This window comes from Pseudomonas sp. 910_23, assembly GCF_052850795.1.
Genome location: NZ_VXCZ01000019.1, coordinates 1 through 57111 on the forward strand (window position 1 = coordinate 1; position 57111 = coordinate 57111).

Genomic DNA, 57111 nt, shown 5'->3' on the forward strand with positions numbered 1-57111 from the left:
TTTCGACTGCGCCGGAAGTGGGGCGAATTATAGGCTTCCAGAATCTGCCGTCAACTCTTAATTTGGGTTTTCTATTAAATCCGCGGCAAACTCAAGAATTACACTATATAGACAACCACTGCGTGCGATTTGAGCAATATATTGCTCATCGCTTGACAGTTAAGCATCATAGCGTCTTCTGCTTATTGACTACGACCTCAGAAGAGCCCTCTCAATGACCACTTCACCCCGCAGCCTGGCCTCGGCACTGTTTCCCGTCGGCCTGCTGTTGATCGCCATGGCCTCCATTCAATCCGGGGCATCATTGGCCAAGAGCATGTTTCCCGTTGTCGGCGCACAAGGCACCACCGCCCTGCGTTTGATTTTTGCCAGTGTGATCATGCTGCTCATATTGCGACCATGGCGCGCCAAGCTGACGGCCAAGTCACTGCGCACAGTGATCATCTACGGGATGGCGCTAGGTGGCATGAACTTCCTCTTCTATATGTCACTGCGCACTGTCCCCCTGGGAATTGCCGTAGCGCTCGAATTCACAGGCCCGCTTGCTGTAGCTATCTATGCCTCGCGCCTAGCTGTCGACTTCGTGTGGATTGCTCTGGCGATCATTGGCCTGCTTCTGTTGATTCCGACGGACAAGGCCACTAGCGGCATTGATCTGATAGGGGCCGCTTACGCGCTGGGCGCCGGCGTATGCTGGGCGCTCTACATTTTGTTCGGCCAAAAGGCGGGAAATGACAATGGCGTCCAGACCGCCGCGCTCGGGGTAATGATTGCCGCCCTCTTCGTTGCACCGATCGGCATCGTGCATGCCGGCGCCGCGCTGCTGACGCCGGCACTGATCCCTGTCGCCATCGGCGTGGCGATTCTGTCCACTGCCCTGCCCTACACCCTTGAGATGGTCGCACTAACACGCCTTCCCGCCCGTACTTTCGGCACACTGATGAGTATCGAGCCGGCGTTCGGCGCCCTCTCTGGCCTGTTTTTCCTGCACGAGCATCTATCGCTCGCCCAGTGGCTGGCCATCACCTGCATTATCCTGGCCTCGGTCGGTGCCACTTTGACGATGCGCCACGAATCCAAACCACTGGTACCCGCCGACTGATCATCTTTAACCCCAGCTCTGGTATTTGCCGCTCATTTAGGCCATGTTTAGGCCGTAACCGAATGTCATTCATGGAGAATTTCGACACGGACTGCATGAACGCTTCGCTCGAGAGCGAGTAAAGCAGCCCTGTTCTTTGCAGGGCGGCTATTAAGGATGGGAATGAAACGAATTTTGATACTGTTGCTGGTTGTGGGCATCGCGGGGTGTGCCGCCACCACTAAAACAGAAGTGAAACGCGGTAAAAAAGGACTGCATATCAACTGTTCGGGCCTGTCCTCCTCCTGGGACCAGTGCTACACCAGTGCCGCCAGTTCATGCGGCGCCAAGGGTTATCGAGTGATTGCCAAGTCCGGCGACAACTCCGAAGAGCCAGGGGACTATCCCTTCGGTCTCAACCCTGCCGGCTATACCAGCCGCAGCATGATCGTCATCTGCAAATAGCTGCCCGAGCAGTCTCCCTGACTGCTCATCTTAAATTTCCACACAGGCCAGGCCATTTACGACATGGCGACTAAACTCCTGCTCGATCATCGAGCCAATGGAGTTCCCATGACGCACAACAACAAAATCGTATTGGTGGTAGGCGCCGGTGACGCAACCGGCGGCGTCATAGCCAAGCGCTTTGCCCGCGAAGGTTACATCGCCTGCGTTACCCGTCGTAGTGCCGACAAACTGCAACCACTGGTAGACAGCATTCAATTGGCGGGCGGGCAAGCCCATGGCTTTGCCTGTGATGCACGTAAAGAAGAAGACGTGATCGCACTGGTAGAGCAAATCGAAACGGAGCTGGGGCCCATTGAAGCGTTCGTCTTCAACATCGGTGCGAACGTGCCTTGCAGCATTCTGGAAGAAACCGCACGCAAGTACTTCAAGATTTGGGAGATGGCGTGTTTCTCCGGCTTCTTGAACGCGCGCGAAGTCGCCAAGCGTATGGCCCCCCGTAAACGCGGCACCATCCTGTTCACCGGCGCCACTGCCGGCTTGCGTGGGGCCGCGGGATTTGCCGCATTCGCCGGGGCCAAACATGGTATCCGCGCCCTGGCCCAAAGCATGGCGCGGGAATTAGGCCCGATGAACATCCACGTCGCCCATGTAGTAGTCGATGGCGCCATTGATACCGAGTTCATTCGCGAAAATTTCCCGCAAAAATATGCCCTCAAGGATCAGGACGGCCTCCTCAACCCTGACCACATCGCCGAAAACTACTGGTACCTGCACAGCCAGCCCCGGGACGCCTGGACGTTCGAGCTGGACCTGCGCCCCTGGAACGAACCCTGGTAACACGCCCCTATAACAATAAGCAGCGAGTATCGACCATGAGTAAAACCCTGGAATTTTTCTTTGATCTCGGTAGCCCCGCGACTTACCTGGCCTATACCCAACTACCGGCACTCTGCACCGAGACCGGCGCGCATCTGGTCTATCAACCGATGCTGTTGGGCGGCGTATTCAAGGCTACTGGCAACGCCTCACCGATCACTGTGCCGGCCAAGGGTCGCTACATGCTGGATGACTTGGCGCGCTACGCCAAACGCTACAATGTACCGCTCAGGTTCAACCCGCACTTTCCCATCAATACACTGGTACTGATGCGCGCAATCACCGGCATACAAATCCATGAGCCTGAGCGCTTCCCCGACTTTATCGACTGCCTGTTCCGCGCCCTCTGGGTGGAAGGCCGACACCTGGGCGATCTCGAGGTCGTGGCCCATGTGCTGACCGAGCATGGGTTCGACCCAGAGCAGGTATTGGCCCTGTCCAATGATGAAGCCGTCAAAAACGCGCTCAAGGACAAAACCGAACAAGCCGTTAAACGCGGCGTGTTCGGTGCCCCCAGCTTTTTTGTAGGCAATCAGCTGTTCTTTGGTCAGGACCGACTGGACTTCGTGCGCGAAGCCCTCAGCTAAATATCGCTTGCAGCCGGCGCAGGCCGGCTGCAGCCAATCAAATAGCTGTGGTACGCACCTGCAACCACTCAAGCGCCGCACCACTGAGCAGCGGGCTCAAGCGCTCACGCACCTCGGCGTGATAGGCGTTGAACCATTCGCGCTCATCCGCCGTCAGCAACGACGGTTCCAGGCAACGGGTGTCAATCGGGCACAAGGTCAGGGTTTCGAACTTGAGGAACTCTCCAAACTCGGTCTTGCCCGCTTCACGGTTCAACACCAGGTTTTCGATGCGTACACCCCAACGACCAGGGCGATAAGTCCCCGGCTCGATGGAAGTAATCATCCCGGGTTGCATCGCTGTTTGTGGCGCGGCAGCGGCCTGGTAGGCAATAACCTGCGGCCCCTCATGCACATTGAGGAAATAACCTACGCCATGACCTGTACCGTGACCGTAGTCCACCCCTTCGGCCCAGATCGGCGCACGGGCAATCGCATCCAGCAACGGTGAGAGAATACCTTTGGGGAAGTGTGCACGGGACAGGGCAATCACACCCTTGAGTACCCGCGTGCAATCGCGCTTCTGCTCATCACTCGGGGTACCGATGGGCACCATCCGCGTGATGTCCGTGGTGCCGCCCAGGTACTGGCCACCGGAATCGATCAATAGCAGGCCATCGCCTTCAATCAGGGCATGCTCTTGTTCAGTCGCGTGGTAATGCGGCATGGCGCCGTTGGCGTTGAACGCAGCAATGGTGTTAAAGCTCAGCGACACATAGCCAGGGCGGCGGGTACGCGCCGCAGTCAAGTGTTCGTCGATCGTCAGTTCGGTAATGCGCTCGCGGCCCAGGGCGCTGTCGAGCCAGGCAAAAAATTCGCACAACGCAGCGCCATCCTGCTCCATGGCCTGACGAATATGTTCCGCGTCCGCCAGGCTCTTGCGGGATTTTGCGAGCGTAGTCGGGTTGAGTCCTTCAACCAGCTTGACGCCGGCATCGAGATTTTCCAGCAAGCCGGCCGTCACGCGTGCGGGGTCCACTTGCAAACTGGCCCCCGACGGTACGGCACGCAGTGCATCGGCCACTTCGCTGTAGTCGCGCAACGTCACGCCATCCTGCTCGAGCATCACCCGCAACTCGGCATCGACCTTGCCCAGCGCGACAAACAACGTAGCCTGCTGTTGGTTGATCAACGCAAAAGATACAAACACCGGGTTGAAGGACACATCACCGCCACGCAGGTTGAACAACCAGGCGATGTCGTCCAGCGTCGCGATGAAATGCCAATCGGCGCCCTTGTCTTTCAAGCTGGCGCGCAGTGCGGCGAGTTTCTCGCCACGGCTGACGGTGGCTTGAGGCGGCAGATGCTGGTAGATCGGCTGGTTTGGTAGCGTCGGGCGGTCTTGCCAGACTTCGTCGAGCAGGTCGATATCAGTGCGCAAGCGGGCGCCGCGCTCGGCCAGCTTGCCCCCCAGAGTACGTGCCGAAGCCACGGCCATGACCGCGCCGTCCACAGCCACTACGCCACCTTCAGGGGTTTGCTCGGCCAGCCATTCCAACGGCCCAGGCTGGCCCGGTTGCAGCTTTACCAACTCAATGCCACTGCCCTTGAGTTCCTTGGTCGCCTGCTCCCAGTAACGGCTATCGGCCCAGACCCCGGCAAAATCGGCCGTGACGATCAGTGTCCCCACCGAACCATGGAACCCCGACAACCATTGGCGCCCCTGCCAGTAGCCCGGCAAGTATTCGGACAAGTGCGGGTCAGCCGATGGCACCAGCAGGGCGTGAATGCCCTCGCGGCGCATCAGTTCACGGGTATGCGCCAGGCGCTGGGGAACCGTTCCATGGGTCAAAGGCTGCGTACTCATTGTGTCTCCTGCTAACCACGAATAATTGTTATATGTTGCCAATGATAAATCAGACCGCCCAAAACGCCGGGGCGCTGGCCAATGCTGCCTTGATCAACTGTGCGGCTTCGTCGATGTCCTGTTCGGTGGTAAACCGGCCAAGGCTCAAGCGAATGGTACGACCGGCGGTGCGAGCATCATGCCCCAGGGCCAGAAGCACATGGGACGGTGCGTTGCTTGCCGAATTGCACGCCGAAGTCGCGGAAAAGGCAATGCCCGCGCTCAGTGTGGCAGAGTTGAACTCACCCTCGCTGAACGTAAGGCTCAGGGTATGTGGAATACGCTGAGTTGGGCTGCCATTGAGGCGCAAGCCGGTAACTGACGTCAGGTGATCCAGCAGGCGCTGGCGCAACGCTGCAATCCGAGCCTTCTCATCAGCAAAGGACGCTGCCGCCAAGGCAAACGCCGTCCCCATGCCGGCAATCTGATGAGTCGCCAGGGTGCCAGAACGCAAGCCCCCTTCGTGTCCACCGCCATGAATCTGCGCCAGCACTTTCTGCTGCGCCAAAGGCCCGACATACAACGCGCCGATACCTTTGGGGCCGTACAGCTTGTGCGCGGAGAACGACATCAAATCCACCGGCCACAGGCCCAGGTCGATGGCTACCTTGCCAGCCCCTTGCGCCGCGTCCACATGAAACAGCGCGCCATGCTCACGTACCCGCGCACCGATGGCCAGGATGTCATTCAGGGTACCCAGTTCGTTATTGACCAGCATCAGCGAGACCAGGAAGGTGTCCTCGCGCAGGGCTTCGCTGACCGCTTCGACGCTGATCAAGCCGTCCGCATCCGGCACCAGGTAGGTCACCGCCACGCCGGCTTCCTGCAGTTGCCGCGCAGTATCCAGTGTGGCCTTGTGCTCGATCTGGCTGGTGATGATATGCCCACCCGCCACGCCACGGGCCTGGGTCACCCCCTTGAGCGCCAGGTTGTTGGACTCCGTGGCGCCGGAGGTCCAGACGATCTGCTCCGGCTGGGCGCCGACCAGTTCAGCGACCTGGCGACGCGCCTGTTCAACCGTGTGCCGGGCCGCCTGGCCGAATGCATGGGAACTGGACGCCGGGTTACCAAAATTGGCATTGAAGCCCAGGCACTCGACCATCACCTGGATAACCCGCTCATCCACCGGCGTGGTAGCGGCGTAGTCAAAATACAACGGACGTTTATTCATGACGTTAGAACTCGCAGAGCGTGCTCCCGAAAGCAGCGTCTCGGGGGGCATCGACCGGAACAGAGGTCGTCAGGTTTAACCGATCGAATGCCATTAAAGAAGGTAACTTTATTTAAATGTGCGTAGGAACGCTCCTGGAATTGAGCTTAACAGGCTGAAGTAGCTCCATGGCAAACAAAAAGCCCGAGGTTCCTTAAGGGAATCCTCGGGCTTTTTATCGCAAGACGCCGGCTCAACTGGGGCGTCCATGCAGGACTACGCTGCGCTCGGCGTTCATTTCACCCTGGCGATCAAAAGAGAAAGGCTTCTGTGGCTGGCCAAGCAACGTAGCGCGCTGCTGCTGATATTCGTCAAACGACAAGCCGCGACGGCTCAGCGCCTCCAGGGCCAATTGCCGGGTCTCCTCGGCGGTGTATGGACGCAATTCCGGGGCTGGATGGGACGCACATCCGGCAAGGACAGAGGTAACAAGTAAAAACGAAACAGCGAGGAAACGGTTCATGGCGGCGACTCTGCGAAAGTGGTTTGAAGTCAATGAACACAGGCTACTCCCGGTCCCTCCCACTGAAAAATCATCGCCCGTGATAGTCGCTATCAACCGGCACGCCACCTTTAACAATCGGCTGCTAATATTCCTTAAAGATCTATAAATATGCAAAAACATCCATTTACGGAATAAATCATTTTCTCTATAAATAGCTTCACACGTCAGCAACTGTGCAGTGGCAATAGCCAACCCCAAAACTGCGGTCAGACAACAACTCCCTTTCTCGGCAGCGAGCGCCATACCCATACAGATCAAGGCCTGAACCCGTTGGTAAAGCCCTTGTTCAACCTACTTCACCTCTGTCGCTCAGTACCCCGCCGTTAAAGGAGCTGTTAACTAGTGTTCCCGTTGCTGCCGCAGCTGTATGCCAGCCTGGCCGGGTACGGGGTTACCAGCCTGACGGGGCCGTTGGGGCATTGAGCCAGTCCCTGCCGATCCCGACGTTCTACTCCTGAGAGAGGTGCCCATGCAGCTTTTGACCCTACCGCCCTCGCCCGCCCTTGCGACCTCGATCCGCGCCACGGCCCAGGTCTTCGAAGACCCCAAATCCCAGGCACTGCTCGACCATATCCAACAAGTGGCGCCCAGCGAAGCCAGCGTGCTGATCATCGGCGAGACCGGCACCGGCAAAGAGCTGGTGGCGCGGCATATCCACAACCTCAGCGCTCGGCGCAACCGGCCGTTCGTAGCGGTGAACTGCGGGGCGTTCTCTGAATCTCTGGTAGAAGCCGAGTTGTTCGGCCACGAGAAAGGCGCGTTTACCGGCGCCCTCAGCGCCAAGGCCGGCTGGTTCGAAGAGGCAGACGGCGGCACCTTGTTTCTCGATGAGATCGGCGACCTGCCGATGGCCATCCAGGTCAAACTGCTGCGGGTGTTGCAGGAGCGCGAAGTGGTGCGCCTGGGCTCACGCAAAAGCATACCTATTGATGTAAGAGTCCTGGCCGCCACCAACGTACAACTGGAAAAGGCCATCAACGCCGGGCATTTTCGCGAAGATCTGTACTACCGCCTCGATGTGGTCAGCCTGGAGCTGAGCCCGCTGCGCGAGCGCCCCGGCGATATCCTGCCGCTGACCCGCCACTTTATCCAAGCCTACAGCCAGCGTCTGGGCTACGGCCCGATCACCATCAGCAGCGAGGCCGAGCACAAACTCAAGCGCTACAGTTGGCCGGGCAATATTCGCGAGCTGGAAAACGTGATTCACCACACCTTGCTGATCTGCCGCAACGGCGTGATCGAGCGCGACGATCTGCGCCTGTCGAATATGCGCATCGAGCGCCAGGACGACAGCCAGCACGCCACCGACAACAGCGCCGAAGCCTTGCTTGCGCGGGCGTTTCAAAAGCTCTTCGAGGAACAGGCCGGCGCCCTGCATGAAAAAGTCGAGGACGCTTTATTACGCGCCGCTTACCGCTTCAGCCATTACAACCAGGTGCACACCGCCAACCTGCTGGGCCTGAGCCGCAACGTCACGCGCACGCGCCTGATCAAGATCGGCGAGCTGGCGGTAAACAAACGCCGGCCCGGGCAAACGCTGCAGAGCGAACGGATGCTGCATTTATCCATTTAAGCGGCAGTGCAAAGCATCGTCCTGACTGCGCTCAAAACTGCGCAACACCTGGAATGATCCGAAGGTCACAGCCGTCGCTTGATGCGCGCGGATCAGTGTCCAGAAATCTTCGTCGCCGTGCTCGAAACGCTTGAAGGCTGCTTCTCCGTCCTCGCGGGATTGCCATTGCAGGTAATTGAGCACCCGCCGCCCATCATCGCTGACCTGCACGCTGGCACTCAGAAAGCCACCATGGCTTGCCGCGAGGCGCTCGCTCTGGGTGGTCAAGGCCGCCACCAGGGCTGATTGCTGGCGGGGCTCGATCTGAAATTCGATCAATTGAGTGAAGCTGCGATTTTTCTCTGATACCTGCATGAGCACTCCCCTTTCTCTGTAGGCAGAATCTTGCGATTCGATGTCACGCAGGGTAAAACCTCTAGTTAAGTCGAGGTCAAGCACTGTTTGGGAGTCTTACATGCTCAGCAACGAACTCAGCGTCGGTCAGTTGGCCGCCCGCAGCGGCGTAGCGGTCACCGCCCTGCACTTCTACGAATCCAAAGGGCTGATCAAGAGCAATCGCAATGCCGGCAATCAACGGCGATATCCACGGGACGTACTGCGCCGGGTGGTGCTGATCAAAATTGCCCAACGCCTGGGCATTCCGCTGGCGACCATTGGCGAGGCATTGCGGGCCCTGCCCGATGGGCGCACACCGAACGCTCACGACTGGGAACGGCTGTCGGCCTTGTGGCGTCAAGATCTGGATGAGCGCATCAACAAGCTGACGCTGCTGCGCGACAAGCTCAATGGTTGTATCGGGTGCGGGTGCCTGTCGATGGAGGCGTGCCCGTTGCGCAATCACGATGACCAGCTGGGTGAGCGTGGCCCTGGTGCGCAACTGCTGGAGCCCACGCTTGATTCCGATCGGTAAAGCCGGTTGCGCAATGCAACGTGACCTATAGTGAAAAGGCTGTAACTCCATAACCACAATCAAAGGAGAACGTTATGAGCGTTAAACCTATTCCCGAGGGTTACCACGGCATTACTCCCTACCTGGGCATCAACGAGGCCGCAAAGGCGATAGATTTCTACAAAAAGGCCTTTGGCGCCTCGGTGTTCATGCGCCTGGACATGCCCGACGGCAGGGTCGGCCATGCGGAGCTGCGTATTGACGAAGCGGTGATCATGCTAGGCACGCCCTGTGACGAAACGGCCCTGCGCAATCCCGACTCACATCCCAGTGTCGGTTTGCACCTGTATGTGAATGACGTGGACGCACAATTCAAACAGGCGGTTGATGCCGGCGCCAGCGTAGTGTCCGAGCCGCAGGATCAGTTCTATGGGGATCGCTCGGCGAGTGTGAAGGATCCGTTCGGTCACCTCTGGTTCCTGGCCACCCATAAGGAGGACCTGACCGAGGAGCAAATCCGCCAGCGTGCCATGCAGATGTTCAAGCAAAATTAACCCTGTGGGCGTGAGCTTGCTCGCGCCTGCAACACGCCACGCCTTGCCCCAGGTTCCAGCCGGCCAACACGCGTGGCCTGCTCCGGCAAGCTAAAGGCCTGTGTGGAGTCTGGAACACTTCAAGGGTTTGTCGATCTGACACCCCGGTACGCATTGCGCCCCAGCCATATCGTCATGACCAACAAGGCGGTCAATGGCAGCCCATGGAACAACACGATCACCTGGGCCGGCGTCCACGTCACATAGAACGGCCCGACCACCAGCATGCCCACGCCAAAACCGGCCATCTGGATCAGGGTCAAGAGGCTGAATAGCGGCAAGCGCAAGCTATCGGGCTCGCTTTGCGCACGGGAGATCAACGCCACCTCGGACAATCCATCGCCCAGCCCTGCCCACACCACCAGCAACAGCGCCAGCCACAGTTCGGTCTGCTGGAATGTCAGGATAAAGCCGCTGGACATCAACGCCACACCGAGCATGAACAAGCGCTCCATGCCTTGGGTGCCACGACCTTTCAACACTGCACTGGCGATGCGCGCGCCAACAAACTTGCCACAGGCCCACACGGCCAGCAGATAGCCCATGACCGTCTTGGCCGTGTCCGGTGAAATGTACTGCGACAGCACTGGCCAGCCGACGTTATGGGCCGCGCTGCCAAGGGTGTCGAGCATGCTGATCAGCAACATCGCGGCCAGCACCGGCGCACCGCGCAACCCCTTGGTCAGCTCGTGCCATTCGGCGGCCAGCCCGCGATGCGCGGCAACAGCAACGCTAAACAACGCGCGCAAGGGCAAGACCAGGCAAGCGGCAATCACATAGGTGCCGATGTTGACGGCAAACACCGCTTCAAATCCGCCCGTGGCGATCAGCAAGCCGGAGAGCAAACTTCCGAAGACCGCGCCGGTGGCGGCCGCCGAGGTGATCCATGCATTGGTATTCACCCGCTGCTCCAGCGCGACCCAGGTGGGCAACTGACTGTTGAGGCCAATGGCAAACAGCGAATTGCACAGGCCGATACCGAAGGCGATAAAGGGAAGAAGGGTGAGTTGATGGGCCGGTAACAACACCAGCAGCGGCGTCAGCAACAGCGCCCGGGCCAGGTCCAACCCCGCCAACGTCCCACGCCCGGCAAACCGCCGAAAAAACGGGATGCCAAACAGGCTGGCGACAATCCCGCCGGTGACCCGGCACGCCAGGAAAATGCTGACAAACACTACGCTCTGGCTGAGCCAGTACACATAAGTGGACAACGCCACCATGTTGAGGAACGCGCCAAAATCCGACACACCGCGAGCAAAGATGATCAGACGAGCGTTGCGGGTCGACAGATTCAGTTGTTGATGGTGGCTCATGCAGGCTGTGCCTCCTCGACACTGCGCAGGCTTACCAAGAGCACATCGCGCCAGGCCGGTGCCGTCTCCACCCGCGGTCGCACCTCCCCGGCCCGATGGTAGAACCCACGGTCGTTGATCACGATAGTCTCCAGAAATTTCTCCATCGGCAGTTGCAGCAGCCGGCTGTGCTCCGTTTCGTCGGCAAACACCTCCGACACCACCGGCACCGTGTTGCATTCGCCAATAAAGTGCATGAACACCCAATCCAGGCCGTCCTGGTGAATCCCCGAAGTGGTCGGGCTGCTCGATGGCCCATCCGCCCGCACCCGGAACTGATGGATATCGATCGTATAGGTCTGTTCGCCCAGGTGCGGGGCAATCACTGCAAGGTCCGTCGCCAGCAGCTTCTGCATGAGTGGGTGCTCGATAAAGCCCTCCTCGCTATAGCTCAGGTGGTTCACGCCCTGGCGATAGTTCACCGCGTAGGTGACCGGCGATTTGAACGCCGTATTCCTGTCGATCTGCAATTGCCGTGACGGTAACAGACGATAGCGCAAGATGCGCCGTTCGCGGTGGGTGTAAGTCCTGAACGCCTCGTCGCGCACCAGGTTATCCCAATACGCGCGAAAGCTTTGCTCCTCACCCGGTTCAACTTTGACCAGTTCGCGAAAGTCCGGGCGATGACAGAAGTGATGTTCGCGCAAAAGCGCCGAAATCTGAGGGATGTCCATATCGCTATCCTGCAACCGGTGGATCGATGAGGATGCGCAGGTGTTGCTGCAACGCATCGTGCAAGGCATGAGCGTCGGCGGCATTGCCAACCTGGGCCCAGCATTTGAGCAAATAATGCTCCTCGATATCCGCGTCAATGTAGTGGCCGGGGTCCTGCGGGGCATATTCCAGCACCGAGCGGTGTTGGTCCAGGAACTGCAGGCCGTCAATGCCCCTGAAAAGGCCACTGTGCTGCGGATAAATCGCCAGCATCGCGTAGTGTTGCCCCGCCTCGGCGATCTTATGTGCGCCGGCCTCCAACTGTGCATTGATGCCCTTCTCGCCCAACAACAATCCCATGTACAACTGATAAGGATCGACACCGGCCAAGTCGCGGAACGCCGAGTTCACATACAGTCCGCCCAGGCGCGGGTTGATCTCGATGACCACCGGCCCTGCGTCCGTCATGCGAAACTCGAAATGCACCACAGCGTTGGTCAGGCCCACCGCGTGCAGGCAGTCCACCGCGTACTGGCGGATCTGCTCACACTGGGCCTGGCTGAACGACGTCGGCGGGGAAATCAGCAGGTTCTCAAGGACGGTGCCGCTGCGCTCGGTCAGCAGCAGTTTTTCATTGATCAGCAGCGGATGGACACGCTCGACGGCAATCACACATTCCACACTGCCTTCGATGCCAGGAATATAACCTTCCAACAGAATGCTGCGCCCTGGCAGGTATTCACGCCGCAGCCCGTCCTCAGGCGGCAGGGCGTGCGCACAGCCGTAGAAGTCCGCATAAGCGGCGGCGCCATGATCATTCACGAAATGCCGATAGTGGCTGCGTAGCTCCTCCCAGCTCGAGCATTTTTTGATAAACGCCGAAGCCCCGCCAAAGGGCGGTTTGGCGATCAGTGGATAACCCACGCGCTCGGCGCCTTGCTGGAGTTCCTGTTCGTTGTTGCACAGCACGAACGGTACCGAACGCAACTCATGCTGTTTCAACACGCGGCGCATCAAGAACTTGTTATTGCACGCCGCAATCGCCTCTGGGTGGCTGTAGACCAAGCCCAACCGCTGACACGCCTGCGCAACGATACAGCCCACCTCCCCTTGTGCGGACGGGTGCCCGGCCTGGCAGAAAATCCCCCGCACCTGATAACGCCCGTCCAACTGTCCGACCAACTCCAGGATGGACTGCTCACTGAGCGTTTCGAGCAGGAACACTTCGTCACTGTCGTCCCTGAGTCGTTGCAGGTGCTTGCGCCCCGCCACGGCGGCCGTCAAACACGCCAAGCCGTGGGCGCGGGCCACCGTGAAATGCGGTTCCCGGTAGCGGTAGCGAGCGCAAGCGCTGTCATCCACATCAATAAACAGAATCGCATCCTGTTTCATACCGCATCCTGCCAACTGCACCATTGGCCCTCCCAGTTGCGAAAACGGTAAGTACGCTGCCCATCGCGAACTTCAAAATGCGGTAAGTCTTCAGGTTTTTCAAAGTCCAACAACGGCACGGTGAACTTGCCTTGTGCGTGAGGAAGTACATATTCGGGCAGGGCAATATTGGATACGCGGCGTTTGAGCCGATCCATTATGACGATGGCTTGGCTGATCGAGGCCTTATACTCTGAAGCACCGGGTGAAAACGGCATGAAGTGATATAAGTAATAGGGCTTTACGCCCAGACGATAAAGATCAATGAATAATTTATGCAACGTCGCTTCATCATCATTCACGCCACGCAACAGCGGCATGTTAGAGAATACTATCGGCACCACGCCCTGAATCCGTTTAACCGCGAGGGCAAAATCAGCACTGAGTTCAAGCGGGTGGCAGACATGCACACCAAATGCATTGACTTTGTACTTGTGCAGCATCGCCACCAACTCATCGGTCACGCGAAACGGGTTGAAACTCAAAGCCCGCGAATGAATGCGTATCAGCAGGTCATCACGAATGCCGCGCAATGCGGCCAGCATCTCCTCAAGCTTGCGGTCGGCCAGCATCAGTGGGTCACCGCCACTGAGAATCACCTCTTCAATCGCCGGGTTAGCGCGGATGTACTCCACCGAATCCTTGAACGAGTCGGTGTTGGCGTTAGCTTTGTCGGTGCCCACCTGCAGCGTGCGCAGCGCCTCGAAACAGAACTGGCAATAGGCATTGCAGGTGTTGGTGGTGCGCAGGATCACGCGGTTGTCGTACTTGTGCTGGCAGATGGGCGTCTTCATCTCATGATTGAGTTCCCAGTTTTCGGAACTGCCGTCATAGTCGCCCTGCACCTGTTCGCTCCAATACGGTACTACCTGGCGCCACAGTGGGTGGTCCATCACCTCGCCGGTGGTGAGTGAACGCTTGATCAAATCAATGTAGTAAGGCGTGATCTGCATCTTGCGATCTTGCAAGTTGTGCTCGATATGCGCCGTTGTGGCCTCGCCCCATCCACCGCAGGCATTGCGCAGTGCAGGTTCATCGCGGATGGCATTCTTCTGCTGCCAACGCCAGTCTTGCCACTGAACTGAACGATGCATGGCTTGATCAAAAATCGACATGAGTTTGAACTCTCTGTTAAGGCATAGGGACGCGTACTTTTCCAGCGCAGGAAAAGTATTATTCGCAGCAATGGCAATCGACGGGCATACGACAGACCACGATCAAGTAACTAATTTGATCACCGGCACCAGAGAGATATAACAGTTCGCCACTTGAGGGCGCGAATAAACGACTAGCACGGTCATGCAATCAACTTCCTTTTTATAATATTTCGACTTCCAAGTCCGCACCCACTAAAGCCGATACCCGTCAATGTGTCAATACAATAAACTTGTAATTTGTCTGGAATTAACCTGCCCCCGCGCCAACACCCTTTAATGACAAGGGGGGCTTTCGTTCAAGCCAAGCTATTTGAAAAACAAATAATACTGAAAGCAACGCGCGCCGCTGTTATAGAGAGCGTTATTTCTACTTATATAACTACGTAGCCGCACTTCCGCTGAGCCAGGGGTTGGGCGCGAGGCAGTGGCGCTCAAATGCATGGCTGATGACGAAATCACCCAGCGGCATGATCACGTCCCTGGAGGTCAGGCCCGGCCTCACGCAAGCCGCTGAACGCTTGCAGGCTGGTGTATTGCGTGTTCGATCAGCTCTCAAATGCGGCCTGAATGTGAACCTGAAACATTTTCTTTCATATGCGCCTTAGGGATTTCTCATTCTCATTCGTCTTAATTTAGATACAGCCCGTCGCGTCAGCAAAAGCTACGACTGGCCTTTTCCGGGCCTTCATTGCCCCCTTCGCTCAAGACCCTCATTCATATGTCGAAGAAGTCACGCTCCAAACTCTGGTTTCTCGTACATAGCTGGCTGGCGTTGCCCATCTGGTTCTTTGTACTGATCGTCTGTGTCACCGGCACTCTGGCCGTGGTGAGCCAGGAAATCGTGTGGCTGGCCAACCCGGATATCCGTGCGAGCAAGCCGTCGGATGACGCCCAGCCACTGAGCTTTGACCAGGTGATCGCGGCCATCAAGCGCGATGAGCCCAAGGCAATCGTCCAGTCCATCATTCGCCCGGATGAGTCGCACTTCGCCCTGAGCGTCGGCCTCAGCTACCCGGATGGGCGCTCGGTGGACGTCTACGCCAACCCCTATACCGGAGCGATCCAGGGCATCAGCCCCTCGTTCAACTTCCAGCAATTTACCCGCGCGCTGCATGGCTGGTGGCTGGTGCCGTTCACCAATGGGTACAGCTGGGGCTGGTACCTGGTATCCGCGCTGGGCTTGCCACTGCTTGCCTCGCTGATCACCGGGCTGGTGGTGTACAAACGCTTCTGGAAAGGTTTCCTGCGCCCTACCCTGCGTATCCGACACGGTGCGCGGATCTTCTGGGGCGACTTTCACCGCCTGAGCGGCATCTGGTCGATCTGGTTTATCGCGGTCATTTCAATCACCGGCACCTGGTTCCTGATCGAGGCGGCCTTGAGCGACAACCAGATATCCATTTCCAGTGAGCCCATCGTGCCGGTGATTGCCCGTGAAAAGGTGCCATTGTCGGCGTCGGGCGTCCCGGCACCGATGATCCCTATCGATAAGGCCATCGACATTGCCGCCGAAAAAATCCCGGGGCTGGACGCCAGCTTTGTGTTCATGCCAAGCAACGCGTACAGCCACCTGCAAATCGGCGGGCGCGGCTGGTACCCGTTGATGTTCCAGACCGCGCAACTGAACCCCTATGACGGTGAAATTGCTGTCTCGAACCTGTTGTCCGACCGCACCCCCCTGGAGTTCGTCACCGAGTCGATGCGCCCGCTGCACACAGGTGACTTCGGCGGTTTGTGGATCAAGTTGATCTGGGCCTTCTTCGGCCTGGTGCTGAGCATGATGGTATTGAGCGGCTTGCTGATCTGGACCAAGCGCACGGCCCTGGCCACCCTCAATGCCCTCAAGCGCGAAGCCAAGACGCGACGTCAGCCCGCTTCTATCCCGGCCATGCACGCCAAAACCTCGGAGGCACAGCGATGAGCAAGGTCGCGACCGTACCGCCATCCCCCCTGCGCGCCTTCTGGCTGAAATGGCGTTTTCACATCAATGTTCTGCTGTTGCTGATACCGCTGGGGTTCATGCCCAAGTACTTCGCCGACGCCGCGCTGTTTCGCGGGGATGCCGGCATCGGCGAGCGCATAGCCGGGCAAGTGCAAGTCGGCCCCTGGAGCCTGACCCTGGCCGAGTTCCGCAATGAAGGCCCGAGCCCGAACCCGGCCGGGCCGATGAAATTCTTCAACGCCGCCCTGTGTGACACCTGCGCCAACGAAGTCAAGGCCACCTACCTGCGTATCGGTAAACCCCGCAGCCTGCGCGCCGCCGGGGTGATCTTCTTCGGTACGCCATACCGCATGGGCGCCGCCCTGCCAGTGCCGGAACGCACACCGGTGGACGCCGAAGTCTGGGTGACCATGGAAGGCTGGGACGGCAGCATGCACCAGGGTTCCATCCCGCTGAACCAGGCTTCGCCTGCCACCATTGCCTGGCTGAACAAGCAAGGAGTTAAACCATGACGTTCAAGCGCCTGACCCGCGCCGCACTGTTAGTGTGCGCCGGCTTGAGTACCACCGCCTTTGCCCACAACCCGATGTGCGAATGCAAGGAAATCCCCGGCGAGCAGATCCAGTGCAAAGGCGGCTTTTCCGACGGCAGTGGCGCACCCGGCGTGACGCTGGATGTGATCGGCTACGACGAAACCATCCTGGTGCCCGGCAAGCTCGGTGAAGATTCGACCCTGACCTTCAAGAAGCCCGCAGCCGAGTTCTATGTGCTGTTTGATGCAGGCCCCGGCCACGTGGTGGAAATCGACCAAGCGGATATCCAGGCGCAATGAGTACTACACAGGTTGTACGCCCCGCCGGTGCCGGCCATGAAACGCTCTATGTGCTGCTGCTGTGCCTGATCATCCTGGCGGTGGCGGGCACGGTCGTGGCGCTGCACGGTGAAACCCAGGAAATTGCTGCGGTGCCAAGCCACCAGTTGGACGCCCGCCGTGACCTGAGCGCCGCCGAGCAAGGCATCTACGCCGACCTGCGGGTGACTCTGGATGAAATCCACTTGTTGCAGCAGGAGCAAAGCGCCCTGCCGACACCTGAGCAACTGGCCGACGAAGGCTTCGCCCCCTTTGCCCAGGATGCCAGCTCGGTCAGCCGTGGTGGCCATCGCTGGCAGTTACTCCCCTCGGCCGCCTACCTGGGCCTGAGCCAGGCACCGGCCACCAGCGGCTCGCTGCTGATGCGCGTGCAGGGCGACGAGCCGGATATCTGGCTCAACCGCAGCGTCAATCTTGCCGCCCCCTCCGACCTCACTGACCAGGCACTGATCGCAGCCGGCTGGCAGCAAGTGGTTGCGCAATTCGATGCCGGCGTGACCCGCCAGCATCGTCACTGAACGAGAAGACCGATTGCCCATGTCTATTTCATCGCCCCTGTTGCGCCTGTTGCTGGTCAGCTTTCTCAGCCTGCTGCTCGCTCCCCTGGCGAATGCCGAAGCAGCTAAACGCCTGCGTATCGGCATCACCCTCCACCCCTACTACAGCTACGTGACCAATATCGTCGGCGACAAGGCTGAAGTGGTACCGCTGATCCCGGCCGGCTTCAATCCACACGCCTACGAGCCCCGCGCCGACGACATCAAGCGCATCGGCACCCTGGACGTGATCGTGCTCAATGGGGTTGGCCATGACGACTTCGCCGACCGCATGATCGCCACCAGCGAGCGCCCGGACATCAAGGTGATCGAGGCCAACGCCAACGTGCCGCTGCTGGCGGCCACCGGCAATGCCGCGCGCGGTGCGGGCAAGGTGGTCAACCCGCACACCTTCCTGTCGATCAGTGCATCGATTGCCCAGGTCAACAACATCGCCCGCGAGTTGGGCAAGCTCGACCCGGACAACGCCAAAACCTACACCCAGAACGCCCGCACCTATGGCAAGCGCCTGCGCCAGATGCGCGCCGACGCCCTGGCCAAGTTGACCAGCGCCCCCAACCCGGACCTGCGCGTTGCCACGGTGCACGCAGCCTACGACTATCTGTTGCGCGAGTTCGGCCTGGAAGTCACCGCAGTGGTAGAACCGGCCCACGGTATCGAGCCAAGCCCCAGCCAGTTGAAGAAAACCATCGATGAACTGCGCGCCCTGGATGTGAAGGTGATCTTTTCGGAGATGGATTTCCCGTCCACCTACGTCGAGACCATCCAGCGTGAATCCGGGGTCAAGCTGTACCCGCTGTCGCATATTTCCTATGGCGACTACAGCGCTGAAAAATACGAAGTGGAAATGACCGGCAACCTCAACACCGTGGTCCGCGCAATCCAGGAGTCAGGGGCATGACCGCCGCCCAACAACTGAACGCCGTCAGCGTCGGCCCGACCCTGAACTTCGACCAGGTCTCCCTGACCCTGGGGCGCACCGTGATCCTCGACGACGTGAGTTTCCAGATACAGCCAGGCAGCATCCATGCGCTGGTCGGTCCGAATGGCGGCGGCAAAAGCTCGCTGATCAAGACCCTGCTCGGCCAAACGCCCCACCAGGGCCGTTTAAGCCTGGAGTGGCCGGCCGCGCCCGGCACCATTGGCTACGTGCCTCAGGCGCTGGAGTTCGACCGCGGCCTGCCGATGACCGTCGACGACTTCATGGCTGCCATGTGCCAACGGCGGCCTGCGTTCCTTGGCCTGTCCCGGCATTACGCAGCGGCGATCGGTGACGCACTTGAGCGCGTCGGCATGCACGACAAACGCAAGCGTCGCATGGGCGCGTTGTCCGGCGGTGAACGCCAGCGCGTGCTGCTGGCCCAGGGCCTGATCCCTGCACCGCAATTGCTGGTGCTGGACGAACCCATGTCGGCCCTTGATGAAGCCGGCATCCAGGTGTTCGAACGGCTGCTCAATGATTGGCGCCTGGCCGGGATCACCGTGCTGTGGATCGAGCACGACCTGGAAGCCGTCGGCCGCCTGGCTGACCGTGTCACCGGCCTGAACCGCCGAGTGCTGTTCGACGCCACGCCAAAAGTGGCGCTGACCCCGGACCGCCTGCTGACCCTGTTTTCCACTCACCCGCGGAGCCCGGCACAATGAGTTATGAAGCCTTTCGCTTGATGGTCCAGGGCTGGGCGTCTTCCGGTTACCTGCCGGAAGCCCTGGCCTACGGGTTTGTGGTCAACGCCCTGCTCGCTGGCTTGCTGATCGGCCCGGTGCTGGGCGGCCTGGGCACTCTGGTGGTGGTCAAGCGCTTTGCGTTTTTCTCCGAAGCGGTCGGCCATGCTGCGCTGACCGGCGTGGCCGTAGGCATCCTGCTGGGCGAACCCTACACCGGGCCCTATGGCAGCCTGTTCGGCTACTGCCTGCTGTTCGGCATCCTGCTCAACTATCTGCGCAATCGTACCGGCCTGGCGCCGGATACCTTGATCGGCGTGTTCCTGTCGGTGTCGCTGGCGCTGGGCGCCAGCCTGCTGCTGATCCTGGCCGGCAAGATCAACGTGCATATCCTCGAAAACGTTTTGTTTGGCTCGGTACTGACGGTCAACGGCAATGACTTGCTGGTACTGGCAATCGTCGGTTCGCTGGTCATGGCCCTGGCATTGCCGCTGTACAACCGCATCATGCTCGCCAGCTTCAACCCGCAACTGGCGGCGGTGCGCGGTGTGGCGGTGAAGACGTTGGACTACCTGTTCGTAATCCTGGTGACGCTGATCACCGTGGCTGCGGTCAAGGTGATCGGCGCGATCCTGGTCGGTGCGCTGCTGGTGATCCCTGCCGCCGCGGCGCGCCTGTTGAGTCAATCGCTCAAGGGCTTTTTCTGGGTCTCGGTGCTGATCGCCACTGTGAGTACCCTGTGCGGCATCCTGCTGCCGATCATCTTCGACCTGCCGATCCCGTCCGGCGCTGCAATCATTCTGGTTGCCGGTATCGCCTTCGCCTTCGCCGCCATCGCTCGCGGCACCGTGCCCAGCCTCAAAGGGAATCTTGGATAATGCGCCCTGTCTTTCGCCCAATGGCCCTGGCCATCGCTTGCTTGATCAGTACATCGGCACTGGCTGCCGTTGATGGTTTTGACCCGAAGGAATTCAAGGCCAATCACGGCCTCGGCCATGCCGCGCTGACCAAGGCCAAGTCGGTAAAACCGGTCAAGGTGCTCGCCTCGCTGCCCATTACCTACGGTTTGGCCGAAGTGCTGCTCAAGGATACCGACGTGCAACTTGAACGCGCCGCGCCAGCCAACCTACCTGGCTCGCGGCAGGTGTCCTACTTCACCGGCCGCGGCGCGGCGGCACTCAACACCTTGGCGCAGGACGCCGACGCCGCCATCGGCTTGCGCTCGCTGTGGGCCGATGATCCGCTGTACCCCGTGGCACGGCGCAGCAATATCCGCATCGTTGAAGTGGACGCTGCACGCCCGGTGGACGGTGGCTTGCCGGGCATTGCGGTACAACCGGGTGTCACCGATGGCCTCAACAGCCAACCCTGGCAATCGAGCAACAATCTGGGCCGTATGGCCGATGTATTGGCCGCCGACCTGAGCCGTCTCGCCCCAGGCGCCAAACCAAAGATCGATACCAACCTGGCGGCACTCAAGCAACGCCTGCTCAAGCTCACCGCCGACAGCGAGGCGCGCCTGGCCAAGGCCGATAACCTGAGTGTGGTCAGCTTGAGCGATCACTTTGCCTATTTGATCAGCAGCTTGAACCTGGAACTGGTCAGCACCGATGCTCGCCCAGACGCAGACTGGACGCCTGAAGCGCTGCAAAAACTCAGTGCGCAGCTCAAGGACAACGAAGTGGCGGTGGTGTTGCACCATCGTCAGCCGAGTGAAGTGGTAAAAGCAGCTGTCACTGCAGGTGGCTCCACACTGCTGGTGTTGAATGTGGACGGCGCCGAACCGGTGACAGAGTTGCAAACCAATGTGGATCAGGTGATCAAGGCGCTGACGCCATAACGTCTACCCCCACATGAATCGCATCATGGCGCCAGAACTCCAGGTCGCAGTCGATCAAGCGCTGGTGCTGGTCATAGTTGACCCGGGCGATGCGCAAGCCCGGGCTGCCCACCGAGACGCGCAGCGCAGCGGCCGCTTCCACCGGCAGTGAGGTCGGCACAATCTCGAAACGCACCCGCCCGTAGTGCAAGTCATATTTGCTGGCATACAGCTCAGTCATCGACTGATTCAAATCACACGCCAGGATCCCCGGAAAATACTGCGGGTTCAGGTAGTGCTCCACGTACAACACCAGGCGTCCGTCAATCCTGCGGCCCCGGCAAATCTGGATCACGCTCGACAACGCCGGCAACTGCAACCACGCGCACACCGCCGCCGACGCCGGTTGCAAGCGTGCGGAAATGACCTGCGTGGAAGCCTCACGCCCCTGGTCGCTGACCATCGCGTGAAAGTGGCTGCGCTGCATCAGGTTATAGGCCAGCCGCGGTGGCGAGACGAACCAGCCCCGGCGCTCTTCGCGATAAATCTGTCCTTGGGCCTCCAGTTGTAACAAGGCTTCCCGCACGGTAATGCGGGTGGTACCAAACAACTCGCTGAGCTTGCGCTCGGCGGGCAATTTGCTGGCTGGCGGCAACAGGCCGTGGTCAATCTGCTCCTGCAGCGCCAGGCCGATGGAAGTTACCGCCTTGATTGCCTCATCCCGCATCAACGTTACCTATCTGGACTAGACCAGCACCGTTCAGGTGCACAAATCGCGCTCTAACTGGCTTTTGCTGCTGCGAGCCAGCCTAGGCATTACAGATGACCGACAGATGACAGCCGGTAGCCACCGCCTGCACCACACCCTGCAATACATCGGCCAAGTCCAGGGCCTGCGGGCTGTTGGGCATGGTCTACGCTAAGTCTGAGCTGAGCGACACCCGTGCTTCAAAAACGACATCGACATGAAACTGTCATCCATCGGGCCTAAATTGGCTCAGGTATTGCTGACCTAGACCACACCTTCGCCAACGTTCGTATAAAACGCCGCGTGTAAAACGCCCAAAGGAGCTTCGGATGAAACAGCTTTTCCTGGCATCACTGTTAGGCTCGACCATTGCCATGTGCACCGCCGCCATGGCCGCTGATACCGATCTAAAAACCCTGGAAGCCGCCGCCAAGGCGGAAGGCGCCGTCAACAGCGTCGGCATGCCCGATGATTGGGCCAACTGGAAAGGCACCTGGGAAGACCTGGCCAAGACCTACGGCCTCAAGCACATCGACACCGACATGAGTTCGGCCCAGGAAATCGCCAAGTTCAAAGCCGAAAAAGACAACGCCAGTGCCGATATCGGTGACGTGGGCGCAGCCTTCGGCCCGATCGCGGTGAAGCAGGAAGTCACCCAGCCATACAAACCCTCCACCTGGGCGCAGGTTCCGGATTGGGCAAAAGACAAGGACGGTCACTGGGCCCTGGCCTATACCGGCACCATCGCGTTTATCGTCAACAAAAAACTGCTGCACGGCTCCGAAGTCCCGACCAGTTGGGCCGACCTGCAAACCGGCAAATACAAGGTGTCGGTGGGTGATGTAAGCACCGCAGCCCAAGCCTCCAATGCGGTACTCGCCGCCGCTATCGCCAACAAGGGCGACGAGAAAAACATCGCACCGGGCCTGCAGTTTTTCACCAGGATCGCCCAGCAAGGTCGCCTCTCACTGTCCAACCCGACCATCGCCACCATGGAAAAAGGCGAAGTCGAAGTTGGCATTGTCTGGGACTTCAACGGCCTGAGCTACAAAGCCAAGATGGCCAACCCGGATGACTACGTGGTGCTGATTCCATCGGATGGCTCGGTGAAATCGGGCTACACCACCATCATCAACAAATACGCCAAGCACCCGAACGCCGCCAAGCTGACCCGCGAATACATCTTCAGCGATGCAGGCCAACTCAACCTGGCCAAGGGCAATGCGCGTCCGATCCGTGCAGAAACCGACCTGAAGCTGCCGGCCGATATCGCCAAGAACCTGATCCCGGGCGAGCAATACACCAAGGCCAACCCGCAGCCGATCAAAGATGCCGATGCCTGGGAAGCGACGTCCAAGAAGCTTCCGCAGATGTGGAACGAGCAGGTCATCGTAGAGATGAAGTAATCGGTCTCTCTGATCGAAGTGCGGTCAGTGTGGGAGCTGGCTTGCCTGCGATAGCGGTCTGACATTCAACATTTGTGTCCACTGATACACCGCCATCGCAGGCAAGCCAGCTCCCACATTTGATCCGGTTTCAACCGAAAAAACGATATCTGCCCATCTGTCGCGGAGCCCCAGCCCCCATGAAGCACACTGTCATCCTTGTCGTGCTCGACGGCCTGAACTTCGAGGTCGCCCAGCACGCCATGGGACACTTGCAGGCCTACGTCGGCGCAGGACGCGCAGCCCTCTACAAACTGGAATGCGAACTGCCCGCCCTGTCCCGCCCGTTGTATGAATGCATCCTCACCGGCGTGCCACCGATTGACAGCGGCATTGTCCATAACAACGTCTCGCGCCTGTCCAACCAGCGCAGCATTTTCAATTACGCCACCGACGCCGGCTTGAGCACCGCTGCGGCGGCTTACCACTGGGTCAGCGAGTTGTATAACCGCACGCCCTTTCTCGCCGCCCGCGATCGTCACACCGACAACAAGGCACTGGCGATCCAGCACGGGCATTTCTACTGGACTGACCACTATCCGGACTCCCATCTGTTCGCCGATGCCGAGAGCCTGCGGCTCAAGCACGCGCCCAACTTTTTGCTGGTGCATCCGATGAATATCGACGATGCCGGCCACAAGCATGGCCTCGACACCGCGCAATACCGCAACAGCGCCCGTTCGGCCGACATTATCCTGGCCGACTACCTGCAAGGCTGGCTCGACGCCGGCTACCAGGTGCTGGTCACGGCCGACCACGGCATGAACAACGACCGCTCTCACAACGGCCTATTGCCGCAAGAGCGCGAAGTGCCGCTGTTTGTCCTCGGTGACGCCTTCAGCCTGGATGCTGACGCCGCGCCGAAACAAACCGATCTGTGCGGTACCGTCTGCGAGCTGCTTGGCGTGCCGCACGACAAACCGGTGTGCCGGGAGTTGCTCAAGTGAATTCGATGACCCGCGGCAAATGGCTGGCCCTGCTGTGCCTGGTGCCCTTCGCACTGTTCTTTATCGTGTTCGAGATCGCGCCGCTGGTATGGGTGCTGATCAACAGCCTGCAAACCGAAGAGGCCGGCTGGGGCCTGGAAAACTTCACACGGATCTTCAGTTCGAAGTTCTACCGGCAGGCGATTCAGTTCAGCCTGGAGATCAGTTTCTACTCCAGCATCTTCGGCATCGTCATCGCCACCTTGGGCAGTTATTCGTTACGCCGGGTGGATTCGCCGCTGCGCAACTTCGTCACGGCCTTTGCCAACATGACCAGCAACTTCTCCGGCGTGCCCCTGGCCTTCGCGTTCATCATCCTGCTGGGCTTCAACGGCAGCATCACCATCATGCTCAAGCAGGCCGGGATCATTCAGGACTTCAACCTGTACTCCAAGACCGGCTTGATCATCCTCTACACCTACTTCCAGATTCCTCTTGGTGTGCTGTTGCTCTACCCGGCCTTTGATGCATTGCGCGAAGACTGGCGTGAGTCGGCTGCGCTGCTCGGCGCCAATGGCTGGCAGTTCTGGCGACATATCGGCTTGCCGGTGCTCACCCCTGCCCTGCTTGGCACTTTCGTCATCCTGTTGGCCAACGCCCTTGGCGCCTACGCCACGGTCTACGCCCTGACCACCGGCAACTTCAACGTGCTGCCGATCCGCATCGCGGGGCTGGTCTCTGGTGATGTGTCGCTGGACCCGAACATGGCCAGCGCCCTGGCCGTGGTGCTGGTGGCGCTGATGACTGTGGTCACCGTGGTCCATCAACTGCTGCTCAAGAGGAGCTACCATGTCTCGCGCTGATGCCGGCCCGGCCTCCCTCTACCATCGGGTAGTGGTGTACCTGCTGTTCCTTATTCTGGTACTGCCGCTGATCGGCACCTTTGTCTACTCGATCTCCAGCAGTTGGTCGGCGACTATCCTCCCCGCCGGCTTCAGCGTGAAATGGTACGTACAGTTGTGGAGCGACCCGCGCTTTCTGATGGCGTTCGGGCAATCGTTGCTGGTGTGTGTGGGTGCGTTGATCCTTTCGGTGGTATTGATTTTGCCGCTGCTGTTCGTGGTGCATTACCACTTTCCCAAGCTTGATGCGCTGATGAACATTCTGATTCTGCTGCCCTTCGCGGTGCCGCCGGTGGTGTCTTCAGTCGGTTTGCTGCAACTGTACGGTTCCGGGCCGTTAGCGATGGTGGGTACGCCGTGGATTCTGATCGGCTGCTACTTCACCGTGGCGCTGCCGTTCATGTACCGGGCGATCACCAACAACCTGCAAGCCATCAACCTGCGCGACCTGATGGACGCCTCGCAACTGCTCGGCGCCAGCACCTGGCAAGCGGCGATCCTGGTGGTGCTGCCTAACCTGCGCAAAGGCCTGATGGTGGCATTGCTGCTGTCGTTCTCGTTCCTGTTCGGTGAGTTCGTGTTCGCCAACATCCTCGTCGGCACGCGCTACGAGACCCTGCAGGTGTACCTCAACAACATGCGCAACAGCAGCGGCCACTTCACCAGTGCCGTTGTGATCTCCTATTTCTTCTTTGTGCTGCTGCTGACCTGGGCCGCCAATATCTTGAACAAGGACAAAAGCCAATGAGCTTCGTCAGCGTCCAACATCTGCAAAAAAGCTACACCGGCACGCCAGTGTTCAGCGATATCAACTGTGAAATCGCCAAGGGCGAGTTCGTCACCCTGCTCGGCCCGTCCGGTTGCGGCAAGTCCACCCTGCTGCGTTGCATCGCGGGGTTAACCTCGGTAGACAGCGGCACAATCCTGCTGGATGGGCAGGACATCGTGCCCCTGAGCCCGCAGAAACGTCAGATCGGCATGGTGTTCCAGAGCTACGCGCTGTTCCCCAACATGACCGTGGAGCAGAACGTCGCGTTCGGCCTGCGCATGCAAAAGGTCAACGCCGACGACAGCCACAAGCGCGTGCAGGAAGTGCTGCAATTGGTTGAGCTAACGGAACTGGCCGGCCGCTATCCGCACCAGATGTCCGGCGGCCAGTGCCAGCGCGTCGCCCTCGCCCGCTCCCTGGTGACCCGCCCGCGCCTGCTGTTGCTCGATGAACCGCTGTCGGCATTGGATGCACGTATTCGCAAGCACTTGCGCGAACAGATCCGCCAGATCCAGCGCGAACTGGGGCTGACCACGATTTTCGTGACCCATGACCAGGAAGAAGCCCTGACCATGTCCGACCGCATCTTTTTGATGAACCAGGGCAAGATCGTGCAGAGCGGCGATGCCGAAACCCTCTATACCGCCCCGGTGGATGTGTTTGCCGCCGGTTTTATCGGCAACTACAACCTGCTCGATGCCGACAAGGCCAGCCAGTTGTTGCAACGGCCAATCAAGGGGCGCATTGCCATTCGCCCCGAGGCCATCGAGTTGAGCCGCAGCGGCGAGCTCGATGCGCTGGTGCGCAGCCACAGCTTGCTGGGTAACGTGATTCGCTACCGCATCGAAGCCCGTGGCGTGGAATTGGTGGTCGACGTACTCAATCGCTCGGCCGACGACCTGCACCCGGACGGCCAGCGCCTGGCACTTTCCATCGACCCCAGCGCCCTGTGTGAAGTAGCCTGACAGGCAGCGACCTATTGAGAGAGAACATGACGGATGGCATTGGTAATTTTTGATCTGGACGACACCCTGATCCACGGCGACTGCGCCACCCTGTGGAGCGAACAGATGGGCCGCCTGGGCTGGGTAGACCCTGAGTCGTTCATGCGCAGGAACAACGAATTGATGGACGCCTACAGCCGAGGCGAGTTGCGCATGGAAGACTTCATGGACTTCAGCCTGGAGCCGATGATCGGCCGCACCCCGGAAGAAATCGAGCATCTGGTGGAGCCGTGGGTTGAGGACGTGATCGAGCCGCTGATCTATAGCGACGCCACCAAGACCATCGCCCGCCACCGTGCGAATGGCGACCGGATCCTGGTGATTTCCGCCTCGGGCACTCACCTGGTCACGCCGATTGCGGCGCGTATCGGTATTGAAGAAGTGTTGGGAATTAACCTGGACGTCGGCCACGGCGTGTACAGCGGCAGCACCGTAGGCGTGCTGACCTATCGTGAAGGCAAGATCACGCGCCTGCTGGAATGGCTGGAGCAGGAAGGAGAAACGCTGGAGGGCGCGTATTTCTACTCGGATTCGCGCAATGACTTGCCGCTGCTGCTCAAGGTGGATCACCCGCAGGTAGTGAACCCGGACCCGGTGTTGCGCGCCCATGCCGAACAGGCCGGCTGGCCGATCCACCACTGGACCTGAATCAATAGAGATCAACCTGTGGGAGCTGGCTTGCCTGCGATAGCGGTGCAACAGTGAAGAATTCTTCATCTGGTGCACCGCTATCGCAGGCAAGCCAGCTCCCACACTGACTGCATTTCAATCCAGGATTCGGTCAGGCTGTTGGCAATATGGACTACATCGAATGTAGGACTGGGTTCTTCTAACCCTCCACATGCCCCTCAACGCCTTGCAATGCTTTCACAGTGCCTCCATAGTGAGTCTGGACTGAGCCCGTAGCAGTAGCGTCGGGCTTTTTGCATTATGCGACCGGACCATATGGAACCGGCTCCCTCAAAGACGGCCTAATATGCGTTATCAATTGCCCCCGCGTCGAATCAGCATGAAGCATCTGTTCCCCAGCACCGCCCTCGCTTTTTTCATTGGTCTCGGCTTCGCGTCGATGTCGACCAATACGTTCGCAGCCAATAGCTGGGACAACCTTCAGCCTGATCGCGATGAGGTGATTGCCAGCCTTAACGTTGTCGAGTTGCTCAAGCGCCATCACTACAGCAAGCCGCCGCTGGACGACGCTCGCTCGGTGATCATCTACGACAGCTACCTCAAGCTGCTGGATCCGTCGCGCAGCTACTTCCTGGCCAGCGATATCGCTGAGTTCGACAAGTGGAAGACGCAGTTCGACGACTTCCTCAAAGGCGGCGACCTGCAGCCCGGCTTCACCATCTACAAGCGTTACCTGGACCGCGTCAAAGCGCGTCTGGACTTCGCCCTGGGTGAGCTGAACAAAGGCATCGACAAGCTCGACTTCACCCAGAAGGAAACCCTTCTGGTGGATCGCAAGGATGCCCCTTGGCTGACCAGCACGGCAGCGCTGGACGACCTGTGGCGCAAACGCGTCAAGGACGAAGTGCTGCGCTTGAAGATCGCCGGCAAAGAGCCCAAGGCCATTCAGGAACTGTTGACCAAGCGCTACAAGAATCAGTTGGCGCGCCTGGACCAGACCCGTGCCGAAGATATCTTCCAGGCCTACATCAACACCTTCGCGATGTCCTACGACCCGCACACCAATTATCTGTCGCCGGATAACGCGGAAAACTTTGATATCAACATGAGTCTGTCCCTGGAAGGCATTGGTGCCGTCCTGCAAAGCGACAATGACCAGGTCAAGATCGTACGTTTGGTACCGGCAGGTCCGGCGGACAAGACCAAGCAGGTCGCCCCGGCAGACAAGATCATTGGCGTGGCCCAGGCCGACAAAGAGATGGTCGATGTGGTCGGCTGGCGCCTGGACGAAGTGGTCAAGCTGATCCGTGGCCCCAAAGGCAGCGTGGTGCGCCTGGAAGTGATTCCGCACACCAACGCACCGAACGACCAGACCAGCAAGATCGTGTCAATCACCCGTGAAGCGGTGAAGCTCGAAGACCAGGCGGTGCAGAAGAAAGTCCTCAACCTCAAGCAGGATGGCAAGGACTACAAGCTGGGCGTGATTGAGATCCCGGCCTTCTACCTGGACTTCAAGGCGTTCCGTGCCGGTGACCCGGACTACAAGTCCACCACCCGCGACGTGAAGAAGATCCTGACGGAACTGCAGAAAGAAAAAGTCGACGGCGTGGTCATCGACCTGCGCAACAACGGCGGCGGCTCCCTGCAAGAAGCCACCGAGCTGACCAGCCTGTTTATCGACAAAGGCCCAACCGTGTTGGTCCGCAATGCTGATGGGCGTGTAGACGTGTTGGAAGACGAGAACCCGGGCGCCTTCTACAAGGGGCCGATGGCGTTGCTGGTCAACCGTCTCTCGGCCTCGGCTTCGGAGATTTTTGCCGGCGCCATGCAGGACTATCACCGTGCGCTGATCATCGGCGGCCAGACTTTCGGCAAGGGCACCGTGCAGACCATTCAGCCGCTGAACCATGGCGAGCTGAAACTGACGCTGGCCAAGTTCTACCGGGTTTCCGGGCAGAGCACCCAGCATCAGGGCGTGCTGCCGGATATCGATTTCCCGTCGATTATCGACACCAAGGAAATCGGCGAAAGCGCACTGCCTGAAGCCATGCCATGGGACACCATCCGCCCTGCGATCAAGCCGGCGTCGGATCCGTTCAAGCCGTTCCTGACGCAGTTGAAGGCAGACCACGACACCCGCTCTGCCAAGGATGCCGAGTTCGTGTTTATCCGCGACAAGCTGGCCCTGGCCAAGAAGCTGATGGAAGAGAAAACCGTCAGCCTCAACGAAGCGGATCGCCGTGCACAGCACTCCAGCATCGAGAATCAGCAATTGGTGCTGGAAAACACTCGCCGCAAAGCCAAGGGTGAAGATCCGCTCAAAGAGCTGAAGAAAGAAGATGAAGATGCCTTGCCGACCGAAGCGGATAAAACCAAACCGGAAGATGATGCCTACTTGGCCGAGACTGGCCGGATCCTCCTCGACTACCTGAAGATCACCAAGCAGGTGGCCAAGCAGTAAATGATGGCAATTTAATGTGACCGCTCCACGCAGTGTCATCATATAGACATCATTCTGTCGTGAAATGAAAGGACCGCAGGCTTAACGCCTGCGGTCCTTTTTTTTCGATCGAGATCGCCATGACCGTGACCGAACCGCTGAATGCATTGGGCTCAATCCTGGCTCAAGGCAGTTTGCACACCGCAGGAAGCGCGCCTGATGTTGCCCAAGCCGGATAACACCACGACTGCCCTCAGCGATGAAGGCAGTGACCTCAGCGCCCTGCTGAACGAACAGCCAGCGGTGGATCAAGACACCGCCACGGCTCAAGTGCTGGAAGCGTTCCATCACCAGGCCAATCTCAATTCACTGGCGGTGCTGGATGGCGGCGGTCGCCCGATTGGAATTGTGCACCGACACTCGCTGTCGGACGCGCTGCTCAAGCCGTTCGCGACCGACTTGTTTGCGCGCAAACCGATCAGCCGATTGATGAGCGATGATTTCCTGGCGGTGGAGGTGAGCCAGTCCTTGCAACAGGTCAGCCGTTTATTGACCAGCCGCGCACGGCAGCGCATCGAAGAAGATTTCATCATCACGTTGAACGGTGACTATCTGGGCCTGGGCCGGGTGATCGACGTGCTCAAGCTGATCACCGAACTGAAAATCCAGCAGGCACGCTACGCCAACCCGCTGACTTTGCTGCCAGGCAACGTACCGATCCAGCAATGCCTGGCTCGGCTGTTGCAGCAGCAGCGCGAGTCGCTGATCTGTTATGTGGATATCGACAGTTTCAAGCCGTTCAACGATATCTACGGCTACGGGCGTGGGGATGAAGTGCTGCTGTGCCTGGCGCAATGCCTGAACGACCAGGTAGACCCCAGCCGCGACTTTGTCGGGCATATTGGCGGCGATGACTTTTTGCTGGTGCTGGGCCCGCAGGATTGGCGCAAGCGGCTCAACCAGTTGCTGGACGACTTCCATACCCAATGCCGACGCTTTTACCGCGCCGAGCACGTGGATGCTGGTTGCTTCGTGTCACTCAACCGTCAGGGCGTGCGCCAGGAGTTCGCCTTGCTATCGCTGTCTATCGGTGTGGTGCATCTGTATCCACAGGCCTGTGCGCAACTCGATGCCAGCCAGTTGGCAGAACTGGCCTCGCAAGCCAAGCACCATGCCAAGGACGTGGCCGGCTACAGCATCCATGTGATCGACAGCCTGGACATGTACTCAGCAGCGCTTTAAGCCTCGGCGGATTCCGGGTATTCGTACTCGAACACCCGCACCACTTCCGAAGCGTGCCAGGACGCAGCCGCCACGCCATCGGAGGGTCCACTGAAGCGCCCTAGACGCTCCACACACTCAAAGAACCCGGTACGTGGCAGGCGGCTGGCACCCTGGCTGATCACTAGGGAACTGCGCAGCGGCTGCTCGGCCTTGGCATCCAGCGCCGCCAGGTGCTCCAGGGCAGCCGCCAGGGTTTGCATGGCTGGCGTCGGAAATTGCAGGCGCTCAAGCAGCGCCCGGTACGTCAACAAATGGCGCTGGCGACGCGCCTGATCCAATTCGTTGAGCAACCCATCCCAGTGTTGACGGCTGATACGTAGGCTCAAGACTCATCCCTCCAACCTGCCACGCCCAATTCCCAGGCCAGGCTGCGGCGAATGGCGGCATCCGGCTGGCGTTCACCACTTTCAATCAAACCAAGGTACGAGGGGCTGATCCCCACCGTGCGTGCCAGGGTCTCGATAGCCAGGCCCTTGGCTTCACGCAGGCCGCACAGGTCTGCGAGCGGTCGCAGGTCCTGGTCGATGGCGGCAGAGGCGGCAGGAGAAGAAGCGGGTGTAGGTGGCTGCTGACCGGCAGCTCTTAGCAGTGCCTGGTACTGGTCCCATGGCAACACCGCATATTCGGGTGCGCCATCGCGTGAAATGATCTGAATATCCATGACTGCCCCGTAGGATAAAAACACTTACTAAGTAAGTTCTTTCCTTAGAAGTGTAATCCTAACAGCCGCGAAGGTCGCTGGGGGATCCCCGGCATCATTAGTTTTTTTGTGGGTTTTCCTGGGCCAGCAGCTCAGGCGTTGCAGGGAGGCGCTCAACCACCGCGAGTTTTTCCGGGCGTTGCGCATCCCGCCAGGCGCGAAAGGCGCTCAGTTCGCCGCTCAGGGTCTTCATGACCCATGCCAGAACCGCGATGTCGTCGAACATGCCGAACATCGGGATGAAGTCCGGGATCGCGTCAATCGGGCTCAGAAAGTACATCAACCCCGCCACCACCGAGATCAACGCCTTGGGGCTGATCGCTCGGTATTCGCCGCGCCAGTAAGCCAGGCAAAGGGCTTGGAGCAATTTGAGATCATCCTTGAGCTGGCCCAGGCGATTGCCCTGGCTTGAGCCTTTGGCCGCAACGGCAAACAGCAAGGTCGGCAAACGTCCACGGCCCAGCAGGCGCGCGGCCATGGGCAGAAAGCGGGTGAAATTGAAGGGTGGTTTCATCAGGCACTCCAGTTCCAGGCGAGGTAAAAGGTTATCCACACAAATTGTGGATAACCTTGTGAACAGAGCCTGTTTTATCAGCTGAAAGCCACGGTCTATAAGGCTTACAGTCAGATCGGGCGTTTTTTGCGCACATAAAAAAAACCCAAGATTTCATTGACTTGGCCTGTATGTGCGGCTACCCGTGCTCGAGTCTTACATCAGACTGCGCGCAATGCTGCGGGTTCTATCGGATTTACCCAGAAACAACAACGCCCCGTCGAGACGGGGCGTTGTGTGTTCAGGCGCCGATTACTTCTTGGCGGCTGGTGCAGCAGGTGCGTCAGCAGCTTCTGCCTTGGCTGGGTCCTTGATGCCCAGCAGTTCCAGGTCGAATACCAGCACGGAGTTGGCTGGAATCGCCGGGCTCGGGCTCTGGGCGCCGTAGGCCAGGTCGGACGGGATGTACAGCTCGACCTTCTCGCCAACGTGCATCAGTTGCAGGCCTTCGACCCAACCCGGGATCACGCCGCTGACCGGCAGGTCAATCGGGCTGCCGCGATCCACGGAGCTGTCAAAGGTGGTGCCGTTGGTGAGCTTGCCGGTGTAGTGCACAGTCACCACGTCGGTTGGCTTGGGCTGTGCGCCGTCGGCCTTCTTCACGATCTTGTACTGCAGACCGGAAGCGGTGGTGACGACGCCGTCTTTCTTGGCGTTGTCTTCGAGGAATTTCTTGCCGGCAGCTGCCGACTCTTCGCTCATTTTGGTCATGCGCTCTTCGGCACGCTTTTGCAGCGCGGCGAAGGCTTCAACCAGCTCGTCATCTTTGAGCTTCTGCTCTTTCTTGCCGACAGCATCTTCGATGCCTTGGGCTACCGCTTTGGAGTCCAGGTCATCCATGCCCTCTTGGGCAAGGCTCTTGCCCATGTTCAGGCCGATGCCGTAGGAAGCTTTTTGCGCCGGGGTTTTCAGCTCTACGCTGGTCTGCGAATCACAACCCGCAAGTACCAGGCTAACCAGGGCCACCGCCGCCGCCAACCGATGCTGTTTCATGCTATTTCCTTGTTCATGCGCCAAAAGGGCATTCGAATAAAGTCGCGAGCTTATCAGGCGGCCACGACCAATGGCTACCGGCATGTGAGCAGGAAACTTCTGATAAGTTCACGTGTTTAAAAGCATTTCCATTTATCATGGGGCACCGCGACGGATCGCGGGACCGCCTGCCAGCAGGCTCATCGCTACTTGCCGCACCTGTGGCGCAGTGGCATAACAACGCGACAATTCGACAAGGATAGTTATCTTGCGCACTTTTTCCCGTGTTTTACTCCTGATACTGATCGCCCTGGGCCTGATTCTGGCCGTGGTGCTCTATTACACCCTCAACCCCAAGCTACCGGACTACGTGCCAGTAAAGCAGGTGCACTACCAGGATCAATGGAGTGCCGCTGACCGCCAGACCTACTACTTCACGCCCCAGGGCACCCAGGTAAAGGGCCTGCACTACGACTGGTTCACGGCCCTGGAGCTGCCGTTCTCCGAGCAACGCTTTGCCGCGCCGGAGTACCTGGCGCGCTTTGGTTTTCTGGTCGACCCCAAGCAAGTGCCCAGCCCGCAAAACCCTGGCAACCTGCCGGTAGGTTTTGCCCGACACCAGAACGCCGACAGCCAGGTTCAATACCTGGATATCACCTGTGCGGCCTGCCACACCGGTCAATTGCACTTCAAGGGCCAGGCCCTGCGTATCGACGGTGGCTCGGCGCAACACGTGCTGCCCTCCAGCGTACCCACCTTGCGGGGCGGCAGTTTTGGCCAAGCCCTGGTCGCCAGCCTTGCCGCTACGTATTACAACCCGTGGAAGTTCGAGCGCTTCGCCCGCAAAGTCCTGGGTGATCAGTACGATACCCAGCACAATCAGCTGCGCCAGGACTTCAAACAATCGCTGAACCAGTTCCTCAAAGTCGCCTGGAATGATACCCATCGCGGCCTCTATCCCACCGAAGAAGGCCCCGGTCGTACTGACGCCTTCGGGCGCATCGCCAATGCCAGCTTTGGCGACGCTATTTCCCCCGACAATTATCGTGTCGCCAATGCCCCAGTGGACTACCCGCAGTTGTGGGATATCTGGACATTCGACTGGGTGCAGTGGAATGGCTCGGCTCAGCAGCCCATGGCGCGCAATATCGGTGAAGCCCTTGGTGTAGGCGCAACCCTGGCCTTCTTCGACAGTGCCGGCCAACCGCTCCAGGGCGACGCTCGCTACCCGTCCAGCGTACGCGTGCGGGACCTGCACCTGATCGAAGAAACCCTGCAACGCCTCAAGCCGCCAACCTGGCCGGAGGACTTGTTCGGCGCCATCGACAAACCCCTCGCCGCCCAAGGCCGCGCACTCTTCGCCGAAAACTGTGCTGGCTGCCATATACCCGCGGTCACCGAGGAAAATGGCCGCCCGGTGCAGCAGTTGAAAATGCTGCCGGTGGACTACATCGGCACCGACCCCGGCACCGCCAGCAACATTGCCGACCAGCGTTATGACCTCAGCGCCCTGCAATGGGACCCGGCCGAACTGGCCCAACTCAATGTTGAACTACACCCTGCGCCCACCGCGCCACTGGATCTGAAAAAAATGTCCGTGGCCCAGGGGCTGGCCTACGTCACCGCCTTTGTCGAAGAACATGCCTACCGCACTGCCGGCGTGACCCCGGCCGAGCGCCCGAGCCTGGACGGGTTCGGCCTGCCGATTGGCGTGCGCGAATTGCGTGCCTATAAAGCGCGACCACTGGCAGGCGTGTGGGCTACCCCGCCGTTCCTGCACAACGGTTCGGTGCCGACGATCTACCAACTGCTTTCGCCCCAGGACGAACGCAGCACCACCTTCTATAAAGGCACGTTCAACTACGATCCACGCCATCTGGGTTTTGAAACCGCCTCGTTCAAGAATGCCTTCCTGTTCGATACCCGAATCACCGGCAATCACAACAGCGGCCACGAATTCCGCGCAGGCGCGCGGGGCAATGGCGTCATTGGCCGTGGCTTGCTGCCCCAGGAGCGCTGGGCGCTGCTCGAGTACCTCAAAGTACTGGGCGGCCCGCTGGAGCACCAACTGCCATGATTATTCGATCACAAAACAAGGAACGTTCCATGCTCGCTCGTCTCTGGCTGCGTCTCGGCGCTTTTCTCGGCAAGACCCTGTTGTGGCTGGTGGGCGTTGGGCTGTTGGGGTGGCTACTGGCGACCGTATGGTTCGCCTGGCAGCACAGTGGCCCGGTGTCAGCGGATGAACAGATCCCGCCGGGTGAAGCAGCGATGACCCAAGGCATCATCCAGACCGCCGTACGCATCGTTGACCAGCACCGCGAAGGCACTCGCTACCTGCGCGATGCCCATGCCAAGGCCCATGGTTGCGTGAAAGCCGAGGTCAGCGTTCTGGCGGATCTCGACCCGGCCTTGCGCCAGGGCGTGTTCGCAGAGCCGGGCAAGGTCTGGCAGGCGACGATGCGCCTGTCCAACGGCAACGCCTACCCGCAATTCGACAGCATCCGCGATGCCCGCGGCATGGCGATCAAGCTATTGGATGTGCCGGGCAAGCAACTGATGGCCGACCAGCAAGCCCGCACCGAGCAGGATTTCGTGATGTTCAGCCACCCGAATTTCTTTGTCAGCGATGTCGCCGAATACGCGCAGAACATCGGCGCGCAAGCGGATGGCAAGAAGGTCCTGGCGTTCTTTCCCAAGCTCGACCCGCGCAGTTGGCAAGTGCGCCACCTGTTTATCGCCCTGGCAACGCTGGCGCCCGCACCGGCCAGCCCGACGCAGACGACTTACTTTTCAGTGTCGCCCTACAAGTTTGGCGCGGCCAACGCCAAGTTTCGCGTCGCGCCCGACCCGCAAAGCTGTCCGGATTATGCGCTGCCCAAACAGAACCAGGCCCTGCCGAACTTCCTGCGCAGCGCCCTCAATCAGCAACTGTCCACCGACCGCGTAGCGGCCTGTTTCGTGCTGCAGATCCAACGGCAGAACCCGCAAAAGTTCATGCCCATCGAAGACACCAGCATCGAATGGAAAGAAAGCGATGCGCCGTATGAAACCGTGGCCAAGGTCAGGATTCCTGCCCAGGATTTCGACACGCCGGCGCAGAACCTGGCCTGTGACAACCAGTCGTTCAACCCTTGGTTCGGTGTGGAAGCACACCGCCCCATCGGCGGCATCAACCGGTTGCGAAAGGCGGTGTATGAAGCGGTCAGCGACTACCGTCACAGCCGCAATGCGCCGTAGCGGCCGTTGCGCGTAAAGAGCGCGTAACAATGGGCCCGGCGCCGTAAGGTTTGCGTCGGGTCTATTGAAGCCAGGAAGCCGAGGCCCTAGCGTGATTGTCAACTCAAATCTACGCAGGAAATCACCGTGGAAAGCTCAACTCTCGGCATGCTCGTGCTTTCAATAATTGCAGTGTTCGGCACCGCGTCGTTTATTTTCGAACACTTGGCCGTTCGCCAGACACGCAAGAAAAAACTCAAATAACCCAGCAGTACTCGCCTGGCTTGGGAGTCAGCCGAACCTGTCCGAGGCAGACTTGCCCATACGCTCGAACTCCAACTCAAGATCATCGTCTGCAATAACCCCTGCGCAGTACAAGCGCAGCAGCATGTACAACGGAACAAGCATCCGCCCCGTCTTTTCAATTCGACTTCCTGAACTCTGGGTGACACCAAATTTCGCCCAGAAATCCGCCTGGGTCATCCCTTTTTTCGTTCGAAAAAAAATGACCTCATTCACAAACTTTGAACATCTATACATAAACGCCCAACTCCCGCTCAGAAGAAGGGGATCTTCACATACTCCTTGATATCAGGATACCTATCAACACTTATAGTTTAACGCTTATGCAATCTGCATAAAGCTATGCACTTCGAAGCCGAGGAAGCCAGCATGAAATATCTAATAGACAAACGCGAGAACATATCACCACGTTATCTGGAGGGCATGCATAAACTTCGGGCTTCAATCTTCAAGGATAAAAAAGGCTGGGATGTGTCGATAATTGCCGACATGGAGATAGATGGTTACGACGCCTTGGCCCCCACTTATATGCTGCTGATTGATGATATCAACGAAAACAAAGTGGCGGGCTGCTGGCGTATATTGCCAACCACAGGTCCCTATATGCTCAAAGACACGTTCCCCAACCTGTTGACCACTAAAAAACCTCCGCGTGCCGCCAACATCTGGGAGCTTAGCCGATTTGCCATAAGTGCCAGTGAGCGCGGCGGCTTCGGCTTTTCCAATACCGCCATGAAGGCCATTGGTCACCTCATCAGGCATGCGCACTCGCAGCACGTTGAAAAGCTCATCACCGTTACTTCCGTGGGTGTCGAAAAGATGCTGATGAAAGCGGGGCTGGAGTTGGTCAGACTAGGCCCGCCCCTGACTATCGGCGTAGAACGAGCCATCGCTGTTGAAGTTAACTTGAGCAACAAGACCCTGGACGCAGTCAATGCTATTTGATCTGAGTACTTGACGCCGCTGAAGAGTGAGGCGGGCTACGATGTCGCCAGGGCCGTGCAACTTCAAGCGAACGTGCAAGTTGCAGCAGCAAGGCCTCATTGCCCATCTTTGCGATGAACTGTGTGCCGATGGGAAGTCCTGTTTCGTTCCAGTACAGAGGCACACTCATCGCCGGTTGCCCGCTCATATTGAACGGTGTCGACCACCCCATATATTCCATGACAGTGCGCGAATGTTCTGCAAGGCGATTGCCCAGTCGCAGGGGCCAGTCCATTCCCCATTTACCTAATACTCTACGCGATAGGCGATCCTCCAACGGACTCAAGCGAAACGCTCCCACCTTCGATGCCAACTGGTTGGCTACCGGCGTCACCAGCACATCGTAGTGTTCATGAAAGGCGCTCATGATGCGCCCCTGATGAAGCGCCAACTCTCTCGCCCTGGCGAGATCGACCGCTTTGAGGATATGGCCCTGCCGGGCCAGGGCCCAGGTCCCGCTCTCGAAATCCGCGTAAGTCGCCACGCGATCAAGCATGCGCCCCGCGTTCTGCACCAGGCTCGCCATTTCCCCGCACACCAGGGTCAGCATGGCTTCGCATAATTGATCGGGGGATGCCAAGGGTGGATGGGCTTCAACCACCTCGTGCCCAAGGTCCGTCAACAGCTTCAAACTGCTTTCCAACGCGGCGCGGCAGTCGGGACTCAAATCCCCACCCAGAAAAGGCTTGAAGGTATAAGCAATGCGCAGCCTGCCAGGCGCATCGCCGATACCCGCAAGAAACGATTGAGCCGGTGCGGGCCAACGGTAAGCATCAGCATCATCACTCCCCGCAATCAGGATATCGAGCATGGCAGCACTGTCGCGCACGCTTTTTGAGACCGCGTGTTCAACTACCAGGCCCTGCCATAACTCTGAAAAATGCGGCCCGCAGGGAGACCGACCACGTGTTGGCTTGAGGCCGAAAACCCCGCAATGGGAAGCGGGTAGCCGAATTGAGCCACCTCCATCGCTGCCGTGGGCAATCGGGGTCATGCCCGCCGCGACCGCTGCACAGGCACCGCCGCTGGAGCCGCCCGGCGACAATTCCAAGTTCCAGGGGTTACGTGTGGCACCGGTTGCATCAGACTCGGTATAGGGATGCAAGCCCAACTCCGGCGTCGCGGTTTTACCGACAAAGATCAACCCCGCCTGTCGATAACGCTTGATCGTCTGCGAGTCCTCCCTGGCAACATAGTGCGCGAACAGCCGGGAGCCGTTACGTGTGGGGCAGCCCTGAATCTCCGCAAGCAGGTCCTTGACCAATAGGGGGACGCCGGACAACGGGCCGTCTGCCAATGGCACCTCGCATTGTGCCTTGGCCTCGCGCTCAAGAAGATGCACCACCGCGTTGATCGCGCCATTTCCTGCGTCGATCCGCTGAACGGCGGCGCTCACAAGCTCCACAGGGGTTACTTCTTTAAGGCGCACCATCTCAGCCAGCGCAATGCCGTCCAACTGGTCGTATTCAGGAAAGTGGAACGCGCTGACCATAAGAACCCTTAATTGAAGGCGTTATCGATAATCCGCATCAGGGCGTGACCAGGCCGGAACGGATGCCGCTGATCACGGCGTGCTGGCGTGATTCAGCATTGAACTTACGCATAAAGTTGGTGACATGGTAATTAACTGTAACTTCTGCACAGGACAGAATTCGCGAAATTTCCCAAGAGGTTTTACCGGCGGCCACCCACTTCAGACATTCCAGCTCACGAGCGGTCAACTTCGGTGGTTTTTCGACCTCCTTTTCAGCAGCACTCTGTATTTTCTGGAACGATTCGATCAGATAATCACGCATCAAGGCAAATTGTGGCAGCCCCTTGGAACGAATGACGTCGGCCGGTGACTTCTCATCCGTAATAAAGTTCAACATTCCGAACTCTCCGCGCGGCCCATGGATGGGCATACACAGCCCCGAACAAACACCACTGGCACTCGCAGCCTCATACAATTGCTGTTCGGGCTTGTTAATAAAATTTTCCTTTGTCCAGACCAACGGCAATGAACTGTTCAAGCAATGAAACACAACAGGGTCGACTTCGTAATAGGCATTCGCGTCATAGATACTGCGCCATGACCTCGAATAATTACTGATGATGGTCGAAGAGCTGAAAGGCGTACTGATCGTGGGCTTAACCCCAAACAGCACCGAAGAAAATCCATACTCTTTCGCCAAGGCAAACAGCACTTTACTCCAGGCCTCCAGCGTCTCACACATCAGAATGTCTTCAAGCATCTTAACCTCCTTGTTATATGGGGACTATTAGTGGCCGCCCCACATTGAATGGCCACTATTCGAAGAGCAACGCTCACCTTGCCAGGCAGGTTGGATCCAATCCACTTCAAGAAGTAAGTTAACGAAAAAACATAGATTGTCAAATTAAACAAAAGTCATAATGGCGCGCATTAAGTCCCGTGACGAATGGTTCAATCGCGCCTGTCAAGATAGTGCATAAGTGTGTTATGGAAGTGCCGTATCCTGGATTCATGAAGATCGCTCAATACCAGCGGGTCATTGCTCAAGGCTTGCAGGCCCGCACGCATATTCTTGATATTGTCCATGTCCTGATCGTATACATAGCCTAACCAGTCAGGCAGTACACCGGCGTGCTCATAGGTGTCGTCCGGCCCCATTTCCACGGTCGCTGCAGGCTCGGGTCGCTGCGCGCCCTTGGGTATGTCGACCAAGTAGAAAAGATCGAAGATGCAGCTGTTATGGTCGTTTTGGTTGGGGCGAAAACGCAGCACGGGCGGCAGAGAAATGCCGCGAAAGAAGATCATATTCGGGAACAGCGAATACTGCAGTACATCGACGGCTTCAGCGTCAGACAACCCACTGACATCCCTGCCACTGGCCAACCCGTATTGCAAACGCATCACACTGGCCATGTAGCGCCTTGCTGTCATGCCGGCCTGAAGGTGAGGGGCGTAGGGGCCGCTTTTCCCATTGAGTACGTTGCGATGAAATTGATCCATGATCGCCTGTTCGGACAGCGGCTCATGATCCTCGCAGACCGATAGCCCGACCGCGTGAAAACTGCGGCTCACATGACGCTCATCGGGTCGAACATCGTATTGCAGGGTATCGCTCAGATGGGCCCATGTATGCCCGTGCGTCTCGGGGGCATGCAACCCTTCCATGAAGGACTCCATGACGTTTTTCCAGTTCGCCGGGAGTATGTGCCGGCTGTGCCCCGCAATGTACTTGCCCTCATACTGATTGATGGCCAACTCACCGGGCAGGCTCTCCATATAATCGGCCAAAGGCTCGCAGGCAGGATCCATATTGATGAAAATGAAACCGCCCCAGGTGTCTGTCTTGACCTCCAGCAAACGGCGACCCTCCCAGTCAAGGTGGGCAAAATCCCATGCCGCCGGTATGCGCTTGAGGGTGCCATCCAGGTCCCAGGCAAATCCGTGATAGGGGCAACGCAGTTCTCGCACGCTCGAATCGCCCGAGCACAGGCGCCGGCCACGGTGACGACAACTGTTGTAGTAGGCCTTGATTTCCAGTGCTTCGTTACGAACGAGGATGAAGGATAACTCGCCGATCTCGTAGAGCGTCAAATCCCCCGCCTCTGGAATTTGTTCCTCCCGCGCAGCCATCTGCCAAACTCGAGACCACATCCGATCCATTTCCAGTTGATGAAAACCGGCAGACAGATAGGCGTCGCGATCAACCTCCATCCTGTACCGGCCTGCGGGAAAATGCTCCCGCATATCGGCCGGGACACTGCTCTGATCGTCGCGTGCCAGGACCTCTTGATAATCGATGGGCATGGACAAGTCCGCGACGTGCTCGATCAATTTGCTTTTCATCTTCCCTCCTTTGATGCCGTGTGGATGAGCAGGCTGGACTTATGCATCCGCCTGGGAACCCGGCATCACCGGGCTGAGGTTCTTGATATACGCCGTCACCACCCCCAACAACCCCAGGTGGTTATACAAACCAAAATGATCCATGCCAGCGATTTCCGAATAGTCAGCACCCTCATGCAGTTCGATAAAGCGCTTTGACTCATGGGGGCTCACAGCTTCATCACAGGTGCCGGCGATGACATGGCACGGCACCCCGAGTTGCTCATCCTGCAGCGGGTACTCGCCGACTTGCAGCGCGGTAATAGCCCGGCTATAGCAATACAGCGACTCCGCGGATTCAAAGGGCAGGCTCGTCAGGTGGATAAGGTTCGGATCCGTCGCGTCGAGGATCTCGCTGGATTGGCGGCTCTGTGTCGCACTCTCGGTATTCTCACTGCCGGAGCGCGCAAAAAACGACGCGTGAAAGCGCTCTGCCTGGCTACGCGACTGTGAAATAAGCGGCAACACCTGCCGCAGGTTGCGCATGAAAGCGGTCTCCTCTTCCTCTGCGCTCACCAGGCCATACGCGCCACTGATGAGCGTCAGGCTCGCGACTTCTTTCAACTTGCGGGCGTGATAGGCGATGTAGGCCCCCGAACACCAGCCGATCAGATGTGCTTTTTCTATATTGAAGTAATCAAAAATCCGCTGCAGGTCGCCGATATGCGCCGCAACACTGACGTCAATGGTGTCGATATCATCCACGGGGCTGGGGATACCGCGGCTTTCCCAGGTAACAAAGCGGAAGTCATCTTCCAGGGCCTCCCTGAGGCGGTTGGCCAGTTCCAAAGGCATGCCGACTGCGTTGATGAAGACCACGGTTTCCTTGCGCTTGTCCGCCGAGGCATAGACATTGAGGGGCACCCGGTCTTGTGTATCGATCACGTATTGACGCAAGAGGTCAGGTTTGCGTTGGCTCAGCGCCACCACCCCACCCTTGATGTAGCCCTCGACGTCTGCAATCGTCAGCGCACAGCCGCCTCCGTCGGCCCGAAGAAAGGTCTTGGTGTTGTGGATGTAGGGGTTGTAAAACACGGTTTTACGGGCCAGCAGTTTCTCGATGGCCGAGGGGTTTTCCAGCCCGCTTTCATCGATCTGCAAACCACTGAGCTCAATGGCCCGGGAAATAATATCGAGCAACACGCGCACTTCGATATTGGTCGACGACGTGGCGTGGAAGATGCCCCGCGGGCAACTCGCCAGATTGTCGTACACCCGCATGATGTCCTGGCACACCTGATCTACTGGCACCAGGTTGACCCTGGCGTGGGGCTTACCCGACAGGCGCACGGTTTGTTCAGTGTTGCGCATGGCGCGCTTGAGGCGGTTGACCTCCCTCAGGAACCCATACAGGCCAGTGGTGCTGCCACCTGCGGATTGAGTGGCCTGCGGACCGATAACAATCGACGGTCGGATAATCACCAACTCAATTCCACTGGCAGTGCACAGGCGGTCAATCAAGTGCTCGGCCGCACATTTGGTTTCTTCGTAATAGTTATTGAATTCAGTGCTCTGGTGCAGGCATTCCTCCACCTCACCCGAACCAACGCCTGCGGTATAAGCAGTCGAGATATAGAAAAACGTCTGGCAGCCCAACGCCTGTGCTGCATGGAACGCATGGGTCAGGCCGTTGATATTGTGCTCATAGATAATGTCGCGGTTCTTTTCTTCGAAATTGAGCGATGAAGCAAAGTGCAGGAAGACCGCCTGCTCCGAGGCCTGCGCCCGGGACTGAGCGATATCCATCCCCGCCAACGGCTGGGTGATATCGGCGCGCCGGGCTTTCAAGCCGGCAAAAGAGAGTCGCGCGTCAGTGGCAGGATAATGCTGGCCCGCCGAGAGCACCGCATCGCGGATACGATGTCGGCACTCATTGTCGTCGCGCCCCCTGACCAGGCAGGTCACATCGAACTCACCGGTGAGCAAATGCCGATAGATAAAATGGCTTCCCAGAAAACCAGTGCCGCCGGTCACATAGAGCTTTTTCATGTCGCCTTCCTCAAACGGTAAATGACGGGCCTGCTCAGGCCGGTTCATGGGCCTGTTGCAAAGCCATCTGGCGCAATTGATTTTTGGCAATCTTGCGCAAGCCGGCACGGGGAAAATCTTCCAGGAAAATAATTTCGCGAGGCCGCTTGAAGTCGGCCAGGCGCTCGCGGCAGGCCTGTTCGATATGCCGCCTGGCGAGCGCCTGGTCCTCACGACCGCTAGCGTTGAGCACGGCAAACAACACCGGTGTTTCCGTCAACAAGGGATCGGGGCGCGACACTACCGCCACTTCGCTGATCATGGCGCTGGCGTACGCAGCGAACTCAATCTCCGAAGCCGATACGTTTTCCCCGCCCACCTTGATGATGTCTTTCAAGCGCACATCAAAAAACAGCACGCCCTCGGTAGTCTCGAAAAAGCGGTCGCCGGTGATGTACCAACCGTCCTCTGTGAAGGCGTCGCGGGTTTCGCCAGGCTTGTTGAGATAGCCCAGAAACAGATTCTTGCCGGGTTGCGCGTTGAACTGCAGATCGGCACTGATTCGCGCATTGAACGGCCCGGCATTCGCGACGGGATCGGTCAACCGATAGCGGTAGCCACTCACTGGCTTGCCAATCGAATAATTGAGGTCCGCGCTGTGCTGCTCGCTCGTCACACTGCCAATGGCAAACAGCTCAGTCATGCCCCACCACCCTACGGTCTTCACACCAAACAGCGCCTCCACGTCGGTGTTGCGGCTGGGAAAGCCCCAAAACCTGAAGCTGTGTCGAACCGGTTTCTCCAGGGCTGCCAGGGCATGACAAACGAACGGCAGGATCGCGGCCCATGTGCAGTCAAAGTGTGCCGCATCGCTCCAGAAGCGTTGGGGGTTGAACACCCGCCGCAGCACCATGGCGGCTCCCGAAAACAATGAGGTGAGCACTTGATAGGAAAAAGCCATGGTGTGGCAGAGCGGAAAAAACACCAGCGTCACATCGTTTTCGGTGACCTGCAGGTGCTCGATATTGGACTGCGCTGACCACACCAGGTGCGCGTGGGAGATGACGACGCCCTTGGGCTGGCTGGTAGTGCCCGACGTATAGAGGATCAGCGCTGGATGATCGCCTGCGACGCACGCCATGCCGACGCAGGCCCCCCGCATGGAGACGAGCTCATCGATGCCAGGAAAAACGGAGCACTCGCCGGTGTCCTCGTCCGAGGCTGCCACCACTACCAGGGAAGTATGCAGGTCGCCGGCAAACAACCCCAGGTCATTGAGTGAGGTGACGACCATCTTCGGCGCAGCATCGCTGACGATGTAGCGCATTTCTTCCTGACTGAGGCGATTACCCACTACTACAGCGGTCGCTCCGAGATAGGCGCAGGCGAATACCAGGATCAACGCATGGGCTTCGACATCGAGGCACAGCACGATTCGATCGTCACGCTTGATACCCAGCCCGGCCAAGGCCACCGCTGCGTTGCTGATAGCTTGATGAAGCTGGGCATAGGACAGCTTCGCGGCACTGCCCAGATCCGGTAAGTGCAGCGCGGTACGCTGGGCATGCCGATCGCACACCTGCGCTAATGCCAGGCATACATTTGCACCGACGCCAGGGGTCAACTGTTCCATCTCACATTCCCTTGCCATACCAAAAATAGAAGACGCACATTGCCAGCCGCGGTGCCAGGCGAAGCAGGCTCACGTACCGCACTCCGGCCTGGCCTGTGCGCGTTGCTCGATCATCACGTCGCTGTCGATCAGATGCACCTTGTAGGTCGTCAGTGCGCAGCGGGTATGCGGCCCCAACGCCTCGCCCGTCTCCAGGTCGAACCTGGCGCCGTGGTGCGGGCAAATCAGTTGGCCGCGCCGGATCAAGGCGCCGTCCATCGTCTTACCCTGATGCGGGCAGCGGTTTTCCACGGCATAGACCGCCTGCCTGGCCTGGCAAAGCAATATCGCCTGCCCTTCTACTTGAACAGCCAGCGTGCCGCCTTCCTCCAGCGCATCCCGCTTCGCGGCGAACTGACAAGCGGGCGGATGCTCTACCAACGGCGACGACGCCTTCACGACCTCACTGCTCACGTTGGGCGAACCACTGGACGATCTGGTCGATACTGCAACCGTAGAGGCCAACTGCATCCTTTTGCGCAACGGTGACCTGGCTGACACGCTCAAGCTGCGCGAACAGTGCCATCATGGTCAGCGAGTTGATTTTCAATCGAGTCTCGATCAGTGGCACATGTGGCTCGACCGTCACGGCTCGGCCCAGGGTGGCCTGCAACGCGTCCTGGACGGTCTGGCGAGTGATCTGCATCTACGCCTCCTGTGGATGCCGGCGACCCGGGCATCGGTGCGGGTTGGATTTTTATATTCCCCATCTTCCTGGCGGCCATCAACCTATAAGCCTTATGGGGAGACATCTTCCCGCGCCCATGAAAAACTTACCGCACGCGGGCTTTCAGTCTTCAACTGGCCAATAGCGTTGACGGGCGAACGGATACGTGGGCAGTGACAGTTTCTGTGCCTTTACCAAGCGGTAATAATCCAGCCAATCAAAGCTGATTCCGGCCTGCACAACGTCGCAGGCAAAGCGTTCCACGTCAGCGAACGTCAGCATTTCCTCGGCCAGATGCACGCAGCGCCCGGACGATGGCACGGTTACAGCCCAGGCCTGGCGGCTGACGACGAGCACTGCAACCTGGGCCGAATCAGGCCAGCCAGGGGAAGCAAGCTGGGCGGCGCCCTGCCCCTCCTGCACAAACGCGCTCAACCACTCAGGGCTAGCGTCTAGTGCCGACGATGCGCCGCACCCGAGCTGCAGACAGCGGTTGATCCAGTGGCCGTAACCCCTGTCGATCACGGCCTCGAACACCATCCCCCAGCGCACCAACTGTTGATACAGCGCCACTTCGAACGCCAGTTCGGCGCAGCGAGCCGCCGCTTCAACGGTCTGTGGCGTACTGGAGAGACGGCCCAGGCACTCTGCGTAATCATCGGCCATGCGCTGGTATCTCGGCGCCGCCAGCCATGCCTGCCGACTGGCATCGTCAAGGTGCTGCGGCTGCTCGCACAGGTAATACACCAGGCGCGGCGTGAACGTCGCCGGCGCATCCAGCACGCTGTGTGCGGCCTCTTCAAAAAACCTGTCCACGTCTATGCCTGCTTTCAACACACCAGCGAACCGCTCGCGATGTGCGCTGCGGCTGATGTTTATGGTATGCGCCAGCGCCAGACGATCAATTGGCCCGCTGTCACGGACGAAATGGGCGAACCGCAGCAGGTATTGGCGTAGTTGCTCTCGCGTTGCGGCAGACAGACAAATCGGCACGTCCACCGCTGCGTCGGTCCCGCGCACCAGAGCTGGCGCAACGGACTGCAGCACGCTGAACACATTGGTGCCGCCGATCCCCAGGCAATTGATCGCTGCCAACCGCGCAGTGTCGGCGGGTTGCTCCAGCGCCTGCGACCACACCCGGGTGTCTTGGCTGACCCGGAACGGCGAATGCTCGAAATCGATGCGCGGATTGGGCGTGGTGAAATTGAGTGAAGGCACCAGGGTGTCGTGCTTTAGCATCAACGCCACTTTGATCAGGCTGGCGATGCCGGCTGCCTGTTCAAGGTGACCAATATTGGATTTGACACTGCCTATCGCACAAAAACCGTGGTCCTGGGTATCCAGGCGGAAGGCTTTTTCAAGCGCCTTGATTTCCAGAGGGTCGCCCAGGCTGGTGGCGGTACCATGACACTCCACATAACTGATCTGCCGCGCATTGGCGCGCGCCAGCGTGATCGCCCGCACCATGGCTTTGGCCTGCCCTGGCACACTGGTGGCGGTGTAGCCGATTTTCATCGCCCCATCATTGTTGACATGGCTGGATTTGATCAGCGCATACACATGATCACCATCGCGTATCGCGTCGGCGTGGCGGCGCACGATGACGCTCGCCACGCCGCTGCCGAACAACGTGCCGCTGGCATCACTGGAAAACGGACAGCAACGACCGTCGCGAGACAATAACGGGCTCTGTCCGAGGGGATAACCGGTATGGTGCGGAATACGAATGGCGGCTGCCCCCACCAGCGCAGTGTCGACATCCCCCAGGCGCAGAGCGTTGCAGGCCAGGTGCAACGCCACCAGCGAACTTGAACACGCGGTCTGCACGGTCATGCTCGGGCCTGTCAGGTTGAGCTTGAAGGACAGGCGCGTTGCGAGAAAATCCTTGTCGTTACCCTGGTGAACCAGGCTGGCGGTTTCATGATGCAAGGGGTCGAGACGGTCACCAAACTGATGCAAATAGCTGGTGGTAATGCCCCCCATGCATGCATAGACACCCGTCACGCCGGCTTGAGCCGCCTTGACATGCCCGGCATCCTCAAGCGCCTCATACCCCACCTCCAGCAACAGTCGATGCTGCGGATCGAGCAATATGGCCTCGCGCGCGGAAACCCCGAAGAACCGCGCATCGAACCATTCGATGCCTTCAAGCACCGGGCTGCGCCGGATATAACCAGGCTCGCTCCATTGCTCGCGGGTGACACCCGCCGCGCTCAGTTGCTGATCGTCAAGGTCAACGATCGACTCGCGGCCCTGGCGCAGGTTCTCCCAGAACACTCGCTGGTCAGGTGCACCCGGAAAGCGGCATGCCAACCCGACAACGGCCAGGTCGCCCAGATGGCTCTCTAGGGCCTGGCTCACAGTTGGCGCAGATCACGCAGTTGGGCGTCCAGCGGGTCCGGACTCGGCCCCGGCACACCCTGTTGCGCATACGCTCGACACAAGTCCGCCACGGTCACGATGCTGGTGATCGCCACGGCATCGGCGAAGGGGTCTGTTCCATAAACCGCTTCCAGGTTGCTGATCAGCGTCGCCAGGTCCAGGGAGCTCAGGCCCAAGTCGCTGAAGCGGCTGTCAATTTCCACCGCCACCAAAGGCCCACCCTTCGCCCCCAGAACCTGAGCGATCTGGTGCTCTACTTGATCGAATACTTGATCCATGACTTGATGATTCAGCATGTGAAACCTCCATCGACTGCGATGTTTTGACCGGTGACAAAGGTGCCCCGGTCTACCAGGTACAGGATCAGATCCGCGACTTCCTGCTGGGTACCCAGACGCCCCAACGGTGTGCGGCGCTCGATCCTGCTGAGTGTCTGGGGGCTCAGGTCCTTGACCATGTCGCTGGAAAAGTAGCCAGGCGAAACTGAGTTGACGCGAATGCCCCGTGGGCCCAGCTCCTTGGCCAGGCTGCGGGTCAAGCCATCCATCGCGGCCTTGGTTGCGCTGTAAACCGTCAGGCCGGAATGACCCCGCAGGGCATTGATAGATGACACATTCACCACGCTGCCCGCGCCACGCTTGAGCAGCTTGGCCGTGACCAGCTTGGTCAGGTACAACTGGCCCTTGAGGTTGATATCAAGCGCACTGTCGATGTCCGCCACGCGCATCGTGCTGAGGATGCCTTCAACACCGGTGGCGGCATTGTTGACGAGCCCGTCGAGGCCACCGAAGCGCTTTTCCACCTGCTGGACGAAGGCGGTGAGCGCTGAGTAGTCGGTGCAGTCCAGTGCCTGCCAATGAAAGTCGGCACGCTCGCTCAACTCCGTGACAGCCGGGGACTCTCGACGACTGAAGGTCGCGACGTTATAGCCTGCCTCCAGGAAACATCGGACCGTCGTCAATCCCAGGCCCTGGCTACCGCCACTGACAATGATGGTGCCCTTTACCGCAGATGGAGCGCTGTCATGGCGAGTGTGTAAAGCGTCAGAAACTGCATCAGTCATTGCGAGGCCACCTTGATTTTCTTGAATCGATCGCTGTGCAGGCGCCCGGTCACAAATTCGATATGACGCGGCACCTTGAAATCTTCCAACCCTTGCTGGCAATGCAGCATGATCTGGCGCTTGGCGTCGTCGGTGTCCAACTCACCCTCCAGAACGACCGTGGCGGCCACGATCTGCCCGGTGACCGGACTCTTGCGCCCCCATACCACGGCATCCTTGACGAAGGGGAGGCTCAACAGCCGACTCTCGACTTCTACCGGCAGCACTTTGAGCCCTCCCACATTGATCAGGCTTTCTCCACGCCCGAGGATGCGGAAATAATCGCCACGGGTTTCAACCAGATCCCCCGTGCATAGCCAGCCCTCCTGATCGATCACCGACGGCGCGTTCAGATAGCCGAGCATCGCGGTGCGGGTCTTGATCCACAGAATCTGATCAACCACCTTCACCTGCACATCGTCAGTGGCAATTTGAATCCACAGCGAGTCACTCGACTCCGAGCGCGTGGAGAGGATGCCCAGCTCGCTCATGCCATAGGTCTGCTTGAAACGCACAGCCGGGAACACCTCGTTCAGCGCGGCCAGGGTCGATTCGGGCATGGTCTCGGTGCCGTAGGTCACCAGTTCCAGGCTGGAAAGATCGTAGGTCTCGTACGCCCGTCCCCATAGCAGCATGTTGAGAAATGTAGGGGTGGCGGGAAGGAGCTGGATCCGGTGTTCAGCAATCTGCCGGCAAATGCTCACGGCGTCGCGGGAATCGAGCTTGACCAGTGTCGAGCCGCTGAATAAACAGTGCAGCAACGTATTGAAACCGCCGATATGGTCCAGCAACAGGAATGCAGCCGTGGTACGAGGCCTTGAGCGCGGCGCATCGCGGTATTTGGCAAAAAGCCTTTCGAGGCTGAGCAGGATGGCCTTGGGCTCGCCGCTGCTGCCTGAACTGAGCAATATCAGACCGGCTTCTCGGCGATCGAACAGGCCTGCCACCAACTCGTGGGTGGGCAACTGTGTGGTTAACGCCTGCAGATCGCCGGGGTGATCGGCGTCGATGATCCAACTGGCCCCTGTCGTACGTGCCACCGCCGCGCAGCGTTCAGACGAACTGCGATTGAGTGGCACCACCACGCAATGCCGGGTGTACAAGGCCAGAATCGCCCCCACCATCGCGCAGCTATAATCACCATTGATGATTACCGTGCAGCACGCGATGTTCTGGTGCGCCAGAAGCGCCTGCCAGGACATCATCGCTTGCCCTATGGCGTTGAAGGAGGACTGCTGCCCATCGGCGATCAGCGCAATGCCGTCGCCGAACGAAGCCAGGCGGTCGCTGATCCAATTACGTTCCTCTCTCATGTCTGCCTGTGCTCCTGTTGCTGTTTGCCAAAACACCGCACGAACGCTCAAGGCGATGCGCGAGCCATCCTGGCCGACAACCCGACCAGCCCTCCAATCAGTAACCGCGCCAGCCTGGCCAACCTTCCGGGAGCGCGAAAGCCCCAGATGGCATCCATCCAGGCGGGCAATTGCAGCAACTCCACCGACAGCCCAGCGCGGCTGCGCAGGTACACCACGTGGGATAACCCACCGCCAACCGGCGGCGTGCTTGAGCTGAAGCCTTCACGCAGCACGCGTCGGTAAAGGGCATTGAAGTGGCTTGGGCGGCGTACGCCCAGGGCGACATTCATCAGTCCGGGTTCATTGAGTGGTCGTACGGCGCCCACGCCTTGGCGGTGCACCAGTTCGATCCAGTGCTCACCCGCATCCAGGGCGCAGCGCGGCGTGTCGCAGCTGACCGTGGCCGAGGGCTGGCACGCCGACAGCGGCAGCCCCAGCGCCCGATGAAAATAATCCACGGCGTCCTCCAGATCTTCGACCACCAGCCGTACGCCGATAATGCGCCCGACCGCGCCGCCAGCCTCACCCTCCACCAGTTGCACCGGTACGCCATCGGGGTCGCGCAGCACTGTGCCGGCGAGGTCGACGGGTATACCGGCCGCCTGCAAGCGCGCCACGGCGGCGTCTATACCGGCTACCGCGACAAACAAGCGCTCGTAGCCGCTGCGTGTGCGCGTTGCCGCCGGCAACCGGCACGGTTGGCTGAACTCGAAGAATTCAAGCTGAAAAAATGCCTGTGCGTCAGCCATCCAGTAATTGACGCCCTGCACCGCCGTCATCTCGAACAGTCGGGCAGCCATGGGTCCGCGAACCTGAAAACTGCCGGTGGCACGCAAACCCAACAACGCGGCATAAAACTGCATGCTGGTGGTGGCGTCGGCGGAGCAGATTGCGACCTGGCACAATCGCGGCGGCGCAAGTTCGGACCTGCTCACGGGCGATTCCGTGGCGTAAAGGAAATGGCAAATCGCTCGCTCAAACCTGCGGCGGGGTTGGAGAAATCCATCTTGATATCGCTGAGCTTGCACGCCGGGCGCAAATCGGTGTGATACAAAAACAGCGCCAGGTTCAACGACAACAGGATATTGGCCAGCCCCGCCCCGATGCAGGTGTGCGGCCCACGACCGAAGGGTGCCCAGGCGCCGCTGGCGCGGTGTTCAAGCCGCGGCTCTTCATAGCGAGTGATGTCGAAGACCTGAGGGTTCTTGAACCACGCAGGATCCGTGTGGTTGGCAGTGGTGAATAGAATGATGTCCTGCCCTTTGTCGATCGAGTAACCCTGGAACTCGAAGTCTTTCGCTGCCGTACGGCGCACGGCGTAGGCCGTTGGATAAAGACGCATCACCTCGCGGATGAAGTTCTTCAGGGTCTCCATGTTTTCCAGGCCATCAGCGTCCGGCAATCCCTGGCTGAAACAGGCATCCACTTCATCACGCAACGCCTGGTGCAAGTGCGGCTGCTTGAAAAGCTCCAGCAACATGAAGCTCAAGGTGGCACCGACGGTGTCGATGCCTGCCAGGTAGGAGATGATGGCGTGGTTGCGCATATCTCCTGGGGTAAACCACTGGGGCTGGACCATCTGCCCTTTTTCCTTGAGCGTCTGGAAGTAACCCTGGGTTTGCTCCTGGGTCCGTTCCGACTCGATAATCCGGTCAGCCAGCGCCTGCACCTGCTTTTTCGCCGCCCGGTAACCCGGCAGGCGCAACGCCAGCCGCGGCCACTTTTTCAGGGCACAAACGTTCATCGCGGTATTCTGATACCGCATCAGCGCCTCGACTTCATCCGGCGTGGGTTGATAACCCTGCAGTGATCCACCAATCTGCTGCGACAGCACATGCCGAAACAGCGCCGACACCTTTTGATCAACGCCGTAGCGCGCTTGCAGGGTATCCGTGAAGATCTGCGCAAGCATGGGAATGCGCTCGTTGAACGCCGACTTGGAGAACAGCGGCTTCATCAGGTTGCGCTGGAAGCGATGTGCATCACCATCCACGCCGATGAACGAATGCGGGCATTGCATCTCTTGCAAGGTCGCTTCCCAGAACCCGCTTGAGACAAAGCAATCCTTGCCCTTGTCCGCCACGAATCGGTTCGCCTCCATGCCGGCCAATACCACGAAGTTCATATGCGCGGCCTTGACCCGGTAGACATCGCCATAGGTACTGCGCGTGGTTTGCAAGAAGCCCAGGGGGTTGCGGATCAAGGCAAGCGCACTGCCGAGCAGTGGCCAGCCCTTGACCACGGGAAGCTGGCGGTTGCCGGCCCCACTCGAGACCTCTCTTTCCCACGATGTCATCGTTGCTCTCCCGGATGGCGTTTGGTCTATGCATTGCCGCGCCCTGCCTGCGACACATCAGTGCCCAGCGAAAAAAGCATAACCAAAAGCGGCGCGATCCAAACCTATAAGCACTGATAGGTAAATTAGCCGAGGTCGATCTCGGGTGTGGCGCAGATGCCCGGCAGCCTCCATGGCGGCGTCACCGTGTGGGGGGCCGCTTGGCGCCGACACAGGCAGGCCAGGTCGAGGGTACGCACGCGGGGAATGACTTCCTGCACGCGCAGGCAAAACCTGGCCCGAGGCGATTCATGACAGGCAGCCACAGCCAGGCAGTAGCGCGCCAGCAGCAGTGTTGACCAGAATTGCCAATGCCGGGCGTCGGTTGTCGGTGGGTTGAATTGAAGGGAATGCCCGCAGCTTGGCCCCAGCCGGAAGGCAAAGCTGTCGAGCGGTACAGCAAGACCTTCGCCGCGGGCCTTTATGTAGGCTTCCTTGAGTGTCCATATCTCGAAAAATCGCTGCGCACGGTGCGCTGCGCCACACTGCTGCAGGTCGTGGCGCTCGGCGGCCGCAAAGAACGTATCGGCCACCGAAACGCCGTCGCCCTGGCGCTGCAGGTCTTCAACATCGATGCCGATTGCCTGTCGCGACACGGCCATGACGATCAAGCCATCGGTATGGGAAACATTGAAGTGCAGGGACTGCGAGGGGTCCAACACCGGATCGATACACGGCTTGCCGTGATCGTTGTAGGCAAAGCACCAGTGCTGCGGAGGAATACCGGGGCGATACATCGACAACACATGACGCACAAGCGCCCGGGTAACCAGGTACTGATGGCGATGTCGGGCAAAATGAAATTGCGCCATCCGCTGGCGCTCACTGTCACTGAGCACCGCGGCATATTCGGCCAACAGGTCAGCCGCGACGATCAACTCATCACGACAGACCCACAACTGGATATCGCCCGGTGGTAACGGCCACTCACGATCCATCGTGACTCCAGCGGCACCACCTGGTGCCGCTCGACAGCGCGGCACCAGGTCGGCATTGCCTCAGGCCAGTACGCTACGGCGCAGTTGAATACGCACAGGGTCGCCCTCGGGCAGCTCGACTTCGTCCACTGCCAGCGGCGCCTCAAGATCGCTGCGCAACAAGCTCTGGACCAGTAACTGGCTCTTGAGCCAGTCCTCGTGGTGCACCAGGATCTCATCGACATAGGCACCGCCGAGCACGGCGATGTCGACTTTTTCGGTGTAGCCCAGCTTGGCTTTCTTGCGCAGGTCTTGCAGCCTGCGGTTGAGCTCACGTACGGCGCCTTCGCGCTTGAGCGAGGCATCGATGTCCAAGTCCAGCCAGACCACCATGTTCTCGACAATCCCGACGTTATTGAGCGTGTCACGCACGGTCAGGCGACGCTCGAACTCGTGGGGCTGGATCGTCTGCCCTGCGGCAACCAGCACCCCCTGTTCATCGATTACATACTCTCCGGCCTTTACCGCTGTGGTGACCGCCTTCATCGCCGGGCCCAGTCGCTTGCCGAGCAAGGAGAAGATCAATACCACCACGGGCTGCGCCCACTCGTCGGCATCGGCGGCCCACTGGACCTGCTTGACGTTGAGTTCCTCCTCGAGGAACTGTGCATAACGCTCCAGTACGGCCTGTTCGATACCCGCGACGCGAATGCTGCGCAACGGAAACTTCTGCGAAACCCCATTGGTTTCGCGCACATTGCGCACGCTGGCGATCAAGTTACGCAGGCTGCTCATTTCATCGGCCAGCTCGTACGACAGGTACTGGCGATCGATGCTCGGCCAGTCTTGCAGGTGCACAGAGTCGGCATACCCCAGTTCGGTGTAGACCGCCTCAGCCAGAAACGGCATGAAGGGCGCCAGCAGACGAGCAAAATTAGATAACGCGTAGTGCAGCACTTCATAGCACTGGCGCTTGTCGTCATCCAGGCCATCGCGCCAGATGCGTGCCTTGTTCAAGCGCAGGTACCAGGTACTCAAGACGTTGATGAACACTTCGATACGCGAATAGATCTTGGAAAAATCCAGAGACTCCATCCACATCTTGATATCCGATTCCAGCGCCGCCAACTCATGCAACAAGTAGTGGTCCAGGACATTGTCCAGGGGCTGGCCAAGGTCGCCGGAAGGACTGAACTGGTCGATTTCGGTGAACGTTTTATAGAACTGCAGGCAATTCCAGAACAGCAGATGGTAGCGGCGCACCACGTCGCGCACCGACTCTTCACTGAACTTGATGTCCTCTCCCTTGCAGACCGGCGATGCCAGCAAGGCCACGCGCAAGGCGTCCGAACCGTGGGTCTGCATGAGATCCATCGGGTTGGGGTAGTTCTTCAGGCGCTTGGACATCTTGCGACCGTCCTTGGCCAGAATCACCCCGTGGCACATGGCGTTCTTGAAGGGGTTCTGCTCGAAACAGCCGGTGGAGATGACCATCATCGTGTAGAACCAACCGCGGGTCTGCGCAAGGTACTCGACGATGAAGTCGGCAGGGAAAGTCTGTTCGAACTCCTGCTTGTTTTCGAACGGGTAGTGCCGACTGGCGAACGGCATTGCGCCCGATTCGAACCAGCAATCGAAGACACCGGTCACCCGACTCATGGTGCCCTCGCAGCACTGGCAGGCGAAACGATGCTCGTCGATATGAGGCACATGCAGGTCTTCGACCTTGCGCCCGGAACGCGCTTCGATCTGCGCGATGCTGCCCATCACCTCGACGGTGCCGCACTGGTCACAGCGCCATACCGGGATGGGCGCACCCCAGAAACGGTTGCGTGACACCGCCCAATCGCGGGCATTACGGATCCAGTCCCCGAAGCGCCCTTCCTTCACATGCTCGGGCACCCAGTTGACCTGGCTGTTGCTTTCCACCAACTGCTCGCGCAGCGCCGACGCGCGGATGAACCAGGACTCTACCGCGCGATAGATCAGAGGGTTATCGCAACGCCAGCAGTGTGGATAGTTGTGTTCGATCTGTTCTTGCTTGAACAGCAAGCCACTGCTCTTCAGATCTGCAAGGATGCGCGGCGTGGCCTCGAAAATATTCTGCCCGGCATACTGCGCCACCGCATCGGAAAAGGTACCGTCGTCGCGAACAGGGTTAGGTGCAGGCAACTCGTATTGCTGCCCGAGCAAGGCGTCGTCCTCACCGAACGCAGGGGCAATGTGGACAATGCCAGAGCCATCGCCCATCTGTACGAAGTCGGCGGTGACCACGCGATGGGCCGAGGCATCGATCACCTCGCCGACCACCGGCAGATAACGCAGCCCAGCCAGCTCTGCGCCGGTACAGCGTTCCAGGATCACCGGCTCATCGAACAAGCCGCCCAGGCAACCTTCGGCCAGCCATAGGCGCTCTTCGCCGTGCTCGATGCACACATAGTTTTCATCGGCGGCCACGGCCAGTGCGACGTTGGCAGGCAACGTCCAGGGTGTGGTGGTCCATGCCAGGAAGAAAGTGTCCGGGCGGTCTTGTTGCCTGAACTTGACATAGGCGGACATATCGCGGCGCGGGCGGAAGGCGTCGTCCAGGCGCGCCTCGAAATTCGACAACACCGTCTGGCAACGCACGCAGTAAGGCACGATCTTGCCGCCCTCGTAGACATGCCCCTTGTCATGCAAGGTTTTAAAGCCCCACAGCACCGACTCCATGTAGTCGTTATCCATGGTCTTGTAGGCGCCATCGAAATCGACCCAACGGCCCATCCGGTTGACAAAGCCACGCCAGTCATCGGCGTACTTGAGCACCAGCTCTCTGCACTCGTCGTTGAACTGCTCCACGCCAAACTCGAGAATATCGCGCTTGGAC

General features: G+C 59.1%; 54 protein-coding genes and 2 pseudogenes (1 of these 56 only partly in view). 27 read left to right on the top strand and 29 right to left on the bottom strand.

Annotation, left to right across the window (positions count from 1 at the left end):
* The first annotated feature begins 214 nt into the window (after positions 1–214).
* From rhtA to FW800_RS21085, 4 genes are all read left to right on the top strand, one after another.
* Positions 215–1102, top strand: a complete 888-nt coding sequence (gene rhtA, locus FW800_RS21070; RefSeq protein ID WP_446438390.1) for a threonine/homoserine exporter RhtA — start codon at positions 215–217, stop codon at positions 1100–1102.
* Between the two features lie 162 nt (positions 1103–1264).
* Positions 1265–1546: a hypothetical protein gene (locus tag FW800_RS21075; RefSeq protein WP_446438391.1), complete on the top strand. Its 282-nt coding sequence runs from the start codon at positions 1265–1267 to the stop codon at positions 1544–1546.
* Between the two features lie 108 nt (positions 1547–1654).
* Positions 1655–2386, top strand: coding sequence for an SDR family oxidoreductase (locus tag FW800_RS21080; protein ID WP_446438392.1), 732 nt, complete (start codon positions 1655–1657; stop codon positions 2384–2386).
* A 35-nt stretch (positions 2387–2421) separates the two neighbouring features.
* Positions 2422–3012: a DsbA family protein gene (locus FW800_RS21085; protein ID WP_446438393.1), complete on the top strand. Its 591-nt coding sequence runs from the start codon at positions 2422–2424 to the stop codon at positions 3010–3012.
* 37 nt (positions 3013–3049) lie between these two features.
* Here FW800_RS21085 and FW800_RS21090 read toward each other — a convergent pair whose 3' ends face one another.
* The 3 genes from FW800_RS21090 to FW800_RS21100 all read right to left on the bottom strand — a co-directional run bounded on the left by FW800_RS21090 (position 3050) and on the right by FW800_RS21100 (position 6570).
* Entirely contained in the window at positions 3050–4858 is a 1809-nt protein-coding gene (locus tag FW800_RS21090; RefSeq protein WP_078820807.1) for an aminopeptidase P family protein, read from the bottom strand.
* A 49-nt stretch (positions 4859–4907) separates the two neighbouring features.
* Positions 4908–6068 carry a cysteine desulfurase family protein gene (locus FW800_RS21095; protein WP_446438394.1) on the bottom strand — a complete coding sequence of 387 codons (1161 nt, stop codon included), beginning with the start codon at positions 6066–6068 and terminating at the stop codon, positions 4908–4910.
* Between the two features lie 232 nt (positions 6069–6300).
* Entirely contained in the window at positions 6301–6570 is a 270-nt protein-coding gene (locus FW800_RS21100) for a hypothetical protein (protein WP_446438436.1), read from the bottom strand.
* A 381-nt stretch (positions 6571–6951) separates the two neighbouring features.
* On the opposite strand from FW800_RS21100, the pseudogene FW800_RS21105 reads away from it, so the two are divergent.
* Positions 6952–7035: pseudogene (locus tag FW800_RS21105) on the top strand (hypothetical protein); the annotation flags it as partial.
* A 46-nt stretch (positions 7036–7081) separates the two neighbouring features.
* On the top strand, positions 7082–8185 hold the full coding sequence (locus tag FW800_RS21110) for a sigma-54 interaction domain-containing protein (RefSeq protein WP_446438395.1): 1104 nt from the start codon (positions 7082–7084) through the stop codon (positions 8183–8185).
* Here FW800_RS21110 and FW800_RS21115 read toward each other — a convergent pair.
* The gene (locus FW800_RS21115) at positions 8174–8539 is read right to left on the bottom strand and encodes an antibiotic biosynthesis monooxygenase (protein WP_005786757.1); all 366 of its coding nucleotides are present in this window, start codon (positions 8537–8539) and stop codon (positions 8174–8176) included. The two genes, FW800_RS21110 and FW800_RS21115, sit on opposite strands and share 12 nt — an antisense overlap.
* 100 nt (positions 8540–8639) lie before the next feature.
* Here FW800_RS21115 and soxR point away from each other — a divergent pair, with 100 nt between their 5' ends.
* Both soxR and FW800_RS21125 read left to right on the top strand, forming a co-directional pair.
* A complete protein-coding gene (gene soxR, locus FW800_RS21120) occupies positions 8640–9095 on the top strand; it encodes a redox-sensitive transcriptional activator SoxR (protein WP_078820804.1) in 456 nt (151 codons plus the stop codon).
* A 74-nt stretch (positions 9096–9169) separates the two neighbouring features.
* Complete coding sequence (locus FW800_RS21125) at positions 9170–9628, top strand: VOC family protein (RefSeq protein ID WP_248133356.1); 459 nt, start codon at positions 9170–9172, stop codon at positions 9626–9628.
* Positions 9629–9747: 119 nt separating this feature from the next.
* On the opposite strand, the gene FW800_RS21130 is transcribed toward FW800_RS21125, so the two are convergent.
* Genes FW800_RS21130 through FW800_RS21145 form a run of 4 tightly spaced genes read right to left on the bottom strand, consistent with a single transcriptional unit; the run spans position 9748 to position 14198 of the window.
* A complete protein-coding gene (locus FW800_RS21130; RefSeq protein ID WP_148852230.1) occupies positions 9748–10980 on the bottom strand; it encodes an MFS transporter in 1233 nt (410 codons plus the stop codon).
* Positions 10977–11693 carry a 2OG-Fe dioxygenase family protein gene (locus FW800_RS21135; RefSeq protein WP_103735451.1) on the bottom strand — a complete coding sequence of 239 codons (717 nt, stop codon included), beginning with the start codon at positions 11691–11693 and terminating at the stop codon, positions 10977–10979. The genes FW800_RS21130 and FW800_RS21135 overlap by 4 nt, the downstream gene beginning before the upstream one ends.
* 4 nt (positions 11694–11697) lie before the next feature.
* Positions 11698–13065 carry an ATP-grasp domain-containing protein gene (locus tag FW800_RS21140; protein ID WP_446438396.1) on the bottom strand — a complete coding sequence of 456 codons (1368 nt, stop codon included), beginning with the start codon at positions 13063–13065 and terminating at the stop codon, positions 11698–11700.
* Positions 13062–14198, bottom strand: a complete 1137-nt coding sequence (locus FW800_RS21145; RefSeq protein ID WP_236648024.1) for a KamA family radical SAM protein — start codon at positions 14196–14198, stop codon at positions 13062–13064. Before FW800_RS21145 ends, FW800_RS21140 begins: the two co-directional genes overlap by 4 nt.
* A 781-nt stretch (positions 14199–14979) precedes the next feature.
* On the opposite strand from FW800_RS21145, the gene FW800_RS21150 reads away from it, so the two are divergent.
* From FW800_RS21150 to FW800_RS21185, 8 genes are read left to right on the top strand one after another with little or no spacing between them, the layout of a single operon-like run.
* Complete coding sequence (locus FW800_RS21150) at positions 14980–16182, top strand: PepSY-associated TM helix domain-containing protein (RefSeq protein WP_446438397.1); 1203 nt, start codon at positions 14980–14982, stop codon at positions 16180–16182.
* Positions 16179–16715 (top strand): thiamine pyrophosphate-binding protein, encoded by a 537-nt coding sequence (locus FW800_RS21155; RefSeq protein WP_446438398.1) that lies wholly within the window; start codon positions 16179–16181, stop codon positions 16713–16715. Before FW800_RS21150 ends, FW800_RS21155 begins: the two co-directional genes overlap by 4 nt.
* Positions 16712–17035, top strand: a complete 324-nt coding sequence (locus FW800_RS21160) for a hypothetical protein (RefSeq protein ID WP_446438399.1) — start codon at positions 16712–16714, stop codon at positions 17033–17035. The genes FW800_RS21155 and FW800_RS21160 overlap by 4 nt, the downstream gene beginning before the upstream one ends.
* Positions 17032–17592, top strand: coding sequence for a DUF6162 family protein (locus FW800_RS21165; protein WP_032876971.1), 561 nt, complete (start codon positions 17032–17034; stop codon positions 17590–17592). The genes FW800_RS21160 and FW800_RS21165 overlap by 4 nt, the downstream gene beginning before the upstream one ends.
* 19 nt (positions 17593–17611) lie before the next feature.
* On the top strand, positions 17612–18532 hold the full coding sequence (locus tag FW800_RS21170) for a metal ABC transporter substrate-binding protein (protein ID WP_446438400.1): 921 nt from the start codon (positions 17612–17614) through the stop codon (positions 18530–18532).
* Positions 18529–19275 (top strand): metal ABC transporter ATP-binding protein, encoded by a 747-nt coding sequence (locus FW800_RS21175; protein ID WP_446438401.1) that lies wholly within the window; start codon positions 18529–18531, stop codon positions 19273–19275. The genes FW800_RS21170 and FW800_RS21175 overlap by 4 nt, the downstream gene beginning before the upstream one ends.
* On the top strand, positions 19272–20171 hold the full coding sequence (locus tag FW800_RS21180; protein WP_005786732.1) for a metal ABC transporter permease: 900 nt from the start codon (positions 19272–19274) through the stop codon (positions 20169–20171). Before FW800_RS21175 ends, FW800_RS21180 begins: the two co-directional genes overlap by 4 nt.
* Complete coding sequence (locus FW800_RS21185) at positions 20171–21133, top strand: metal ABC transporter solute-binding protein, Zn/Mn family (RefSeq protein ID WP_223018446.1); 963 nt, start codon at positions 20171–20173, stop codon at positions 21131–21133. The genes FW800_RS21180 and FW800_RS21185 overlap by 1 nt, the downstream gene beginning before the upstream one ends.
* Here the strand turns inward: FW800_RS21185 and FW800_RS21190 are convergent.
* A complete protein-coding gene (locus FW800_RS21190) occupies positions 21114–21839 on the bottom strand; it encodes a UTRA domain-containing protein (RefSeq protein ID WP_032876981.1) in 726 nt (241 codons plus the stop codon). The genes FW800_RS21185 and FW800_RS21190 overlap by 20 nt on opposite strands.
* Before the next feature lie 350 nt (positions 21840–22189).
* Here FW800_RS21190 and FW800_RS21195 point away from each other — a divergent pair, with 350 nt between their 5' ends.
* The 8 genes and pseudogenes from FW800_RS21195 to FW800_RS21230 form a co-directional block, all read left to right on the top strand.
* Positions 22190–23266 carry an ABC transporter substrate-binding protein gene (locus FW800_RS21195; protein ID WP_005786727.1) on the top strand — a complete coding sequence of 359 codons (1077 nt, stop codon included), beginning with the start codon at positions 22190–22192 and terminating at the stop codon, positions 23264–23266.
* Between the two features lie 179 nt (positions 23267–23445).
* On the top strand, positions 23446–24252 hold the full coding sequence (locus FW800_RS21200) for an alkaline phosphatase family protein (protein WP_103735455.1): 807 nt from the start codon (positions 23446–23448) through the stop codon (positions 24250–24252).
* A gap of 5 nt (positions 24253–24257) precedes the next feature.
* Positions 24258–25094, top strand: a complete 837-nt coding sequence (locus FW800_RS21205; RefSeq protein ID WP_177464543.1) for an ABC transporter permease — start codon at positions 24258–24260, stop codon at positions 25092–25094.
* Positions 25081–25881: an ABC transporter permease gene (locus FW800_RS21210; protein WP_446438402.1), complete on the top strand. Its 801-nt coding sequence runs from the start codon at positions 25081–25083 to the stop codon at positions 25879–25881. Before FW800_RS21205 ends, FW800_RS21210 begins: the two co-directional genes overlap by 14 nt.
* The gene (locus FW800_RS21215) at positions 25878–26867 is read left to right on the top strand and encodes an ABC transporter ATP-binding protein (protein WP_032876992.1); all 990 of its coding nucleotides are present in this window, start codon (positions 25878–25880) and stop codon (positions 26865–26867) included. Before FW800_RS21210 ends, FW800_RS21215 begins: the two co-directional genes overlap by 4 nt.
* Before the next feature lie 33 nt (positions 26868–26900).
* Positions 26901–27554, top strand: coding sequence for an HAD family hydrolase (locus FW800_RS21220; protein ID WP_032876994.1), 654 nt, complete (start codon positions 26901–26903; stop codon positions 27552–27554).
* A gap of 361 nt (positions 27555–27915) precedes the next feature.
* Positions 27916–29997 carry a carboxy terminal-processing peptidase gene (locus FW800_RS21225; RefSeq protein ID WP_228309648.1) on the top strand — a complete coding sequence of 694 codons (2082 nt, stop codon included), beginning with the start codon at positions 27916–27918 and terminating at the stop codon, positions 29995–29997.
* A gap of 180 nt (positions 29998–30177) precedes the next feature.
* Positions 30178–31218, top strand: a pseudogene (locus FW800_RS21230) (GGDEF domain-containing protein); the annotation flags it as partial.
* Here the strand turns inward: FW800_RS21230 and FW800_RS21235 are convergent.
* The 4 genes from FW800_RS21235 to FW800_RS21250 form a co-directional block, all read right to left on the bottom strand.
* Positions 31215–31586, bottom strand: a complete 372-nt coding sequence (locus FW800_RS21235) for a hypothetical protein (protein WP_005786715.1) — start codon at positions 31584–31586, stop codon at positions 31215–31217. The pseudogene FW800_RS21230 and the gene FW800_RS21235 overlap by 4 nt on opposite strands.
* Positions 31583–31921: a helix-turn-helix domain-containing protein gene (locus tag FW800_RS21240; RefSeq protein ID WP_446438403.1), complete on the bottom strand. Its 339-nt coding sequence runs from the start codon at positions 31919–31921 to the stop codon at positions 31583–31585. Before FW800_RS21240 ends, FW800_RS21235 begins: the two co-directional genes overlap by 4 nt.
* Positions 31922–32018: 97 nt before the next feature.
* Positions 32019–32474 (bottom strand): YkvA family protein, encoded by a 456-nt coding sequence (locus tag FW800_RS21245; protein WP_005786711.1) that lies wholly within the window; start codon positions 32472–32474, stop codon positions 32019–32021.
* A 291-nt stretch (positions 32475–32765) separates the two neighbouring features.
* Entirely contained in the window at positions 32766–33506 is a 741-nt protein-coding gene (locus FW800_RS21250; protein WP_005786709.1) for an FKBP-type peptidyl-prolyl cis-trans isomerase, read from the bottom strand.
* A 247-nt stretch (positions 33507–33753) separates the two neighbouring features.
* Between FW800_RS21250 and FW800_RS21255 the strand changes: the two genes are divergently transcribed.
* Positions 33754–35562, top strand: coding sequence for a di-heme-cytochrome C peroxidase (locus FW800_RS21255; RefSeq protein WP_446438404.1), 1809 nt, complete (start codon positions 33754–33756; stop codon positions 35560–35562).
* Between the two features lie 29 nt (positions 35563–35591).
* Complete coding sequence (locus FW800_RS21260) at positions 35592–36725, top strand: catalase family protein (RefSeq protein ID WP_446438405.1); 1134 nt, start codon at positions 35592–35594, stop codon at positions 36723–36725.
* Between the two features lie 270 nt (positions 36726–36995).
* Here the strand turns inward: FW800_RS21260 and FW800_RS21265 are convergent, their stop codons facing one another.
* A complete protein-coding gene (locus FW800_RS21265) occupies positions 36996–37244 on the bottom strand; it encodes a helix-turn-helix domain-containing protein (protein WP_103735460.1) in 249 nt (82 codons plus the stop codon).
* 132 nt (positions 37245–37376) lie between these two features.
* Between FW800_RS21265 and FW800_RS21270 the strand changes: the two genes are divergently transcribed.
* The gene (locus FW800_RS21270; protein WP_050549314.1) at positions 37377–37952 is read left to right on the top strand and encodes an acyl-homoserine-lactone synthase; all 576 of its coding nucleotides are present in this window, start codon (positions 37377–37379) and stop codon (positions 37950–37952) included.
* Here FW800_RS21270 and FW800_RS21275 read toward each other — a convergent pair.
* The 15 genes from FW800_RS21275 to ileS form a co-directional block, all read right to left on the bottom strand.
* The gene (locus tag FW800_RS21275; protein ID WP_446438406.1) at positions 37945–39483 is read right to left on the bottom strand and encodes an amidase; all 1539 of its coding nucleotides are present in this window, start codon (positions 39481–39483) and stop codon (positions 37945–37947) included. The two genes, FW800_RS21270 and FW800_RS21275, sit on opposite strands and share 8 nt — an antisense overlap.
* A gap of 37 nt (positions 39484–39520) precedes the next feature.
* Positions 39521–40225, bottom strand: a complete 705-nt coding sequence (locus FW800_RS21280; protein ID WP_050549315.1) for a helix-turn-helix transcriptional regulator — start codon at positions 40223–40225, stop codon at positions 39521–39523.
* Between the two features lie 191 nt (positions 40226–40416).
* Positions 40417–41808 carry an aromatic ring-hydroxylating oxygenase subunit alpha gene (locus tag FW800_RS21285; protein WP_032877002.1) on the bottom strand — a complete coding sequence of 464 codons (1392 nt, stop codon included), beginning with the start codon at positions 41806–41808 and terminating at the stop codon, positions 40417–40419.
* Between the two features lie 39 nt (positions 41809–41847).
* Positions 41848–43836, bottom strand: a complete 1989-nt coding sequence (locus FW800_RS21290) for an alpha/beta fold hydrolase (protein ID WP_050549316.1) — start codon at positions 43834–43836, stop codon at positions 41848–41850.
* A gap of 34 nt (positions 43837–43870) precedes the next feature.
* A complete protein-coding gene (locus tag FW800_RS21295) occupies positions 43871–45448 on the bottom strand; it encodes a class I adenylate-forming enzyme family protein (protein ID WP_248160830.1) in 1578 nt (525 codons plus the stop codon).
* 69 nt (positions 45449–45517) lie between these two features.
* Positions 45518–45901 (bottom strand): Rieske (2Fe-2S) protein, encoded by a 384-nt coding sequence (locus FW800_RS21300; protein WP_050549317.1) that lies wholly within the window; start codon positions 45899–45901, stop codon positions 45518–45520.
* Positions 45891–46133: a hypothetical protein gene (locus tag FW800_RS21305; protein ID WP_032877005.1), complete on the bottom strand. Its 243-nt coding sequence runs from the start codon at positions 46131–46133 to the stop codon at positions 45891–45893. The genes FW800_RS21300 and FW800_RS21305 overlap by 11 nt, the downstream gene beginning before the upstream one ends.
* A 144-nt stretch (positions 46134–46277) precedes the next feature.
* Positions 46278–48515, bottom strand: a complete 2238-nt coding sequence (locus FW800_RS21310; protein WP_446438407.1) for a beta-ketoacyl synthase N-terminal-like domain-containing protein — start codon at positions 48513–48515, stop codon at positions 46278–46280.
* Positions 48512–48832 (bottom strand): acyl carrier protein, encoded by a 321-nt coding sequence (locus FW800_RS21315; protein WP_032877008.1) that lies wholly within the window; start codon positions 48830–48832, stop codon positions 48512–48514. The genes FW800_RS21310 and FW800_RS21315 overlap by 4 nt, the downstream gene beginning before the upstream one ends.
* On the bottom strand, positions 48826–49599 hold the full coding sequence (locus FW800_RS21320; protein WP_078820783.1) for an SDR family NAD(P)-dependent oxidoreductase: 774 nt from the start codon (positions 49597–49599) through the stop codon (positions 48826–48828). Before FW800_RS21320 ends, FW800_RS21315 begins: the two co-directional genes overlap by 7 nt.
* Positions 49596–50951, bottom strand: a complete 1356-nt coding sequence (locus FW800_RS21325) for an ANL family adenylate-forming protein (RefSeq protein ID WP_446438408.1) — start codon at positions 50949–50951, stop codon at positions 49596–49598. The genes FW800_RS21320 and FW800_RS21325 overlap by 4 nt, the downstream gene beginning before the upstream one ends.
* 47 nt (positions 50952–50998) lie before the next feature.
* On the bottom strand, positions 50999–51928 hold the full coding sequence (locus tag FW800_RS21330; RefSeq protein WP_446438409.1) for a VOC family protein: 930 nt from the start codon (positions 51926–51928) through the stop codon (positions 50999–51001).
* On the bottom strand, positions 51925–53289 hold the full coding sequence (locus FW800_RS21335; RefSeq protein ID WP_032877012.1) for a cytochrome P450: 1365 nt from the start codon (positions 53287–53289) through the stop codon (positions 51925–51927). The genes FW800_RS21330 and FW800_RS21335 overlap by 4 nt, the downstream gene beginning before the upstream one ends.
* A gap of 125 nt (positions 53290–53414) precedes the next feature.
* Complete coding sequence (locus tag FW800_RS21340) at positions 53415–54266, bottom strand: 4'-phosphopantetheinyl transferase family protein (protein ID WP_078820780.1); 852 nt, start codon at positions 54264–54266, stop codon at positions 53415–53417.
* 60 nt (positions 54267–54326) lie between these two features.
* Positions 54327–57111, bottom strand: partial view of an isoleucine--tRNA ligase gene (ileS, locus tag FW800_RS21345; protein WP_446438410.1) — the 3' portion only. The gene runs 308 nt beyond the window's last position; 2785 of the gene's 3093 nt are visible here — the last part of the coding sequence; its start codon lies off the right edge, out of view; its stop codon occupies positions 54327–54329.

Excerpts from the sequence above, each read along its gene's own strand:
- rhtA (WP_446438390.1), top strand. The coding sequence starts at position 215 with ATGACCACTTCACCCCGCAGCCTGGCCTCGGCACTGTTTCCCGTCGGC.
- FW800_RS21075 (WP_446438391.1), top strand. The coding sequence starts at position 1,265 with ATGAAACGAATTTTGATACTGTTGCTGGTTGTGGGCATCGCGGGGTGT.
- FW800_RS21080 (WP_446438392.1), top strand. The coding sequence starts at position 1,655 with ATGACGCACAACAACAAAATCGTATTGGTGGTAGGCGCCGGTGACGCA.
- FW800_RS21085 (WP_446438393.1), top strand. The coding sequence starts at position 2,422 with ATGAGTAAAACCCTGGAATTTTTCTTTGATCTCGGTAGCCCCGCGACT.
- FW800_RS21090 (WP_078820807.1), bottom strand. The coding sequence starts at position 4,858 with ATGAGTACGCAGCCTTTGACCCATGGAACGGTTCCCCAGCGCCTGGCG.
- FW800_RS21095 (WP_446438394.1), bottom strand. The coding sequence starts at position 6,068 with ATGAATAAACGTCCGTTGTATTTTGACTACGCCGCTACCACGCCGGTG.
- FW800_RS21100 (WP_446438436.1), bottom strand. The coding sequence starts at position 6,570 with ATGAACCGTTTCCTCGCTGTTTCGTTTTTACTTGTTACCTCTGTCCTT.
- FW800_RS21110 (WP_446438395.1), top strand. The coding sequence starts at position 7,082 with ATGCAGCTTTTGACCCTACCGCCCTCGCCCGCCCTTGCGACCTCGATC.
- FW800_RS21115 (WP_005786757.1), bottom strand. The coding sequence starts at position 8,539 with ATGCAGGTATCAGAGAAAAATCGCAGCTTCACTCAATTGATCGAATTT.
- soxR (WP_078820804.1), top strand. The coding sequence starts at position 8,640 with ATGCTCAGCAACGAACTCAGCGTCGGTCAGTTGGCCGCCCGCAGCGGC.
- FW800_RS21125 (WP_248133356.1), top strand. The coding sequence starts at position 9,170 with ATGAGCGTTAAACCTATTCCCGAGGGTTACCACGGCATTACTCCCTAC.
- FW800_RS21130 (WP_148852230.1), bottom strand. The coding sequence starts at position 10,980 with ATGAGCCACCATCAACAACTGAATCTGTCGACCCGCAACGCTCGTCTG.
- FW800_RS21135 (WP_103735451.1), bottom strand. The coding sequence starts at position 11,693 with ATGGACATCCCTCAGATTTCGGCGCTTTTGCGCGAACATCACTTCTGT.
- FW800_RS21140 (WP_446438396.1), bottom strand. The coding sequence starts at position 13,065 with ATGAAACAGGATGCGATTCTGTTTATTGATGTGGATGACAGCGCTTGC.
- FW800_RS21145 (WP_236648024.1), bottom strand. The coding sequence starts at position 14,198 with ATGCATCGTTCAGTTCAGTGGCAAGACTGGCGTTGGCAGCAGAAGAAT.
- FW800_RS21150 (WP_446438397.1), top strand. The coding sequence starts at position 14,980 with ATGTCGAAGAAGTCACGCTCCAAACTCTGGTTTCTCGTACATAGCTGG.
- FW800_RS21155 (WP_446438398.1), top strand. The coding sequence starts at position 16,179 with ATGAGCAAGGTCGCGACCGTACCGCCATCCCCCCTGCGCGCCTTCTGG.
- FW800_RS21160 (WP_446438399.1), top strand. The coding sequence starts at position 16,712 with ATGACGTTCAAGCGCCTGACCCGCGCCGCACTGTTAGTGTGCGCCGGC.
- FW800_RS21165 (WP_032876971.1), top strand. The coding sequence starts at position 17,032 with ATGAGTACTACACAGGTTGTACGCCCCGCCGGTGCCGGCCATGAAACG.
- FW800_RS21170 (WP_446438400.1), top strand. The coding sequence starts at position 17,612 with ATGTCTATTTCATCGCCCCTGTTGCGCCTGTTGCTGGTCAGCTTTCTC.
- FW800_RS21175 (WP_446438401.1), top strand. The coding sequence starts at position 18,529 with ATGACCGCCGCCCAACAACTGAACGCCGTCAGCGTCGGCCCGACCCTG.
- FW800_RS21180 (WP_005786732.1), top strand. The coding sequence starts at position 19,272 with ATGAGTTATGAAGCCTTTCGCTTGATGGTCCAGGGCTGGGCGTCTTCC.
- FW800_RS21185 (WP_223018446.1), top strand. The coding sequence starts at position 20,171 with ATGCGCCCTGTCTTTCGCCCAATGGCCCTGGCCATCGCTTGCTTGATC.
- FW800_RS21190 (WP_032876981.1), bottom strand. The coding sequence starts at position 21,839 with ATGCGGGATGAGGCAATCAAGGCGGTAACTTCCATCGGCCTGGCGCTG.
- FW800_RS21195 (WP_005786727.1), top strand. The coding sequence starts at position 22,190 with ATGAAACAGCTTTTCCTGGCATCACTGTTAGGCTCGACCATTGCCATG.
- FW800_RS21200 (WP_103735455.1), top strand. The coding sequence starts at position 23,446 with ATGAAGCACACTGTCATCCTTGTCGTGCTCGACGGCCTGAACTTCGAG.
- FW800_RS21205 (WP_177464543.1), top strand. The coding sequence starts at position 24,258 with ATGACCCGCGGCAAATGGCTGGCCCTGCTGTGCCTGGTGCCCTTCGCA.
- FW800_RS21210 (WP_446438402.1), top strand. The coding sequence starts at position 25,081 with ATGTCTCGCGCTGATGCCGGCCCGGCCTCCCTCTACCATCGGGTAGTG.
- FW800_RS21215 (WP_032876992.1), top strand. The coding sequence starts at position 25,878 with ATGAGCTTCGTCAGCGTCCAACATCTGCAAAAAAGCTACACCGGCACG.
- FW800_RS21220 (WP_032876994.1), top strand. The coding sequence starts at position 26,901 with ATGGCATTGGTAATTTTTGATCTGGACGACACCCTGATCCACGGCGAC.
- FW800_RS21225 (WP_228309648.1), top strand. The coding sequence starts at position 27,916 with ATGAAGCATCTGTTCCCCAGCACCGCCCTCGCTTTTTTCATTGGTCTC.
- FW800_RS21240 (WP_446438403.1), bottom strand. The coding sequence starts at position 31,921 with ATGGATATTCAGATCATTTCACGCGATGGCGCACCCGAATATGCGGTG.
- FW800_RS21245 (WP_005786711.1), bottom strand. The coding sequence starts at position 32,474 with ATGAAACCACCCTTCAATTTCACCCGCTTTCTGCCCATGGCCGCGCGC.
- FW800_RS21250 (WP_005786709.1), bottom strand. The coding sequence starts at position 33,506 with ATGAAACAGCATCGGTTGGCGGCGGCGGTGGCCCTGGTTAGCCTGGTA.
- FW800_RS21260 (WP_446438405.1), top strand. The coding sequence starts at position 35,592 with ATGCTCGCTCGTCTCTGGCTGCGTCTCGGCGCTTTTCTCGGCAAGACC.
- FW800_RS21265 (WP_103735460.1), bottom strand. The coding sequence starts at position 37,244 with ATGTATAGATGTTCAAAGTTTGTGAATGAGGTCATTTTTTTTCGAACG.
- FW800_RS21270 (WP_050549314.1), top strand. The coding sequence starts at position 37,377 with ATGAAATATCTAATAGACAAACGCGAGAACATATCACCACGTTATCTG.
- FW800_RS21275 (WP_446438406.1), bottom strand. The coding sequence starts at position 39,483 with ATGGTCAGCGCGTTCCACTTTCCTGAATACGACCAGTTGGACGGCATT.
- FW800_RS21280 (WP_050549315.1), bottom strand. The coding sequence starts at position 40,225 with ATGCTTGAAGACATTCTGATGTGTGAGACGCTGGAGGCCTGGAGTAAA.
- FW800_RS21285 (WP_032877002.1), bottom strand. The coding sequence starts at position 41,808 with ATGAAAAGCAAATTGATCGAGCACGTCGCGGACTTGTCCATGCCCATC.
- FW800_RS21290 (WP_050549316.1), bottom strand. The coding sequence starts at position 43,836 with ATGAAAAAGCTCTATGTGACCGGCGGCACTGGTTTTCTGGGAAGCCAT.
- FW800_RS21295 (WP_248160830.1), bottom strand. The coding sequence starts at position 45,448 with ATGGAACAGTTGACCCCTGGCGTCGGTGCAAATGTATGCCTGGCATTA.
- FW800_RS21305 (WP_032877005.1), bottom strand. The coding sequence starts at position 46,133 with ATGCAGATCACTCGCCAGACCGTCCAGGACGCGTTGCAGGCCACCCTG.
- FW800_RS21315 (WP_032877008.1), bottom strand. The coding sequence starts at position 48,832 with ATGCTGAATCATCAAGTCATGGATCAAGTATTCGATCAAGTAGAGCAC.
- FW800_RS21320 (WP_078820783.1), bottom strand. The coding sequence starts at position 49,599 with ATGACTGATGCAGTTTCTGACGCTTTACACACTCGCCATGACAGCGCT.
- FW800_RS21325 (WP_446438408.1), bottom strand. The coding sequence starts at position 50,951 with ATGAGAGAGGAACGTAATTGGATCAGCGACCGCCTGGCTTCGTTCGGC.
- FW800_RS21335 (WP_032877012.1), bottom strand. The coding sequence starts at position 53,289 with ATGACATCGTGGGAAAGAGAGGTCTCGAGTGGGGCCGGCAACCGCCAG.
- FW800_RS21340 (WP_078820780.1), bottom strand. The coding sequence starts at position 54,266 with ATGGATCGTGAGTGGCCGTTACCACCGGGCGATATCCAGTTGTGGGTC.